Consider the following 55,553-nt stretch of genomic DNA (forward strand, 5'->3'; position numbering starts at 1 on the left):
CGGGGCCCGGTCGTCGCGCTGCGCTACGCATGGCTCCGCGCGCCGCCCTCTCACCGCAAAAACCCAACCCAACCCTGTTCGTTGAGAGCCTTGACTCACGAAGCCCCATATGAGGGTGGGCAAAGCGCAGCGTGCCCACCTTTCTTGCACCGACCGTGGATGGTGGGCACGCGGAGCCTGTCATCGGGCGCGCGTTCGCGCGACCCGTTGGCTTTGCCCACCCTACGATCCGAGGATTACTTCTCCACCGCGAACGTCAGGCCGGCGTGATCGACCAGCCGCTTGATGAGCTTGTCCTTCATCGCAGCGCCCGGCGTCCAGATGCCGGCGGGAACATCCGGCGCATCGCGCAGCAGGCAGATCGCGCATTCCGAGATCATCTTCGCCGTTGACCCATAGCCGGGATCGCGATCGCCTTTCACCGACGCGCGCACCTGGCGGCCGTCGGGCGCAATCGCGACGTACAGCAGATCATAGCGCCCGTTCTCGCGTTCTTCCTTCGAAGGCCCCTCGCCCGGCTTCGGCGCATTCGGACCGGTCTTCTCGGCGTTCGCGGCCATCACCAGCTTGGCGTTGGCTTCGCCTTTCTCACCGGGACCGGTCAGCACCATCTCGTCGTAGATGAATTCCTTGCCGTAGGGAAAACCCATCAGCATGTTGGAACGGTGGACATTGCGTGTGTTGATGAGCGCCATCATGAACGGCGCGGCCCAGGATTGCAGGTCTTCCTCGTAAGCCGGCCGGTTGCCTCGCGGTTGCTTGGGGCCTTTAAATCCGGGCGTCAGCGCAAAGGGATCGTTCAGGATGGTGATCAGGCTGAGATCGTTGGCGAGTGCAGCGAAGGTTGCCTTGGCGCTTGCCGCGGTGCCGCCCGAAAGTGTGCCACTAAGGCCGCGCACGCGGCCCTTGACGCGGGATGCCGGCGCGCCGAACGTGCGCCTGGCCTCCTCCTGCACGAACAATGCGCCGAGCTCGAACGGCACCGAGTCGAAGCCGCAGGAAAACACGATGCGCGCACCGCTTGCCTTCGCAGCAGCCTCGTGCCTATCGATGATCTGCCGCATCCAGACCGGCTCGCCGCAGAGATCGAAATAATCGACACCCGCTTCCACGCATGCGGCGACGAGGTCGTTGCCATAGAGCTGATACGGGCCGACCGTGCTGATCACCGATTTGGCCTGCCCAACCATGGCTTGCAGCGACGCGATCTCACTTGAATCGGCAACGATCAGCGGCGTGTCCGCAGGCGCGCCAATGGCGTCGCGCACCGCAGCAAGCTTGTCCTTGCTGCGCCCGGCCATCGCCCATGTCAGGCTGTCGCCCTTGTAATGCTGAGCGAGATATTCGGCAACGAGCTGGCCGGTGAAGCCGGTTGCGCCATAGATAACGATGTCGAACTTCGACGACATAGGATGACTTTCCCTGAAACGAACGATTGCCCCTTCTTGTCATTGCGAGCGAAGCGAAGCAATCCATTTCACGGCTTGTGGAGGCGTGGATTGCTTCGTCGCTGTCGCTCCTCGCAATGACGGCAGGAGTTCCTACTTCTTCGCATACGACACGCCCATGCCGGCACGCACGTCGGCCTGGATGCCGTAGGGCGCAATGGGATAGCGCAGGCCGTTCTTGGCGAGCTGTTTCATGCCGGCGATCGCCTTGGCAAGATCGGCCGGCGGCAGCGCCATCAGCATCTCCTCATCAGGCACGCCGCCATAGCGCCGTTCGGCGAAACATGGGAGCGACAACGACGGCTCGCGCGTCTTCAACGCCCGCCCCCAGGAATCCGCGCAGGCGGTCTCGCCAACCACGCCCCATTCGAACTTCTTGTAGCCGGTATATTGCAGCCCATTGATCAGGATGATCATCTGCCCCGGCGTCGCATAGACGAGGCAGATGTCAGGCGGATTGAGGCGGCCGCTGGAGAGCGGGCTTGCCACGAAGGCCTTGTACTGGCCATAGGGCACCACATCCAGCGCCTCCTGGCGCTTGCGCGCATCTTCCGCGGTGCCATGCCAGACCCCGACATAGGATTCTCCCGCAAGCCATTTCTCGTCCTGTGGCGCGAGCCCGATCACGGCGCGGCATTGCGCGCCGACGAGATCATCGGCGGTGACGCCGACCGTCCAGCCGAGCCGCGACGCCATGCTCACGATCTGGTCGGTGGTATGGATCGCAGTCGGGCGCCGGATCTTGGGGATCGCCATCATGTCTTCGACCCGCTCGAACAGCTTCAGGCCGATCACGGTGGTTCTCAGCCTGAGCAGGCTGTTGAGATCGGCCACCATCGTGGCCGGATCGAATTGTTCCGGCGGTGTCGGCTGTTGCATGGCGTAAGTTCCCGGGATGGTTTTGCCCGATCTTAGCCCGATCGACAGCCGGTTGCGACCCGCATTCTAGGGCGTGGACTCATTGAGGCGCGGCCACCGCCGCATCGATGCGAGGTTGCGTGCGCAGCAGCGATGCGGGCGGACATCGCCGACTTGCACGACATCACGACGGCGGATAGACGAGTGATGCGCCGTTCTCGCGCGCCGCGGCGGTCATCGTGGCAATTTCAACGCGCGCCGGTCCCATCAGGTGGAAGACATCTCGTCCATGGTGGAGAAGATAATCGGCGACGAACCGTCGATGGCAACGCCACCAGACGGCTTCCGAACACATGATCGCGCATCGCCGCTCCAAGCTCAATTGCTCCAGTTGCGATAACCCCCTGCGAAACTCGTCAGAGAGCGCGTAGTCCGCATAATTGTGGAAGCTCTGGTTGATCCAGAAGGCATTTACTTCTGATGGCACCGCTTTCGATTTTGGTCGTCGGCCGCCGAGTTCCTCGATCCAGATATAACCGATCTGCCAGGCCGAAAGCGCCTCAGGCAGCTTGTCGATATTGAACTGGGGGTTGGTTCGTGACCGCGGAAAGCTACGGATGTCCGCGACCATCTCGATTGAACCGACTTTCAACAGCTCGACGAATTCGACGATGCTGCGCGTCGCGTGACCGACCGTGTAGATGGGATTGATTTCGATCGGCGTCATGCAAATGAGATCGGACGGCGTTGCTTCACACGATGGAGATAGACCTTTAGAATGCGTTTGGTAGTGGCTGAACTGTTATCTGGACAAGGAGGCTACGGATGGCTGAACGATTCAAGGTCGGCGATCGAGTCCGGTGGAACTCGGAAGCTGGGTATGTCAGCGGCACGATCATCCGGGTTCACACGAAGGATTTCAACTACAAGGGCCATACTCATCGCGCGAGCCCCGAATCTCCGCAGTACGAGATCAAGAGCAGCAAAACAGACCATATTGCCGCTCATAAGGGCGAGGCGCTGACCAAGCTGTCTGAGTAAGCGGCTTAACCTTGATCATCCCTACCGGATTTACGAGTATACGCCCTAGTCGGTTGACGGCCCCGGCAGAAGCTCGTCGGTTCGGCCTACGGCGCGATAGGCGACGAGGCCCATCCACTCGCGCACCGCAAGATCGGTCCGCGACAATCCATCGAGTGCGGTGTTGGTGAACCAGAAGACGTCGTTGCCCGTCCCGACCCGCCAGTCGACAGGGTAAGGCTCAACCGGAAATCCCACTTTACGAAACAGCCCAACGGATCGCGGCATGTGGAACGCCGAAGTCACCAGGAGCCAACGCTCGCCCGCTTTCGGCGCCACCAGCGCCTTGGAGAATTCGGCGTTCTCCCACGTGTTGCGTGATTGCCGCTCCATGATCAGCCGCGATTTCGCGATGCCGAGGTTTTCGAATAGCTCCGCCACGTAATCGGCTTCCTTGGCATCATTGGAAATCAGGTTGGCGCTGCCGCCAGTAAACACCACGCGCGCATTCGGATATTTTCGCGCAAGCTCGGCCGCGGCGATGATGCGGTCGGCTGCGTTACGCACGATCGGCGTATCATGCGAGGCCGAAAGATCGGAATCGACCGAACCGCCGAGCACAATGATGCCATCGGGCGTGCCTTCGGCCGGATTCCAGGGCGGAAAGCGCGCCTCCAGCGGGTAGAGCAATAGGTTTCCAAGCGGCGAGAACCCGGCCACGACAAGCAGCGCCATGACCGCGACCAGAAGCTTGCGGCCAAGTGCGGCAAACCGCGTCGCGAGCAAGATGGCCCCGAGCACGCCGATTCCGATCAGGAAATTGCCCGGCAGCAGCATGACGCCGAGCGTCTTCGACAGCACAAAAAACACCGGCGGCGGCCTCCGATCCGTTCAACCTGGGGGAGCGCCATAGCAGCAATCGGTCCGGCATTCCATCTTGTGCGGATCGGGATGGCACCGATCCGCTTCATGGCCGCGGCATCGGCTCACACAATGATTTCCGCCGGAATGTGATTGGGCAACGATTGATCTGACTGCAAAAGCCCAGTCTAAATGCGATGCACACGTCACACATTACACGCTCGCCCGAGAAATCCCATGACACACCATCATCTCCCCGCGAGCCCCGAGACCTGCCACTGGGGCTTTTTCGAAGCAAAACTTAAGCCGGTGCTTGCGATCAAGAGCGGCGACGAGGTCACCGTCGACACCGTCAGCGGCGGCCCCGATGTGGTGCCCGACCGGGCCAAATTTCACATCCCGCCGGAGCTTGCCGAAATCCATGCGAGGTCCGAGCGGATGCTGCCGGGTCACATCCTCACCGGTCCGATCGCGGTCGAGGGTGCCGAGCCCGGCGATGTGCTGGAGGTCGATATCCTCGATGTCAGCCTGCGGCAGGACTGGGGCTACAACCTGATCCGACCGCTCTCCGGCACCCTGCCCGATGATTTCCATGAACCACGCATCCTCAACATCCCGCTCGATCGTGAGCGCATGGTCGGCCGCCTGCCCTGGGGATTGGAGCTGCCGCTGAAACCGTTCTTCGGCGTGATGGGCGTGGCGCCGCCGCCGGCCTGGGGTCGCATCACCTCGCTGATCCCGCGCGCCATGGGCGGCAATCTCGACAACAAGGAGCTCGGGCCCGGCGCCAAGCTCTATTTGCCGGTGTTCGTAGCAGGCGCGCTGTTCTCCTGCGGCGACGGCCATGGCGTGCAGGGCGACGGCGAGGTCTGCGTCACCGCGATCGAGACCGCGCTGCAAGGCCGCTTCAAATTAACGCTGCGCAAGGACCTGCGGCTCAACTATCCCCGCGCCGAGACCGCCGATCACTACATGACGATGGCGATGGACCCGGACCTCGACCAATGCGTGGTGCGCGCGCTGCGCGACATGATCGCGCTGCTCGGGGAAAAGCGGAATCTGTCGCGCGAGAATGCGTACACGCTGTGCAGCCTCGCCGCCGATCTGCGGGTGACGCAGACCGTGAATGGCTCGAAAGGTATCCACTGCATGATCGCAAAGGCGATCGTGCACGGCTGACTAGCCGCCGTCATTTCGGGGCGCACGAAAATGCGAGCCCGGAATCATCGGCGTGCTCTGTTTCGTGACCGCGGGATTTCCGGGTTCGGTGCTAGGCTTCGCCCGGGAATGACGGATTGCCGCACTTGTGCTTCGCAAGCTGCGCTCGATACAATCGACCCGATACAATCAAACAACGAAAACAAGAACGACAGGGAGACACATGCTGAAAGAGAGACTATCGCCGGCGGAAGAAGCCGCCCGCGAACAGGAAATGCGGCAGGAGCTCGCCGCCTGCCCACGCATCCTCGATCTGATCGCCCGCGGTCCGCTCGGCGATCCCAATGCGGAAGGCGTCATCTATCTGCGCTCACCGCTCGATCCCAATCCGGTCATCCTCTCGAACGAGCAGCTCATGGGTTCGATCAAGGCGGCGGAAAACTTCTTCCGCCGCGAGGGCATCGGCAAGAAGGATGCGGTCGCGATGCTGCTGCCGAGCTGCCCGGCTGCGATTGCCGCGATCTGGGGTGCGGCCGCCTGCGGCATCGCCGAGCCGCTCAATCTCCTGTTCACGCGCGAAGCCATCATCGCCCAGCTCAATGCCATCAAGGCAAAACTGTTGCTGGCGCCGCCACCGGGCATGCCGGGCGGGCTTTACGAGAAGATCGAGGGCCTGCAGCGCGACGTCCCTTCGCTGAAGCGCATCGTGATCGTGCCGCTCGACGGCACCATCGCGTTCGATGGTGAGGTGCTCAAGCCCGATCCGGCGTGGCGCGACGATTACGGCCAGTTGAAGGATTTCTCCGAAGCCGACCGCGTCGCCGTGATGCTGCCGACCGGCGGCACCACCGGCCATCCCAAGGTGGCGCGGCTCACCAACCGCGCGATGGTTGCCTCCACGGTCTCGTCTCGCATGGCACTCGACTTCCGAAAAGGCGAACGCTGCACAATCACGCTGCCGCTGTTCCATGTCGGCGGCCTGTTCTGCACGGTCGCCAACTGCCTGTCGGCTGGCGCGACCATGTTCATCCCCGGCCCCGCCGGCGCGCGCGATCCGGCGCTGATCACGAATTTCTGGAAGATCGTTGAGAAGTACCACGTCAACATCAACGGTAACGTGCCGACCGCGCTCGGGGCCATCGCCGGCGTCCCGGTCGGCGACGCCGATATCTCGTCCTTGCGCGTAACCGCCACCGGCGCCTCGATCTGCCCGCTGGAGATCGAGCGCCGCTATCTAGCGACCTGGGGCGGCCCTTGCATTCAGCAGCTCTACGGCATGACCGAGCTTGCCGGCGCCATCACCCACGACGTCCACGGCATCAAGCCGCGGCCCGAAGCCGTCGGCACCCGTAATCCGCTGGTCGAGCTTGCGATCCTCGCGGGTGGCAAGCTGCACACCAGCCCGTGGCCTTCGCCGGTCGGCGAACTCTTGACCCGTGGGCCGCAGGTCTTCGCGGGCTACGTCGACAAGAAGCAGACCGAAGACGCCTTCCACGACGGCTGGCTGCGCACCGGCGACATCTGCCGGATCGACGCCGATGGATTCGTCTACATCATGGGCCGCGCCAAGGACGTCATCATCCGCGGCGGCCACAATATCGATCCGCGCTCGATCGAGGATGCGGCGCTGCAATTTCCTGGCGTCGCGCTCGCCGCGGCGGTCGGGCGCCCCGACGCTTACGCCGGCGAGGTGCCGATGCTGTTCGTGTCGACCCAGCCCGGCGTCCAGGTCGACCCGCAGGCGCTTGCCGCCTTCGTGCAGGAGAACATCCCCGAGCCGCCAGCGCGGCCCCGCGCGGTCTCGGTGATCCCGGAAATGCCGGTGACGCCAGTCGGCAAGATCTTCAAGCCGAAGCTGCGCGAGATTGCCGCCGGAGACGCCGCGCGCGAATTGCTTGCCGCGGAAGGCCTTGCCAGGGAGGTGAACGTCGAAGCGATCACCGATCCGTCGCGCGGGCTTTATCTGCGCGTCAACGCTACGCCCGACAAGGCGGAGGCGGCCGGCCGGCTGCTGCAGAAATTCCCGGTGAAGGTCGAGGTGTCTCGCACCTCATAATTTCGAGCGCAGCATCAGCCTGGCAACGAACATGACGCTGGTCTTTCCGACCAGCGCCGTCCCACTCACCTGCGCGGTGTCGGCGGAATAGAGGCCGGTGAAACCGCAGGTCACATCGCGCCCGCCGAACAGCGGCAATACGCCGACAGATCTGGTGTGTTCGCTGGTGGTCAGCTCGCCGCGCCATTTGCCGTGATCGGCGCTGTAGGAGCCTGAGTAGTAGAAATACGAATCTCCGCCCGCGATCCTGCCGTCGTGCAAGACGATGACACCGTTGGCGCGGCCCTGCCCGCCCTCGGTCATCTCGATCTGAATGGTGTAAAGCCCGTTCGTTACTGTCATCGCGCCCGAATTCCCCGACGCATCATCATCGGCCCGGGCGACAGGAAGCAATCCCATAAATCGAAGAATCCATGCGCGTTTCGCCGCGCCCTCGCCGGCCGCCCCTGGGCGGTGCACACGGGGTGCGCGCGTTATCCCCAGGGCTGTCAGAAATTTTCTCGTTACTTCCCAATTGGATAGCTCACGAAAAGCGAATCAATTTGACTCACCGGTGTAAAACTAAATAGAGTCTGAATAGATACTTTTCTGTACCTGCGTAAAAGGCTAGCGTTTTGCCATGGCCACGGAGAAAGCCGAGACCGATCGCATTCCCGTCACTTTGGCGCTCTCGACCATCGCTTACATGGAGAAGCTGGTGAGACAGGGTACCCATGGCACCAGCGTCCCCGGCGTCGCCCGGACCTTGATCGAGGAAGGCATCCGCCTCGCCATCAAGGATGGGTTGTTGTCGATCCGCGACAACGGCAAGCCGTGAAGCGAGGCGTCAGACGGTCCGGCTGAAGGGTGGTCAAGCCAACCCGGAAACTTTCCGGCAACCTGGGACCATCGCCATGACCGCCATCCTATCGATCTGGACCCCCGAACGCGTCGAACAGTTGAAGCGCTGCTTCGATGCCGGACTGACCTGCCGCGAGATCGCCGTCGACATCGGCGTCAGCCGCAACGCCGTGATCGGCAAGCTCTCCCGCCTCAACCTGACACGGGAGCCGCGCGACGACGCCGAACGGCCGGCCCGGAAGGCCTCTCCCCGCGCGCCGCGCGCAAGGACCGTGCGGCATCAGATCCGGATGTTGCAGGCCGAGTATGGCGAGGCGGCACCGGAGGAGCCGATCGCGAACGGCCATTGCTGTTCGCTGCTCGAACTCGACGAGCAGCGCTGCCGCTGGCCGGTCGAGACGCCTGACGCCAACGATTTCCGCTTCTGCGGCAACCGGCCGGTCGACGGCCTGCCCTATTGCGCAGGCCACGCCCGGCTCGCCTATCAGCCCAGCTCGCGCCCGCGCGTGGCACGCGGTTACTAAAGCGTTTTCAAGCGAAGTGGAACCGAAGCTCTAGCCGAGCCGCCAGCCGACGTCCGCCTTGATGCGCTCGAGGAATTCCGGCGTGTAGGCCTGTTCCGGGGTCTGGCGCACGCGCTCATCCAGGATATGGGCGTCCTCGCCGACCAGGATGCGCCAGCGATCGGCCTTGACGCCGTCGAGGATGATCCTGGCCGCGGCGGCTGCCGTGGTTGGCGCGTCATCGTGGAAGGTCCGCGCGCGATCGAGCGCGGCCTGCTGGATTTGCTCATCCGACATCGCGTCGACATCGATGCCTGCGCCCTTCATCCGCTGGCGTGCCTGCAGGATCTCCTGCTCGGTGAGCTGGTCGGATTCCGTGCCGATCTGCACCTTGCGTGAGTTGGAGACGATCGAGGTGCCGATATGGCCGGGCATCACCACCGAGCACTTGATATGCGGCGCATTCAGCCTGAGGTCGTTGATCAGCGCCTCGGAGAATCCCTTCACCGCGAACTTCGCCGCGCTATAGGCGGTGTGCGCCACGCCCATGCCGACGCTCGCCCAGAATCCGTTGACGCTGGAGGTGTTGACGATGTGCCCCTCGTCCGCCTTCACGAGCAGCGGCAGGAAGGTGCGGACGCCGAGATAGACGCCGCCCCAGCAGATGTTGAAGGTGCGCTCCCACTGCTCACGCGTATTGGTGAACAGGCTGCCTCCGCCGCCGATGCCGGCATTATTGAACAGCAGGTGGATCTTGTCGGTCGCCTGCTGCTCAACCACCTCGTCGCGAAAGCGCTTGAGATGATCCTCGATCGAGACGTCGGCGACGTGGGTCGTGACGCGCAATCCCTGCGGCAACTTCTCCGTTTCACACAGCCGCTTCGTCTCCACCATCGCCTCAAGCGAGACGTCGCACATCGCGACGTTGCACCCCTCCGCCACGAGCTGGCGCGCGAGCTCGCGGCCCATGCCCGTGCCGCCGCCCGTGATGACGGCAATCTTCCCGGCAAATTCCTTCATTGGAGACGCTCCCGCTTGTTCTTGTTGGTTGATGCGTCCCATTCCACAAGGCGGGAAATCGACGCCCGGCGTTTGTGCCGGTGGCAGCAAGACTAGCCAATGTCGAAGCCACGATCCAGTTGCAGCTCGTTCACCTAGCCGCTTCATCGCCTCGCGATCAGCCTCAGCCATGGCCCCAAATGGAACGCGCTCATCAGCACGTACATCGGGACCATTCCCGCGAACGGCGACGTGCCTTGCGAGCAAAGCATATCGGGCGCGCCGCCGACCACACCGGTGAGCAGCGCCATGACCGCGAAGGTCGGTGCGGCCGCAAGCGACAGCCAATCGGCTGCCGGCATCTTCGTTGTGACGCTCGAACATTGCGACGGCGAAACCTCGTTCGCCGCCTCAACGTCGAGCTTTGGGCAATGTACCGTCATCGTCATTCCCTGTTCTCGATATCGCTCGTCGAGTGGCCCGGGCCGACCGTCAGCACCGTCACGACGGCCTCCGCCCACTCCACCGTGGCGGTGAGGAATGTTGGGGAAAGGATCGTCCAGTCGACCATGAGCCGGTCTCCTCGCTGCGTACTGGTCTGTCACGGTGAGGTAGACTAGGACCGGGCGCTGAAGGGGTGAGAGTGACAAGTGTGACGGGATTCCCATGGACTCGCTGATCACGGCCGCCGCGCGTGCGCTCGCGATGGGCGATCCACTCGGCGCCTTGAACCGCGTTGCGCTGCGCGAGGACGCGCCGGCGCTGGCGCTTCGCGGCATTGCGATGGCGCAGCTCGGCGATTTCGTCCGCGCCAAGGCTCTGCTGCGCAGCGCCGCGCGCGGCTTCGGCCCGAAGGAAGCGATCGCGCGCGCCAGATGTGTCGTCGCGGAGGCCGAGATCGCGCTCGCCTCCCGCGACCTCGGCTTTCCCGCCAAGGCGCTCGACGCCGCGCGCGCGACGCTCGAGGCGCACAGCGATTTCGTCAACGCCGCGCATGCGCGCTATCTCGAGATCCGCCGCCTGCTCCTGATCGGACGCCTCGACGAGGCCGAGCGCAGGCTTGCAGACCTTGATCCCGCGCCCTTCCCACCGGCCTCGAGAGCCGCGCATGAATTGGTCGTTGCCGGCATCGCGATGCGCCGCCTCCGCACCAAGCCGGCCCGCGCCGCACTCGCGCGCGCCGAGGCCGCGGCGCGGCAGGCACGGGTCCCGGCGCTGACGGCAGAGGTCGAAAGCGCGGCCCTGCTGCTTGGCACACCCGCAGCGCGCCTCGTTGCACGCGGCGAAGAGCGCCCGCTCCTGCTCGATGAGGTCGAGGCGTTGCTGGCGTCGAAGTCGCTGGTCGTGGATGCGTGCCGCTATGTGGTGCGTGAGGGGGACACGACCGTGTCGCTCGCAACACGTCCGGTTCTGTTCGCGCTCGCCCGCGCGCTTGCCCAAGCCTGGCCCAACGACGTCACCAGGGAGACGCTGGTCGCGCGGGCATTCCGCGGCAAGCACGCCGATGAATCCCATCGCGCCCGGCTACGGGTCGAGATCGGGCGGCTCCGCAGCATGCTTCGCACGCTCGCCGACGTCAGCGCGACCAAGCAAGGGTTCGCACTCGTGCCGCACCTCGCCCGCGACATCGTCGTGCTGGCGCGTCCGGTCGAAGAGGACCATGCGGAGGTGCTCGCCTTTCTCGCCGACGGGGAATCGTGGTCGAGCTCGGCGCTGGCGCTGGCGCTCGGCGCCAGTCAGCGCACCATTCAGCGGGCGCTCGACGCGCTCGCGGCCAGAGACAAGGTGCAGTCGTTTGGCCGCGGGCGCGCGCGCCGCTGGATGACCCCGCCTTTGCCGGGTTTCGCGACGACCTTGTTACTCACCGCGCCGCTGCCGAATGGCTAGGGTGCCTCCACTTCGAGCGTGATCCGGAAAAGTGGAAACCGGTTTTCCCTCGCGACAAACGCGAAGCGTTTGCGCGGAGATCATGCTCAAACAAAGAGATGAGATCATGATCCGATTCCGTCAAATCGGATCATGATCTCGAACAGCGAGGAGGAAGCATGATCACGTCAGCAGCCGAAATCATCCGCGAATATGGCCCATTCCCGGGCGTCGACAGCGTCCATGGGCTTACCTACGACGGCAAGCTCGTCTGGTTTGCGTCCGGAGACCGGATCAACGCCATGGATCCGGCGAGCGGGGACACGGTACACTCCATCGACGTCCCCGCGCATGCCGGAACGGCGTTTGACGGCCAGCATTTGTTTCAGATCGCCGAGGACCGCATCCAGAAGATCGATCCGAAGAGCGGCCGCGTGCTCGCCACGATCCCCTCGCCGGGCGGCGGCGCAGATTCAGGGCTGGCCTGGGCCGAAGGCACGCTCTGGGTCGGGCAGTACCGGGAGCGCAAGATCCACCAGATCGATCCCAAAACCGGAGCAATCCTCCGCACCATCCAGTCCAACCGCTTCGTCACCGGCGTCACCTGGATCGACGGCGAGCTCTGGCACGGCACCTGGGAAGGCGACGAAGGCGATCTCACCAGAATTGATCCCAAGACCGGCGAGGCCCTGGAGCGCCTTGCGCTGCCGCCCGGCGTCAGCGTGTCGGGGCTCGAGTCCGACGGACGCGATCAGTTCTTCTGCGGCGGCGGCACCAGCGGCAAGGTCCGGGCGGTGCGCAAGCCCAAGCGAAGCGCGCGGTAGAGCGTTTTCGAGCGAAGCAGACACGGGCCAGGATGCGGCGCGGAACATCTGCGCCGCGTTTCGCGTTTTGAACCTTGAGCTGTCTGCGCCGACCTACGTCCGGGGAGGCAATGGATGGAGGCCACCATGACCGATTGGCACGATACCATGGTCGATCAGCCAGAGACCGACAGCGCGGGCTACGTCACCGGGTGGACCATCAGCGGTCTCGCCCTGCTCGGCACCATCGTCGCCGTTTGGGTGCTTGGCATCTAGGCCGCACCTGATAGCTCCGGCCTATAGGGTGTCCGGCGTCTTCAGCTCGTGCTGGATCTGCTCTTCCTTGAGCTGGCGTTCCGCTTCGTGCCAGAAGCGTTCTTCTTCATCTTCGGGGCTTCCCGCGGCTTCCCACAATCGATAGGCGCGCGCCCGGATTGCCTGATCGTCTATCTTCATTGCCCCAGCTCCTTCCGGACCGTGGCAGCGCTGTTGCCAACCTTGTCGACAGCCTTCTGTAGCTGCTCTCTCGTTACCCCGAGTTCTCTGGCCCAGTACTTGACCTCGAAGTCCTGGTGCATGTTGATCTTCGAACGGTCGCGTTGATCCCTCTTGGTCAGATTATCCATGGCGGTTCCTCTTTCTGCGGATAGAACGCCAGAGCACATTGCATGTTCCCGGTAGGCCGTGATGGCCTTGCTCGCCAGCATCAACGGACGCACTCGCTCCGCTCGATCGGAGCCTCGATTGCATCCGGGAGGATTGCTACGGACGCGGTTGGCCGGCACGAGCGGTCAACGAGCGAACGTATCGACCCCATAGGCTCGGACTGAAGCTGCGGTTTTCTAACCGGCGCCCGAGCCCGCAAGCATCTCCCAGCCGGGTTCCGGTGCGGCAAAAATAACGGGAAGTTTATTTAAGTTAAATCATTTAATGTTTTAATGTGCTATTTAATTTGCAAGTTTAATGCACAGTCAGAACCAAGGAGCAGTCAAATGAAGATCGGGTTCGGCATTGCCGCCGCGATTTTGGCCCTCGCTCTGACGACGGTCATCCCGCCCGTGCAAGCCTGCAATGGCGGGGGGAGTTGCGAGGACGCCCCCGGTCAGAATAAGCCAGATCACTATAGCGGAGCCCCCGGGCCGATTGCTGGCGCAGGCCTTCCGATCCTCGCCATTGGCTACGGTGTCTACTGGCTGATCAGGCGCCGCCGTAGGCAGGATTGATACTTTTCCTGTGGACGCACCAGCAAGCGTTGGCTGGCATTCTCCGCCGCGTCGGCCGCCGGGCCCGCGCGGCTTGCCGCTTGTTGGAAATCTGCCTGCGCTCGGCAAGGACCCGCTTGGCTTCTTTGCTGGACTCGCGGATCGGTACGGCGACTTCGTCTCGCTCAATCTTGCCGGATGGCCGGCACTTTTTGTCAACGATTTGCCTGCGATCGAAAGGGTCCTGGTCGCAGAGCATCGAAACTACATCAAGCACAAGTTCTTCTGGCGCCATGTGACGGCGGTGTTCGGGAAAGGCCTGCTCACCAGTGAAGGCGAGCTTTGGCACCGCCAGCGTCGCCTGGCTGCGCCTGCCTTCGCCGGCCAGCAACTGCTTGCTTACGACGACGCGATGGTGGCCCTTACGCGCCAGTTGCTTGATGGCTGGAAAGATGGCGAGGTCATCGACATCCATCCCGAGATGATGGGATTGACGCTGCGCATCGCGGCCAAAACACTCTTCGATTCCGAGGTGGAGCGAGACATTCACGACATGGACCATGCGGTGAACGATCTCATCGTGGAGGTCGCGTCGCGCTACAAGCGCCCGATCCTTATTCCGGACGCGATTCCATTGCCCGGCCACCTCAGATACCAGCGGGCGATCCGGACGATTGAAAGAGTTGTTTCGTCCATGATCGCCGAGCGGCGCGCGAGCGGCCTGGAACATCGAAATGATTTTCTGTCGCGTCTGATGGCAGCGCGCGACGACGCAGGAAAGCCTGTGTGCGACTCGTTGCTTCGAGACGAGGCGATCACGCTCCTTCTCGCAGGCCACGAGACCACGGCCCTGGCACTTTCCTGGACATGGTTCCTGCTCGGCCAGCATTCCGACGCCGAAGCGCGCATGGCCGCGGAGATCGCCGAAGTGGTTGGCGATCGCCCGGTAACAGCCGAGGATGTTCAGCGCCTGAAATTCACGGAAAGCGTCGTGATGGAAGCGATGCGGCTTTACCCGCCCGCGTGGGCCATCGGCCGGGAATCCGTGCAACCGTTCGACCTTGGCGGCTACTCTTTCAGAGCGGGCACAACCATCTTCATCATCCCATGGGTCCTGCATCGCGACCCGCATTACTTCGAGGAGCCGGAGACTTTCCGTCCCGAGCGCTGGATGGGCGACCTCGAGCGCAAGCTACCCCGCTTCGCCTATATGCCGTTCGGCGGCGGACCGCGCGTCTGCATCGGCCAGCGGTTCGCCATGATGGAAGCCGTCCTGGCGCTGACGACGATGGCGCAACGTTTCTCGATGGAATGGCTGCCAGATCGCAAGGTGACGCCATTTCCGTCGATCACGCTGCGCCCTCATGGGGGCGTGTGGCTCAAGATCAGGGAGCGCCGGAAGATGAATGGTCGGAGCGGTGGGATTTGAACCCGCCAGCCCTGGTCGCCCAGGCGTCCCGCCAGGGTGCTTTCTTTGCCCATTGTGTGAACCATTTCACATTTGGCGTAGCATGGTACTGCTAAGATGCCGGTACTGGGATTTCAGGGCACCAGTTGAGACAAACGCCGCCGGGACGCTGTATTTCGAGCCCGGCGGCGCAATTTTGTGGACCAACGTTGAGGCCGAGCCTGAACCTGCGACAGCTTCATATCGATGGTTAGGCAGCGACGGCATTCCCACAGCTTCACAATCGACTTCTTCTGCACATTGGAGGCTCGATGACCGACGATAAAGTCGCCCGTCTGCGGGCCCATAACAACAACATCAGCCGATATCGGCGGCTGCTTGGGACCAATCTCTCGGACCTTGAGCGCGGGTTTGTCGAAAGGCGCTTGAACGAGGAAAGGTTGGCTGTGCAAAGCTTGACCAATTCTCCCGTTTCGACTTGTCGCTTGGACTGGAGCGGCCCGCCAGCGTGAACCGACGGTTGTCGAGCGCCTCCGCACGTTGTTACACTTGTAACTCTCAGATCATGGCTCTGCCGCCCAGCGCAGGGTAAAGCGTTGGCACATACCGAAGGGTGATCTGATGAAAAAGACGACGTGACCTGCCCTAAATGTGGGGCAGGCTCCGCAGGATCGAGCTGTCATCCGAGAAGGGCGAGCCAGGTGAATATCGCTGCCCCGCTTGCGGTACATCGCTGGAGACTTTCAACGGCGACAGCTCGGTCGCTTACCGTTTGACGATCCAGCCGTCCATCAGAGCCTTCAAGGATTAGAGCGTTTTCGAGCGAAGTGGATGCCGGTTCGCGTGAAGAAAACGCGTCAAAACTAAAATCTAGAGCCCCTCGGGGCAGGAACGAAAAACCCGGCAGGTGCGGCTGCCGGGTCATTCGCAAATATGATCAGGTAATACGATGCGGCAATTAAATGCCGAAGCGTGTAACAAGGGAATGAAATTCGAGTCAGTAGGAATGCGGAGACCCCGCTGGTGCACACAGGCGTGCACCGGTGCGAACACCAGCGACCCGAGCGCCGTCTTGAAGGAAGCCCGCCATTTGCGACGGGCTCAAGGCTAGGGAGACGCGTTTGAGGACGCCACTTCAGTCTACAGCGATTCGCGCTTGTATCGTGTGTTGCAGTTTACACACCCTGCGATGAGGCCAAGGCGCTACAGAGGCCGAACGACGTGCTGACGATGGACATGCGCGGCGCCGATAAGGAAGACAAGATCGCTGCATGAAAACCGCCACCGACGGCCAGATTGCCTACGCGATCGAGCCGTCAGACAGGCGCCTTACGCGAACTTGAGCCACAGAAGGCCGCGCCCGAGGCGCCAGCGTCCTATATCCATGATCAGAGGAACGCTCAGAGGGTGTCCTAGCCCGATGAGTGAAAGGAAAAGATCGTGTTGATTCTTGAAGGAGTCGCGTTCGCTGTGGGTGTGCTGATGGTTGCCGTGGCAGCGTATTTGACGGCCATCGAACACATCAGAAAGGCGAAGCGGCCACGGTAAGGTTCGTTGCAGGCGCCCTCGCAGAGACCTTGCCGCAATGAACCGGTCGCTTTTTGTTTTTGCCAAGTGAAGAACGAGGCACCTGCGTGCAAGCTTCTCAAAATTCTGCAGTGGCTTGGCACAATTTGCACTCACATCCCGGCAGCGGTTGTGCTTCGTTTGACGTGCGATCTCTCGCTGATCATCTCAGCCCCCTAGCCCAATGGTCGGTTGAGAGGGAGCGACGCCCCGGCGCGATCCCCACGATCCGCCGGGGCACACACTTCCGCCGGCCACATCAGGGTGCAGGCTGAAAAGACGCGGATGAGGTTGCGAAGTCGCTCTTCGCACTCCTCCTCTCTTAGCTGCGTCTCGATCAAACCGGCAGCAGTTTCAAGCCTCGATAATCAGCCTACCTGCTTTAGCCAGTGACGATGCGAGTCCATCCGCCTAGATAGGCCAGAGTTGTTGTCGCTTGCGAAGCCTGAACCAAGATCAAGTCGATGAAGACAAACCTTCATCGAGATTGCATCGAGGTTCGCTCCTGAAATGTCGCTCGATACATGCCTCTTGGACATTTTAAATCACGATGGAGGTAGCCCATGTCGATTGTGCAATTTACTCGTTTCAAAACCGACAAGGCCGACGAAATGGTCCAGATTGCCAAGCGGGCGAAGAAGATTTTTGAAAAACACGGTGCCGAATTTCTTCGGCTGTCCCGTTTCCACACTGGCGTGTGGGCAGGAGAATGGCTGGTTACGACGCGTTACTCCAGTTGGGAAGCTTACGGCAAAGTGCAGGAGGCCGTGGCAAAGGACCCGGAGTTCACGCAGTTGCAGGCCGAGGGAATGAAGATTGCCGAACTACAGGGCCGTAACATCGCTGTCGGCATCGATCTCTAGTCGAGATGCAGCGCAGCGAACGACGTTAAGCGCGGAGGCCGCCGGAGATATGCCGGCGGCCTCTTCAATTTCGATGGATTGCGCTCGTAGTTGCGTTACTCTGCGCTCGGCTCCTTCGCTGCCGCCTCTCCAGCGATCGGGCGTCCCACCCGTCGCCTTTAAGCCTCGCGTGGCGGGAACAATCATGAGCAGGTGCTCGTTATTTGCCGCTGTGGCAAGGAGGCCGAGGCATGAGGATAAAGACCGTCGCTCTCGGAACGGCCCTGGTGCTGTGTAATCTGGGGACGTTCAGTGTTGCAGCCTATGCGCAGGACGCCAGAGTCGTTCGTGAACCACGGGCAAGGGCAATCGTCAGGGTACCCATCGTCAGGGAAACTCCTTACTGGGATTATTATATTGTTCCACGATATCGTTATCGCCCTGAGGACGACCGGGTCGATCCATACGGCCCGCCCGTAGCGCCGGTGATACGCTATGGGAATCAAGAGGTATATATTCCGCGGTGGTACTGAATAGGCGCGTCACTTGAGCCGGCTTAGCAGTCGTTTCGTGTGAGTCCGGATCGCAAATCAGCCATCTCATATAGCGGCCGGATTTCGATCTCGCTCGGTCCCGGCATGGGGTTGGGGCAGCGCTTTACCCAGGCGACCGCCTCGTCCATGTCCTTGACTTCCCAGAGCCAGAAGCCGGCGACGAGCTCGCGGGTCTCGGCGAAAGGCCCGTCGATGACCGTACGGCCGGGGCCATCGAACGCAATACGCTTGCCCTGCGAGGAGGGCTTGAGGCCATCGGCGGCGAGCAAGATGCCGGCCTTACGCAGTTCATCATTGAATCTGCCCATCGCCTCGAGCATCTCAGTCGTCTCGGGCGTGGAGAAAAAGCCCTTCTCGCTGTCGTCGGTCGCCTTCACCAACACCATCACACGCACCGTCTGTCTCCTCATTTGAGCCGGCCTCATCGGCTTGGCATCGAAACGACGAACGGGGTTCTCGGAAATCGACGTCGTCCTGCAAATTTTTCCGACAGCGCGAATGACCGATTCCAGGTCAAATATCGCGATGGTGCGATGGTCCGGATCAAGGCTCTCGGAGACGATGGGCGGGGCAGCCTATTGCATGCGGAATCAGCGGAACGTCGCCAAACTCCAAAGACAAAGGGCGCGACCATCGCGCCCTTTTGATTTTCAATCTCCGGGTCGAGACTACGGGCAAGTATCCCAGAACCCCTGTCTTTGCGTCCAGTCAGTGTAATACCAGCAAAGACCAGGCGCGGGCGGCGCGCCAGCCCACGCCGCGGCGCTGGCTGCTGCGATAAAGCCAAGCGCAGCACCGGCCGCGATTGCGCCGCCGGGACGCCAAGAATAGCGAGGCGGGCGAACCCAAGGTCGATGCACACCAGGTGGACGGTGCGGCGGGCGATGCACGCCGGGTGGACGAGGCCGATGCGCGGGACGATTAGCGCCAGGCGCGCGTGCTCCCGGCGGGCGATGGACACCAGGCCGCGGTCCACGTCGGGCCTGCGCACTAATATCGGTCGCAACTGCCGCGTTTGCCGGAGTTGGAAGCACCGCGAGATCCACCGGCCACACTAATGCTATCGCGGCCAGGAAGCCTGCTCCTACGGGTCGACGAACCATCTGTCCTCCGAGCGTTGGATTGTTGGGTCAAACCCAATCCCAATCACCTTGATGACTTTTGGTTCCGCCTCTGGAACAAGGGCGAGTCTGCGGCGCGCTGACCGAAGCGGCCTTGGAGATCGGAAAGCCGCAAGAGGGGGAGGACAAAGATGACAGGCTCGTGTTTACCAGCCGCTTCGAAGGCGTCGGGATGCTCGCGCGCCACTCAATGAGTCAAGCTGTGCGGACGTTCAACCTCGCAGCCCTGAAGTCGATTGCGGCAGCGCCAGCGCCTTTGAAGGCTTGATAGGCAGCCGGATGAACGGGGCCATACTCCCACGCTTTGAAATAGCCCGACACCAAAGGGGCGCCCTTGCTCGATTAGAAACATCGCGTGCGCGAAATACAGAAGTTTTTGAAGCGCCAGATTGGTCAAGGGCTGACCAATTCGAGCACTCTCATCAAGCATCAGATTCGCGATGCAGCGCGGGTCGTAGACCTCAGTCATCGAAGGCACTTCAATCGAGAAGATATACGCTATTTTCTCGGCGCGGCTATTAGCTCAGCGTCGGCAAGCGATGACAGTGCAATCTCAATTATACGATCTTCGAACAACCTCAACTTCCGCTCGCCTGCCTCCTTTCCTCCCGGCCAACTAGCGAGCCGTTCACGTACCGCGCTTACGCTCGGCTCAACGGCTGCCTCGTTGACAAGCCAATCAACTGTCGAAAGAAGCTCCATTCCGAGCGGAGATTCGAATCCGTCAATCAGCTCAGAGGTCTTCTCAAGGGCCGCACGAAATTCCTTGGCGTCAGGCGAGGTAAGATAAGCTGCTACCTTATCCTTCTTTGAATCGTCGAAATGAATAACGTCAAAGGGAGCAGCGTCGCCCAAGCGCTTGTCGCAGTGCAGGTAGCTGCCATCGAGCCCATTCAAAAGGTGTTTTAGGTTTTCCGAATAAGGCCCAAACTTTCTCGCAGCGAACTGAAACTTCATCTGATTGTCGAGATTCAACTTTATGACGAAGCGCTCAAGGAAGTAGCCAAGTTTCTGTATTTCGAGAAGCGTACAGTCAAACCCGAGGATCGAATATCGCCGAACCAACTCGGCTATGAGCGCACGCGTTGGCGTTAGCTTTTCCACGCCAGTTCTCTTCGCGACGTTTTGATATTTTGCTGTCGGCTCGTAAACGATCACGTCTACGTCGTTTAGCTCGCCGAGAGCGGCTTCGATCTTCGGGCGTACATCTTTCCAGGCTAATCCGCCGTTGCCAGCTCCCAAGGGAGGCAGGGCAATCGATGTGATGCCCTTTTCCTTGATGACACGCTTTAAGTCTTCGAGTCCCTTAGTGATCCATTCTATCTTGGACGGAAAACGCCAATGGGCCTTTGTCGGAAAGTTCACGATCCACTTGGGGCCGAACAATTCACCTCGCCGCTCAGTGACGAACATTTTGCCAATCTGAACTTCCTCCGACCCGCATGCATCTTCGTACGCCTTGAAGTTCTCGGGGAAAGCTTCCTTAAACATCAAAGCGACGCCCTTGCCCATAACGCCAACCGTGTTCACGGTATTGACGAGGGCCTGCGCATCGGCGTCCAACAGATTTCCTTGCGTAAAGCGGATCATGTCAGAGAAACCAGCCGGGGCGAGTGACAATCTGCAACTTTTGACCTTTCGAATCGCACAGCTTCTCAATCTCACTCTTTACTGTGTCGTTGTAACAAGCGATCCCCATCAGCGCGCTCAGCGGCACTTTCTTATGGACCAGAGCTTCCGCCTGATATTTCTCGAATTTATCCATGTCGTCTTTTTTGAAGTTCTTTACCTGCAACACCGGCCAGATGATCCAGCTCAGATTCGCTAGATCGTTCGAGAACTGCGCAAGCTTCAGGTAGGCGTGTCTGTCGGTGAAAACGAACGGAACACCCTTTTCCGTCAGGTAGTGAAGTGACGTAACCAGAAGCACGATGTCCTCGATAGGCTTCTTCTGGATGCCGTTGTATCCGGTCTTGATGTTGTAGAGCATGGGACTGAACGGCGTGAAATAGAACGGCACGTAATCGCCCAGGGTTCCGCCCGGCCCGCACGGTACCGGGTGCGCCTTGCGTTTCGCGATCAGCTCTTGATTGCCGATCTCGACATACTTCGCGGTACCTGCGGCGTTCGCGCATGTACACCCGCCGTCGTTTAAGACCTTCTGGACGTTGCCTTTATGGCAAATCCGGAAAATAAACGCTTTCTCGGGGTTCAGAAGGTCCTTGCGCATCGGTCGACCATACGCCGATGCTGTCGGCGGGCGAAAGACGCGCTTGCCCCGTATTCACAGCGTCATCGTCCGGCCGTATACTCAGCATAGAGAACAAACTACGAACAAGTTAAGATTCGGTCAACAGGCAATTTGGCATTGTGGCGTAATGCCCTTTCCTTCCGGCTGCCTTAAGCTTCTCCCGGCTGAGCCTAGCCGCTGCCAACGCGGCGCGATGTCCGTTTAATGGTCGGAGCGAAAGGATTTGAACCTTCGACCCCTAGTCTCCCAGACTAGTGCGCTAACCGGGCTGCGCCACGCTCCGATGCCGTTCCATTAGCTGCGATCAGGGCTTCGCGCAAGGCGCGATCGGATGGTGCTCGCCAAGCCCGGTCCCTCGCGCGGTTCTCGCAGCAATGGCCGCGGCCAAAACCCGCTCGGTTCGAGCCGGTCAGCCCAGATTGAGGCAGATCAAGCCAAAGTTCCCGTCGGCGCCATAGCCTTGGTGTGCCTTTCCGCCAACCCGCCTGCGCCACAAAAATCAGAGGCAAACTAACGTGCAGACCTTCTATTTCGACCGGAAGGACGGTGTTCCGATCCGCGACCGGATCGGGAAGCAGTTTTCATCGGACGCCGAAGCTATCGAATACAGCAAGACGCTCGCCGCACATTTCCGAAAAGAGGCTCCCGCCGAACCGGACCTCGCGATCGTGGTCGTCAGCGAGTCAGGCCGCGAGATCCATCGCGAGCCGGTGCATCCGGCGGCCACCTCATAGACGGTCCGGCCGCGCGATTACCGGCCTTCGCCGTCCTTCATTGCCGAATCCAGCATCTCCCGGCAACCGATCAGGTCCTGGAGCGCGCGCTGCAGGCGTTCGCGGTCGGCGGCGGGGATGCCGCGGGCGGGTGCGGCTGCCGCCGTGGGCTGGGCGGCCGGGGGTTGCCGCCCCTTGAACGGGGCGAGAATGCCGTCCTCGTCGGGGTCGACGAAGCGGTAGTCGATCTCGATGGCGTTGCCGTCATCAAATTCCTCGTCCTCGGCATCGTTATCGTGGCCGGCGGTCTCCTCCTCCTCGTCGGATTCCCGCAGGCTCTGCCCGATCGCCTCCTCGACGGCGCCAAAGGAGATCGCCGCGCTCTGGTCGGAGATCGCCTGGACCGACTTGATGCCGTGCTCCTTCAGGATCCGCTGCACGCCGCGGATCGTATAGCCCTCGCCATACAGCAGGCGGCGGATGCCCTTGAGCAGGTCGACGTCGTCAGGGCGATAGTAGCGGCGGCCGCCGCTACGCTTCATCGGCTTGATCTGCGCGAACCGCGTCTCCCAGAAACGCAACACGTGCTGGGGGATGTCGAGCTCGTCGGCTACCTCGCTGATGGTACGGAATGCATCGGGCGCCTTTTCCAAATGCCCGCTCCTTCTCCTGGAGTACGATCCGCACAAACGCGCTCGCGACAAACGCTAGGCGTCCGCGCCGAGATCACGCTCAAACAACGATAGCGCGGGATGACGATTCGAAGAAACGCCATCACGCCCAAGAAGGAATTATCCGCTCTTGTCTTCGCCGTTGGTCGAACCGTGGTGGCCGTTGATCCGCTGCTTCAGGATCGCCGACGGCTTGAATACCATCACCCGCCGCGGCGAGATCGGCACTTCGGTGCCGGTCTTCGGGTTGCGTCCGATGCGCTGGCCTTTCTTGCGCACCATGAAGGAGCCGAAGGACGACAGCTTCACCGTTTCGCCCTTTTCCAGGCAATCGGTGATTTCCTTCAAGACGAGTTCGACAAACGCCGAGGATTCCGTGCGCGACAATCCCACCTTCTGGTAGACCGCCTCGCACAAATCGACTCGTGTGACTGTTTTACCGGTTCCGGTCATCGCCTGCCCCGCACTCTCGGCGAACAAAATTTGTCCCCTGAAATTAGAGGGTTAGCAGGCAATGGTCAACAGTGGCGATAATGCAGCAGCCTGCCAAAAATCGTCAGGGATGTGTCTTTTCTGATTGCACGCTTCACCAGCGGACGAGCGCCGAGCCCCAGGTGAAGCCGCCGCCCATCGCTTCGAACAGCACGAGGTCGCCTTTCTTCACGCGTCCATCCTTCACCGCAACGGATAGCGCCAGGGGAATCGATGCCGCCGAAGTGTTGCCGTGGCGATCGACCGTCAGCACCACCTTCTGCGGTGCAATATGAAGCTTGTGCGCCGAAGCATCGATGATCCGCTTGTTGGCCTGATGCGGGATGAACCAGTCGATGTCCTCGGCGCTGGTGCCGGTGGCGTTGAAGGCGTCGACGATCACGTCGGTGATCATGCCGACCGCGTGCTTGAACACCTCGCGGCCCTCCATCCTGAGATGGCCGACCGTCTGCGTCGATCCCGGGCCGCCGTCGACGAACAGCTTCGACTTGTGGCGGCCGTCAGAGCGCAGATGCGTGGTCAGCACGCCGCGGTCGGACGATTTGCCCGGCTGCTCCTGCGCTTCCAGCACCACCGCGCCGGCGCCGTCGCCGAACAGCACGCAGGTGCCGCGGTCGCTCCAGTCGAGGATGCGCGAGAAGGTCTCGGCGCCGATCACCAGCGCCCGCTTGTAGGCGCCGGTGCGCAGGAAATTGTCGGCGGTCGCCAGCGCGAAGACGAAGCCGGAGCACACCGCCTGCAGGTCGAAAGCCGCGCCATGGGTGATGCCGAGCCCGTTCTGCACCGCGACCGCGGTTGCGGGAAACGTATTGTCCGGCGTCGAGGTCGCGAGCACGATCAGGTCGATATCCTCAGCATCGAGGCCGGCGTTCGCCAGCGCCGCACGCGCGGCGTTGATGCCGAGATGGGAGGTGAACTCCCCTTCGGCGGCGATGTGCCGCTCCCTGATGCCGGTGCGCTGCACGATCCACTCGTCTGATGTATCGACGCGGGTCGCCAGCTCGGCATTGGTCAGGACCCGCTCCGGCAGATAAGAGCCGCAGCCGAGCACGACCGATCGTATCGCAGTCACGAGACAGCCTCCTGCGCGGTCTGCGCTGAGGCCAGCGCGCTGCCGTCGCGGTTGAGCATCTGATTGATCTTGGTGAGGAGATCGTAGTGGGCCATCTCATAGCCAACATCGACGGCATAGGCAAAGCCTTCGGCGCTCGTCCCGCCGTGACTTTTTACAACCAAACCCTTCAGACCCAGGAGCACCCCGCCGTTGGACTTGTTGGGGTCCATCTTGTCGCGCAGCGCCCGGAAGGCGCCGCGGGCCAGAAGATAGCCGATCCGCCTGGGCCAGCTCTGGGACAGGGCGTTGCGCAGGAAACCCTCCATCTGCCGCGCGGTGCCCTCGGCCGCCTTCAGCGCGATGTTGCCGGCATATCCCTCCGTGACGACCACATCGGCGACGCCCTTGCCGATGCCGTCGCTCTCGACGAAGCCGATATAATTCAGTTGCGGCAGGTTCATCGCCCGCAACAGCTCCGCGGCCTCGCGGATCTCCTCATGTCCCTTCATCTCTTCGCGGCCGATATTGAGCAGCCCCACGGTCGGCCGCTCCACATTGAACCGCACGCTTGCCATCGCGCTGCCCATCAAGGCCAGCGCCACCAGGTGGTGCGCGTCGCCGCCGATGGTCGCCCCGAGGTCGAGCACGATGGCGTCGCCGCGCACGGTCGGCCAAAGCCCCGTGATCGCCGGGCGGTCGATTCCCGGCAGCATGCGCAGATTGAACCGCGCCATCGCCATCAGCGCACCGGTGTTGCCGGCGGAGATCGCGACATCGGCCTCGCCCTGTTTCACCGCGTCGATCGCAAGCCACATCGAGGACGTCTTGCGGCCGCGCCTGAGCGCCTGACTCGGCTTCTCATCGTTGCTGATCGCGACGTCGGTGTGGATCACGCGCGAGGCCGCCTTCAGGGCCGGATGCGCCGCCAACTCCGGCTCGATCAGCTTGCTGTCGCCAAACAGCAGGAATTCGGTGTCAGGATGCCGGCTCAACGAGATGGCGGCGCCGGGGACGACGACCGATGCGCCGTCATCGCCACCCATGGCGTCAAGCGCGATTCGAACCTTTTTAGGCATGAACGTCCCGGAAACCTGCTCTCGGCGGCCTTGAAGCGGACCAGCCACCCGTTTGAAAGCCACCGCCATCAGCGATGTCTATCGCGGTCAGCGATGTCTGTCGCGGTCAGCGATGTCCATCGCGCAAGCGATGTACGGCCGGAGGCAACGGCGCGCCCGGCTGGGCCGCGACAATAACCTGTCCCCATTCTGACACAACCTCTTCACCATGCTTTGCCGGCCGGCTCAGGGTTGCAGGAACGCGGAGGCGTCGACGGAGGATATTTCAAATTATTCAATATCTTATCTCAGATTTATGAGAACGCAACGGATCGACTTCGCGCGATGGTTCGCTCTCATAATCCACTTTAACCGGAGCCTATTTCCCGTTGGATTTCCCTTTCGGCTTGTTCCCACCGGGGGTTTTTGGCGCGGCTTGCAGCGCTTTCAGCGCTGCAAACGGGTGGTCCTCGGGGTCGGCGGCCTCGACCACCGGCTCGAACACGGCATCCGCCTTGCGCGGATAGGCATCAATCGCGAGGAACAGCGCGTCGGTGGCGAGCCGGCCGAGATCGATCATGCCGTTCTCGATCGGTTCCGGCGGGTCGGGTATCTCAGCTTCGCTGCGTTCGGCCTCCTCGGCCAGCGCGGCCATCTGCGGGATCTGCTCCGGCGGGGCGAAGATCAGGTCGATGTCCTCGTCGATGTCGTTCTCGATCTCCTCGAGCGTCACCACGCAGGTCTGGCCAACCCGGGCGCGCACGGAGCCCACGACATGGAAGCGGCCGCCGCTCTTCGGCGTGACGTCGAACGACGCCTCAGCCGAAAGCACCTCGCGCAGGCTCGCGATATCGGCCAATGCCTGGCGCTGGCGCGGATCGGCCTCGATGTCGCGATGCAGGCCGGTTTCCGGCACCTGCGCCACCGCGACCAGCGCGCGCCAAGGGTCGCGCGAAGGATCGCGCGGAGGAAACGGCCTCTCTGTCTCGGTATCTTTCATTGAGCCGCGCCCACCTGCTCCGGCACTGGAAACTTCCACGATCCGCCCGACAGGGTCGCCGCGTCGAGCTGGTCCAGCACGGCCGCTACCCGCTCGGCATAGGTCGCAAGCTGCCGCGCCTTCTCGATGTCCTTGCCATCAAAGATATTCTTGCAGAATGCGTTTGCCAGCGCCTCATGGCCATCGATGAGCGCAAGGTCGTAGGCCACGGAACGGCCGTAGAAGGCCTCGCCGAACGCCTTCATCCGTTTCGGCACGGTGAGGTCGCCAACCCCCATTTCGCGCAGATTGTCGTCCATGTCCTCGCAGAAGCGGTCGAACAGCGCCTGCGACAGGCCTGATTCGCCCTCCGCTGCCCTCAGGCGCCGCAGCACCAGCCACAAATGCATCAAGAGCAGGTCGAATCGGCCGTTAACCGTGTCTGCGACGGCCAACTGTCGGTAAAACACCGGTTCTCGCGCCTGCGTCACGATCATGCCATAGATGGTCTCAATGGTGCCGCTCGGGAGTAGCCGGGGTTTCTTGAATTGATTGAACGGCCAAAGCATTGTGGGTTCCGCCCGCGGGCCCAAAGCGCCCGCTTCTGTTGCAATCCTCAGCCGTGCCCGGTACGTCAACGCCTCGCGCGACGCAAGGGGACGGATCAGTTCCGCCGATGACCGAAGCCAACAAGACCAGCCCACGCGTGTCCTTCTCACGCGGTGTGCTAGCACGCTGCCGCGCCGCGGCGGCCATCGGCCTCGTCTGCGCGCTGCTTGCCGCCTGCACCGGCGAGCAATTCCAGAAGGGCTACATCCTGCCGCAGGGCGCGCTCGAGCAGATCCCGATCGGCGCGAGCCAGGACCAGGTGCTGATCGTGATGGGCACGCCGTCGACGGTGGCCACGCTGGACGGCGAGGTGTTCTATTACATCTCCCAGCGCACCGAGCGCCCAGTCGCCTTCATGAACCAGCGGGTGGTCGACCAGCGCGTGATCGCCGTTTATTTCGACAAGAACCGCACCGTCCGCCGCATCGCCAATTACGGCCTGCAGGACGGCAAGATCTTCGACTTCGTCAGCCGCACCACGCCGACCTCGGGCCAGGAGCTCAGCTACCTGACGCCGCTGTTCAAGCTCTTGAGCTTCAACTAACCATCGGCCCGCTGCGCCAAGTCGCCGCTTAACTCCTCGCTTGCCGGACCGCCCTGCGGTCCCCTACGCTCCCTGAAAACAAGATCAAATCAGGGAGCGAACACGTGAGCCGAACCTTGCTTTCCCGCCGCCGCCTGCTGACGGGCACCGCCGCCGTCTCGGCCGCCGCCATCCTGCCGCGCGCGAGCTTAGGCGCCGGCGACTGGCGGCCGACCGAGACCGTCCGCCTGATTGTACCGGCCGCCGCCGGCGGCTCGACCGACGTGATGGGCCGCCTGCTCGCGGCGCATCTGCAGACCGCCTGGGGACAGTCGGCAATCGTGGAGAACCGCTCGGGCGCCGGCGGCACCATCGGCACCGCCGAAGTCCTCCGCAACAAGGGCGACGGCCACACCATCCTGATCGGCAATCCCGGGCCGAATGCGATCGCCTATTCGATCTTCAAGAACCTCACCTACCAGAAGGATCAGTTGCAGCCGGTCTCCAACATGATCCGGATCCCGAACATCGTCTCGGCCCATCCCTCGACCGGCATCAAGTCGATCCCCGAGCTGATCGCGTACCTCAAGGCCAATCCGGACAAGCTCACCTATGGCTCGTCCGGGACCGGCCAGAGCCCGCATCTGACCGGCGCCTGGTTCCTGCAGCTCACTGGTCTCAAGATGACCCATGTGCCGTTCCGCGGCGCCGGCCCCGCGCTGCAGGCGGGGCTTGCCGGTGACATCCAGATCCTGTTCGACAATCTCTATCCGTCGCTGCCGCAGGTGCTGGACGGCAAGCTCAACGGGCTCTGCGTCACCACCGCCGAGCGCAGCGATGCCGCGCCAAAACTGCCGACCATGCGCGAGAGCGCGCCGGAGTTATCGAAATTCGAAGTCTCCTCCTGGTTCGGCGTGTTCCTGCCCAAGACCTCGCCTGCCCCGATCGTGGACGAGCTCAACCGCCAGGTGAAGGCGATGCTGGAGCGCGACGACGTCAAGAAGAACATCGCCGGCATGGGCGCCCGCCCCGACCACGGCACGCCGCAGCAATTCACCGATTTCGTCGACGCCGAGACGAAGAAGTTCGCCGCCATCATCGAGAAGGAAGGCCTGCAGATGGAGGTGAAATAACTCCACCGCCGTCATTGCGAGCGAAGCGAAGCAATCCATAGCGCTGCTTGCGGAGGCGTGGATTGCTTCGCTTCGCTCGCAATGACGCGTTGAGAGAGAGCCGCCCGTATCGCCAAACAAAAACCCCGCGGCTGGTGCCGCGGGGTTTTACATTCGCGTCACGCAGCGATCAGTGCGCCAGGATCGCCAGCAGCAGCAGCGCCACGATGTTGGTGATCTTGATCATCGGGTTGACCGCCGGGCCCGCCGTATCCTTGTAGGGATCACCGACGGTATCGCCCGTCACCGCGGACTTGTGAGCATCGGAGCCCTTGCCGCCATAATGGCCGTCCTCGATGTATTTCTTGGCGTTGTCCCAGGCGCCGCCGCCTGAGGTCATGGAGATCGCCACGAACAGGCCGGTGACGATGACGCCGAGCAGCATCGCGCCAACGGCGGAGAACGCCGCCGACTTGCCGGCCGCGCCGCCGCCCGCAATCGCGTAGATCAGGAAGTAGACCACGATCGGCGACAGCACCGGCAGCAGCGACGGGATGATCATCTCCTTGATCGCCGCCTTGGTCAGGAGGTCAACCGCCTTGCCGTAATCCGGCTTGTCGGTGCCCTGCATGATGCCGGGCTTCTCGCGGAACTGGCGCCGCACCTCTTCGACGATCGCGCCGGCCGCGCGGCCGACCGCGGTCATGCCCATCGCACCGAACAGATAGGGCAGCAGGCCGCCGAACAACAGGCCGACCACCACATAGGGGTTGTTGAGCGAGAAGTCCGGATTGACGCCAGCGAAATAGGTATGGTTGGCGGAGTCGCTGATGAAGAATTTGAGGTCCTGGTTATAGGCCGCAAACAGCACCAGCGCACCGAGACCGGCAGAGCCGATCGCATAGCCCTTCGTCACCGCCTTGGTGGTGTTGCCGACCGCGTCCAGCGCGTCGGTCGATTTGCGCACCTCCTTCGGCAACCCCGCCATCTCGGCGATGCCGCCGGCGTTGTCGGTGACCGGACCGAAGGCGTCGAGCGCGACGATCATGCCGGCCAGCGCCAACATGGTCGCAGTCGCGATCGCAATCCCGAACAGGCCAGCCAGGCTGTAGGTGATGAGAATGCCGGCGATGATGACCATGGCCGGCAGCGCGGTCGCCTCCATCGAGATCGCAAGCCCCTGGATCACGTTGGTGCCGTGGCCGGTCACCGAGGCGGCGGCGATCGACTTCACCGGGCGATAGTCGGTGCCGGTATAGTATTCGGTGATCCAGATGATCAGTGCAGTGACGATGAGGCCGACCACGCCGCATTGGAACAGCGACATGCCGGAATAGTCGACGCCCGGCAGCTTGTCGAAGCCGATCAGGGTGTAGATCACGCCGGCGATGCCGATCAGCGACAGGATGCCGGTCGCGATCAGGCCCTTGTAGAGCGCGCCCATGATCGACTGGCTGGCTCCGAGCTTGACGAAGAAGGTGCCTATGATCGAGGTGATGATGCAGACGCCGCCGATCGCGAGCGGCAGCGTCATCATGTCCACCAGGATCGGCGATTTCGCAAAGAAGATCGCCGCCAGCACCATGGTGGCGACCGCGGTCACCGCGTAGGTCTCGAACAGGTCGGCCGCCATGCCGGCGCAGTCGCCGACATTGTCGCCGACATTGTCCGCGATGGTCGCCGGGTTGCGCGGATCGTCCTCGGGGATGCCGGCCTCGACCTTGCCGACCAGGTCGCCGCCCACGTCGGCGCCCTTGGTGAAGATGCCGCCGCCGAGACGGGCGAAGATCGAGATCAGCGAGGCGCCGAAGCCGAGCGCCACCATGGCGTCGATCACGGTGCGGCTATCCGCCGCCAACCCGACGACCTTGGTCAGGTAGGCGAAATAGATGGTGACGCCGAGCAGCGCGAGACCGGCGACCAGGAGGCCGGTGATCGCGCCCGCCTTGAAGGCCAGCTCCAAGCCGCCGGCGAGCGACTTCGTCGCCGCCTGCGCGGTGCGGACGTTGGCGCGGACCGAGACGTTCATGCCGATGAAGCCCGCGGCGCCCGACAGGATCGCACCAATCGCAAAGCCGATCGCGACCAGGGTGCCGAGGAAGTAGGCCAGCAGGATGAAGATCACGACGCCGACGATGCCGATCGTGGTGTACTGGCGCCGCAGATACGCCTGTGCGCCTTCGCGCACCGCCGCGGCGATCTCCTGCATGCGCGGGCTGCCCGCATCAGCGTTCAGAACGGAAGAGGTAGCCCAGATCGCGTAGACAATGGAAAGTACCCCGCAGAGCACGATCAACCATAATGCTGTCATTTGAATTCTGCCTCAGATCCTTGATGTATCCCCACGCCCTTGTTTTTTCCGCGGGATGCGGCAGGCGCTTATTAAGCGGTCCACCCTGCCCAAAAGGGTAGCCACAATCGGCCAAGACCTTGCCAAAATCGCTTTCGCAGCGCAACGCCGCCGGCAATCAAAACGGGACGATTTGGGCAGCTAATTAGTCTGAGGAGCGGCTTTCTCGGCCAATTCTAGAAATGGCTGTAGGACAGCCGCTTGAGGGCCAGCTCCCGGCCCTGTGCGTCGAGGAAGCTGGGGGGTGCGGAGCCTGCGATGATGCCGCCGATCGCAGTCACGGCAACGCCTGTGCGCTTGGCCTCTTGCACGAAGGCCGCCATGCGATCGCCGGGGATCGCGCAGAGGATCTCGTAGTCATCGCCGCCCGAGATCAGGGCCTCGATACCGACGACGTTGCGTGCAACCAGCGCGGCGGCCGGCGACGAGAGTGGAATGCTCTGGACGTCGATCACGGCCGAGACGGCGGAAGCCGCACAGAGCTTTGCGAGATCGCCGGCGAGCCCGTCGGACACATCCATCGCAGCACTGGCGTAGTCGCGCACCGCCTTGGCGAGCGCATTGCGCGGCTGCGGCACGCGGTAGCGGCCGGTCAGCATCTCGCGGGCGGCATCGTCGTTCGCAAGCACTGAGGCAACAGGCCCGGCCTTCAGCAGGTTGAGGCCAAGCGCGGCATCGCCGATCGTGCCGGTGACCACGACGCGGTCCCCTGCCCGCGCGCCTCTACGGTGGATCATCTTGCCCTGCGGCACGCGCCCGAACGCCGTGACCGAGATCATCGCCGGCCCCGGCGTTGAGACCGTGTCGCCGCCGAGCAGCGGACAGCCGAATTGCGCGGCATCCTGGCCAAGCGCCTGCGCGAACGGTTTCAGCCAGGCATCGTCAGCGCCACGCAGCGCCAGCGTCAGCACGAAGCCGGCAGGGACTGCCCCCTTGGCCGCCAGATCGGAGAGATTGACCCGCAGCGCCTTGCGCGCCAGCGTCGCCGGCGGATCCTGGGTGAGGAAATGCACGCCCTCGACGATCGCATCGGTTGTGACGACGATATCATCGCCGCCTGCCCGCAACGCCGCCGCATCGTCATCGAGATTGAAAGCGCCCGGGTCCTTCGCGAGCGGCTTGAAGTATCGCGCGATCAGCGAGTCCTCGCCGGATGGATTGCTCGGTCCGCTTGCCATGCCGCCCGAAGTCTCCTCAGCCGTCCTCGCCCGGCTTGACCGGGCGATCCAGTATTCCGCAGCGCCCGTCGTCAACCACAACCGCCGCCGTTTACTGGATCACCCGCCCTCGCGGATGATGACGGCGGAATGTGTGGGCTAGCTGCGCACGAACTCATCGGCCCGGAACTGCCGGGCGATCTGGTCGAGCACCGCATTCACCATGCCGGTCTCGTCCTTCTCCACAAACGCGTGCGCGACATCGACATATTCGGAGACGACCACGCGGCCCGGCACGTCCTTGCGATGCTCCAGTTCGTAGGAGCCCGCCCGCAGCACCGCGCGCAGGATCGCATCGATCCGCTTCAGCGGCCACCCCTTGGACAGCGCCTCGTCGATCAGCGGATCGAGCCTGGCCTGGTCGCGCACCACACCCGATACCACGTCACGGAAAAACGCCGCTTCCGCCGGCAGATACGTCTCGCCTTCGACCTCGTTGCCGAGCCAGTGGCTCTCGAACTCCGCCAACACGTCGTTCAGTCCGGCGCCGGCGATATCCATCTGGTAGAGCGCCTGCACGGCGGCAAGCCGTGCGGCGCCGCGCCGATTGGCCTTCCTGTCCGCTGGTCTTACCGGCTTCCTGTCGTCCGCCATGGTCAACCCTTCGCCAGCCGACGTTTGATGCGCACCATCGCAAGCGCCGCACGCGCAGCGTCGCCGCCCTTGTTCAGGTCGTTGGCGCGCGCCCGTGCCCAGGCCTGTTCCTCGGTGTTGACGGTGATGATGCCGTTGCCGAGCGGAAACTTCCTGTTCACGGCGAGGTCCATCAGGCCGCGCGACGACTCCATCGACACGATCTCGAAATGGATGGTCTCGCCACGCACCACGCAGCCGAGCGCAACCGCCGCGTCATAGGGCTTGCCGTTCTTCTCCGCAGCATCGATCGCGATCGCGATCGCCGCCGGAATTTCCAGCGCGCCGGGAACCGTGATGACGTCGTAGCCGACGCCAGCGGCCTTCAATTCCGTGACCGCGCCTTCCAGAAGCGCATCCTGAATATCGTCATAGAACCGCGCCTCGACGATCAGCGCACGCGCGCCGGAAATGTCGGTCTGGTCCTTCAGCGGTGCACGCCGTGCGTCTGCCATTCTTCAATCCGTTTCGTCATGCTGATAGTCAATGTCTTGCAATGTTGACTGTCAACGTTGGCGCGCTTGTAGTCGCCATAGAGGTTCTAGCCAAGCCAAAGCTGGCGGTTTCTTGCTCCGTCATGGCCGGGCTCGTCCCGGCCATCCACGATCTTTCTCACCGCAAGCGGACAAGACGTGGATGCCCGGGTCAGGCCCGGGCATGACGGTGATCTGCTACTTCATCTCTGTCAGCCGCGCCGCGTAGCGGGCCATCAGATCCACTTCGATATTGACCTCGCTGCCTGCGCGCCAGCCGCCGATCGTCGTGACCGTGAGAGTATGCGGGATGATCAGCACCGAAAATGTGACGTCATCGACCGTATTCACCGTCAACGACACACCATCCAGCGTGATCGAGCCTTTGACCGCGATGAAACGCGCCAAATCGCGCGTGGTTCGGAGCACGAACCGCGCCATATCAGGCAGATCTTCGCGCGAGACGATGGTAGCGATGCCATCGGCATGGCCTGCCACGATATGGCCGCCGAGTTCGTCGCCGATCTTCAGCGCGCGCTCGAGATTGAGCCGGGTTCCGACGCCCCAGTGCTTCGCCGTGGTCATGCCAAGCGTTTCCGCGGCGGCATCGACGTCGAACCAGGTCCTGCCGCCCTCAACGCCGGAGGCGACCACGGTCAGGCACACGCCATTGCAGGCGATCGAGGCGCCATCGGCGATGGTCGCGCGATCGTAACGGCAGGCGATCCGCAGCCGGTGCAACTGCCCCTGCGCCGTGGGTGTCAGGCTGGTGATCTCGCCGACATCCGTGACTATGCCCGTGAACACATCAAACCCTTTCAGTCGTCGTCATGGCCGGGCTTGACCCGGCCATCCACGTCTTGCTTCGTCGCCAGTGGCCAAGGCGTGGATGCCCGGGTCAAGCCCGGGCATGACGCGCGGACACAGCGCTAGGCGCGATCGTAGATTGTCAAAGTATCTTTTCCGAGCGTTTCGCTAGCACGAACCTTGAAGGCCGGCGACTGCGTGAGGGCGGCGAGCGGCAATGCGTCCAGCGCGGGCACGCCGTCGGCGCCGACCGCCTCCGGCGCGCGCAACAGCCAGGCTTCGTCGACCAGGTCAGCCGCAACGAAGGATGACGCCACCCGCGCCCCGCCCTCGACCATCACTTTCGTGATGCCCTTCTCGGCGAGCGCATGCAGCACCGCGAGCAGATCGAGTCCCGGCGGCGAGACCGTGTCCGCCACCCGGATCACCTGGGCACCGGCGGCACCCAGCTTCATCGCAGCCGGCGCTTCGGCAAGCTCCGAGGTCATCACCCATAACGGCGTTTCGCGCGCCGAATGCACCAGGCGGCTGTCGCCCGGCAGGCGCAGCGCGCGGTCCAGCACCACCCGCACCGGCGAACGCGCCTCCATGCCCGGCAGGCGGCAGGTCAACACCGGATCGTCGGCCAGCGCCGTGCCGATCCCGATCAGGATCGCATCGCTCTGCGCGCGGAGCAGATGCACCCGCAACCGGACCACGTCTCCCGTGATCGCCACCGGGCGGTGGCCGGCAGCGCCGATCTTGTCGTCGGCGGAGACCGCGAGCTTGAGCAGCACATGCGGACGCTTGTCGCGGACACGGCGGAAATGACCGGCATGGTCCCGCGCCGCCTCCTCCGCGCACAGCCCGACATCGACAGCGATGCCCGCCGCGCGCAACCGTGCATGGCCCTGGCCGCCGACATCAGTATTGGGGTCCTCGATCGCCGACACCACGCGCGCGATGCCCGCGGCAATCACCGCGTCGGCGCAGGGTGGCGAGCGGCCGAAATGCGAGCATGGCTCGAGCGTCACATAGAGCGTGGCGCCGCGCGCCGCTTCGCCCGCGCGCCGCAACGCCTCCGGCTCGGCATGCGGCCGGCCGCCTGCTTGCGTCCAGCCACGCCCAACAATGACGCCATCCTTGACCACGACCGCGCCGACCGCCGGATTCGGCCAGGTGCGGCCCTGCCCGCGCCGGCCGAGCGTCAGCGCGAGCTGCATGAACCGCAGATCGGCGGCTTTCGACTGTTTGGCTTCTGCGGCGAGCTTGTCTTCCAGGATGCGGAAGATCATTTGCGGAACTGTGCGATGCGCGGGTCGTCTTCGCTAGTGAGCTCGCCGAGCACCGCCTCGAAATCCTTGGCTTCGCGGAAGTTGCGGTAGACGGAAGCGAAGCGGACATAGGCGACGTCGTCGAGCTGGCGCAGATGCTCCATCACGATCTCGCCGATGGCCTCGGAGGAAACCTCGGCCTCGCCGCTGCTTTCGAGCTCCCGCACGATGGTGGACACCATCTTCTCCAAACGTTCGGTTTCCACCGGCCGCTTGCGCAACGAGATCTGCAGCGAGCGCACCAGCTTGTCGCGGTCGAACGGAACGCGGCGGCCGTTGCGCTTGATCACCGTCAGCTCGCGAAGCTGCACCCGCTCAAATGTCGTGAAGCGGAAATTGCAGGTGATGCAGACGCGCCGCCGCCGGATCACAGCCGAATCCTCGGTCGGACGCGAGTCCTTGACCTGCGTATCCAGACTGTTGCAACTCGGGCAGCGCATCGAACGAGCCTTTACTGATAGATCGGGAAGCGGTCGGTCAGCGCCTTCACGCGTTCCTTGATCGCGGCTTCCACCAGCGGCGCCTTGCCCTCCGGCGACTGCTGCAGCGCGGTCAGGACTTCCGCGATCATGCCGCCGACTTCCTTGAACTCGGCGATGCCGAAGCCGCGCGTGGTCGTCGCGGGCGTGCCGAGCCGCAAACCGGAGGTGACGAACGGGGTCTCGGGATCGAACGGAATGCCGTTCTTGTTGCAGGTGATGGCGGCGCGCACCAACGCCTTCTCCGACACATTGCCCTTCAGCCCCTTCGGCCGGAGGTCGACCAGCATCAGATGGTTGTCGGTGCCGCCGGAGACGATGTCGAGCCCATGGCCGTGCAGCGTTTCCGCCAGCGCCTTGGCATTTTCGACCACGTTCTTGGCGTAGACCTTGAAGTCCGGCCGCAGCGCCTCGCCGAACGCAACCGCCTTGGCCGCGATCACATGCATCAGGGGGCCGCCCTGCAGGCCCGGGAAGATCGCCGAGTTGAGCTTCTTGGTCAGCGTCTCGTCATTCCACAGCATCAGGCCGCCGCGCGGGCCGCGCAGCGACTTGTGCGTCGTCGTGGTGGTGACATGCGCGTGCGGCACCGGCGAAGCATGCACGCCGCCGGCGACGAGGCCCGCGAAATGCGCCATGTCGACCATGAGATAGGCGCCGACACTGTCGGCGATCTCGCGAAAGCGCTTGAAGTCCCAGGCACGTGAATAGGCCGATCCGCCGGCGATGATCAGTCTGGGCTTGACCTGTTCGGCCTGCTTGGCGACCGCATCCATGTCGATGATCTGGTCCTCGCGCCGCACCGTGTAGTGCGCAGCCTTGAACCATTTGCCGGACATGTTGACGGGCGAGCCATGGGTGAGATGGCCGCCGGCGGCGAGGTCGAGGCCCATGAAGGTGTCGCCGGGCTGCAGCAGCGCCAGGAACACCGCCTGGTTCATCTGGCTGCCTGAGTTCGGCTGCACATTGGCGAACTTCGCACCGAACAGTTTCTTGGCGCGCTCGATCGCCAGCGTCTCGGCGACGTCGACCCACTCACAACCGCCATAGTAGCGCGCGCCCGGATAGCCTTCGGCGTATTTGTTGGTCATCACCGAGCCCTGCGCCTCCAGCACAGCGCGGCTGACGATGTTCTCGGAAGCGATCAGCTCGATCTCATGGCGCTGCCGACCCAATTCGCCCTTGATCGCCTCCGCGATTTCAGGATCGGCCTCGACAAGGGTCGCCCTGAAGAAGGAATCAGGCGCGGAACCGGATTTGGCGCTCGGGGAGGAAGAGGTCATCGGCGAAATATCTCCACCGCCGCAAGCCTTTAGAGGATGCGGTCGGTCAAATGTGGGCGGTCGAAGCTGGTCGGTCAGCGTTATCACATCGCCGGGTGCCGGCCAAGCGGTTGCGGTAGGCGAGCGACAATTATGCCAGATATGGTGGGGTCGGCGGGATTTGCCAGTTCCGCAGGTGCCAACCGTTCGCTCACGCCATCCCCGTCATTCCGGGGCGTCCGAAGGACGAGCCCGGAATCCATCGGGCCGGAGGCGCAAACAGCGAGATGGATTCCGGGCTCGATGCTGTCGCATCGCCCCGGAATGACCGAGAGAGAATTTGCAAGCGATTCCAAAGTGATTTGCCACGTCCAGTCATCACGCAAAAAACATTCCGCTTCCGTCGTCGGGCAAATCAGTGATTTAACTCCGCGCGTCTCACGCGAATGAGGGGCGGATCGCGATCGTCACGAACGTTGCGGTGAGATGCGGTGGACGCGATGCGTGCGACTGACGAGCGCGCGCATCACGGACGGCGAAGTCGTGTGGTCCTGGCGCCCCGACGCTGGCGCTAAGTTTTTCGCGCGAACTTTTTTCGCGCGAGAGATGACGGTGGCAAGAAAGCCCGGTCACCGGGGAGAGCGCGAAGTAAGCCGTAACACCATCGCGCAGGGAAAGCCGGAATGCTTCGGTTGAACCTGTGGTCCTACCCCCGTGCTTTTTGTTGCACGGGACCCACGGGTGCAACCGGCACCCGGCTTTCCCTGCGCCCTCTGTTCGATGAGAGGGCGGAAACTGAAGCAAAGCTCGGACGCAACGCGCCGCGAGAATGCGGACGCATATCCTCTCACACACTCCACCGTCATGCTCCGCGAAGGCGGGGGCATCCAGTAACCTGCGGCCTCTCGGCTCAAGCACTGCGGTCTTTGGAATACTGGATAGTCCGGTCAAGCCGGACGATGACAGCGGAGAGCTGTTTGACATTTGAATCATGAAGTCTGCGACGACGCCGTAGGGTGGGCAAACCGAAGCGTGCCCATCATCGCGAGTACAGCACTGGGTGGTGGGCACGGCGCAAGTGCGCCTTTGGCCACCCTACAGAGGATGCGGCGACAACTCGCGCTACACTACAGCCCCGTAAACCCCGCCTTCACATGATCGGTGGAACCGTCGAGCTGGCGCAAATACGTCAATCCGCAGACCGTCAACCGGTGCGGGTCGGTCTCGCCCGCTTCGAACAAGGTGCGGACATATTCCGTCACCTTCGCCCGCGCTTCGTCGCTCGCCGCGGCGGTGCGGTTCGCAAGGAGGTCATAGGTGTGCATGATGCGATCGATCGCGGCTTCCATCACTTTCTCCGATTGGGAATGATCAGATCACGAGCTGTGCTGCTTCGAACTCGGCGATCGCCTTGTTGGCGAGCTTGATCCTGTTGGTTTCGCCGCGCCGGAACATCTGCACGATGATCGTGAGCAATTGCTCGTTGGTGGCATAACTGTCCGGAATGGTGCCGGTCCTGCGCAGATAGTTGGAGGCAATGGCGTAGGCCTCGCCGACCACTTCGACATTCATCGCCCACATTCCGCGCTCGACCAGCATCTCGCTCTCCATAGCCCGAGATAAAGCGCGAGGGCGCAACTGGTTCCCTGTTCCGCGAGACTCTTTTTGCGGTGCCAAAAACAAAGCGCACCGACCGGGCACAGTCGATGCGCTTTGCTGGAGGATGACGGCTCGCCGGTCTTCTATCGGGCCGGCTTGGCCGCTCTGGCGAAGTCTTGGATCTGGCGAAGTCTTGGAGGTGTTGAAGTCTTGGAGGTGTTGAAGTCTTGGAGGTGCGAAGTCTTGGAGGTGCGAAGTCTTGAAGGTGTCAGAGGCGATAGAGGATCTGGTCGGTCCAGAACCGCTCGAGCCGGTGCAGCGACTTGTTCAGCGTCGAGAACTCCTCGTTCGAGATGCCGCCGACCTGCTCCACGGTCTTGACGTGCTTCTGGTAGAGCGCATCGACGATGCGGCGGATCTCCTGGCCCTGCGGCGTGAGGCGAATGCGCACCGAGCGGCGATCGACACGCGAGCGCTGATGATCGAGGAAGCCGAGCTCGACGAGCTTCTTCAGATTGTAGGAGACGTTGGAGCCGAGATAGTAGCCGCGCGTGCGCAGCTCACCCGCGGTCAATTCCTTGTCGCCGATATTGTAGAGCAACAGCGCCTGCACCGAATTGATGTCGGCGCGCCCGCGGCGGTCGAACTCGTCCTTGATGACGTCGAGCAGCCGGCGATGCAGCCGCTCCACCAGCGTAAGGGCTTCGAGATAGAGCGACTGAACCGTCGGCTGGCCGGCGGCGCGATCAGCGGTTTCCACCGCCGTTGAGGCAACGGCTTTGATCATGACACTTCCCCTGTTGTCGTTTTATCGACTTATTCGACGAAACTTGTGTCCCGCCTGATAGGTTCAACTTAAGGGGGCCGTTTGAACATCAGCTTAAATAAGACAATAAAGAGATCATGAATTTAAGACAGTGAATCGCGGATTAAGCCCGTCAATCAAGGACTTTTCGCAACCCTTCATTGACGGTGGAGCGCTCCTGTTCACGCTTCGTCTGCATGCCCTGTCACAATCGGAAACAGCTTCGCTCAAATTCGAAACGACCGCGTAATAGATATGAGGGAACCCTTTACGGTGAGCGAAGGGTTACCGTGAAATTTTCTGAAAATTTTCGCGGCGCCGATCGTGTTTCCTGCACACGCACGTTAATGCGCGCTATGGCGGCCGTTCGCGTGCGGCCATCCAGGCGAGCGCGAGATAGCCGGCGAGCATCAGCGCTTCGAACACCACCACCGTCAGGCTGCCGCCGTAGATGTTCGGAAACATCAATTCGATCACTGCCATCGAGACGACGGTGGTCAGCCACACCACCGCGCCCCAGGGCGTGGCGAGCCACAGCCCGACGGCGGCGACGAGCTCGATGACGGCGAAGTAGATGGTCGCGGTCTGCCAGGCCATCGACTGGTTCTCGAAGGCCTCCTCCTCGGAGCCGACGAATCCCGTCACCTGCGCCCAGTGGTAGAGGCCCTTGGCGATCGAGACCACGGCCATGAGGCGGAGGAAGAAGACGAGCCGCCGGGTCCATACATTCTCGTCCCGCTGGATCCGGTCCGACGACATCGCCGCAACCGATATCGCATTGTCCCGCGATTGGTCGCGCGCGGAGGTGTCAGACATCGCAGAAGCTGTCCGTGGAAGCGAAATGGGTCATCGGCGCAGTCTTGGCCCGCCCGGCCGGCAAAATCAATTGCAGTTGCGGCAGATCAACGGCGCCGTGACGTTACTGGACGAGGATGCTAGAATTAGATCAAATCGAAATCCGTCTGCCGACTTCAGGAGAACAAGCCCATGGCGATCAAATTCGGGCGCCCGATCGAACTGCGCGATGCGCCAAAGCGGCAGACCGCCCTCGCCTCCCCGCCGCTGGATTTGACCATACGGCCCCGCCGCAACCGCAAGGCGGGATGGGCCAGGCGGCTGGTGCGCGAAAACGTGCTGACCACGGACGACCTGATCTGGCCCCTGTTCGTCGTTAACGGCCACAATGTCCGCACCCCGGTCGCCTCGATGCCGGGCGTGGACAGACTAAGTGTCGACCAGGCGGTGCGCGACGCCGAGCGCGCGGCCAAGCTCAATATCCCCTGCATCGCGCTGTTTCCCTACACCGAGCCGTCGCTCCGCGACGAGCAGGGCTCGGAGGCACTCAATCCCGACAATCTCGTCTGCCAGTCGGTGCGTGCGATCAAGAAGGAATTCCCCGACATCGGCGTGCTCTGCGACGTCGCGCTCGATCCCTTCACCAGCCATGGCCATGACGGGCTGATTGAAGACGGCAGGATCCTCAATGACGAGACGGTCGCGGTGCTGGTGAAGCAGGCGCTGGTGCAGGCCGAGGCCGGCTGCGATATCATCGCGCCGTCTGATATGATGGACGGGCGCGTCGGCGCGATCCGCGAGGCGCTCGACGCCGAGGGTTTTGGCGACGTCCAGATCATGGCCTATGCGGCGAAATACGCCTCCGCCTTCTACGGACCGTTCCGCGACGCCATCGGCTCGGCCAAGACGCTGACCGGTGACAAGCGCACCTACCAGATGGACAGCGCCAATTCGGACGAGGCCCTGCGCGAGGTCGAGCTCGATATCGCCGAAGGCGCCGATATGGTGATGGTGAAGCCCGGCATGCCCTATCTCGACATCGTGCGCCGGGTGAAGGACACGTTTGCGATGCCGACCTTCGTCTACCAGGTATCAGGTGAATACGCGATGATCGCGGGCGCCGCGCGCAATGGCTGGATCGACGGCGAGCGCGCGATGATGGAGAGCCTGGTCGGCTTCAAGCGCGCCGGCGCCGACGGCATCCTGACGTATTTTGCACCGCAAGCCGCGGAGAAGCTGAGGGAGCGCGAATAGTGAATGGCGAGTAGCGAATGGAGGTCTCGCTATTCGCAATTCGCCACTCCCTACTCGCCATAGCCTCCGAATCGCCGAATATTTGCGCTTGCTGGGGTTCCGGACCTTGGCACCCGGGCAGCCCGTTCCCATGTGCTGCCCGGGATAGTCCCAGTCGGAGGGGAGATTATGTCTTACGGCGGTTCGGGTAACTACGGTGCCTGGCGTAACGCCGGCGGCGTGCCGCCGCATGCGTTCGATCCGCGATTGGAGCCGGAACTGTTCCGCGGCGTGCTGACCCGGCGGGTATTTGCCTTCCTCATCGACTTGGTTGTGCTTTCGGTCCCCGTCATCCTTGGGTATTTTTTCATTGCCGTCTTCGGCCTGCTCACCCTTGGCCTCGGTTGGGCGCTGTTCTGGCTGGCGTGGCCGGCCACGATCGTCTGGGCGGTCGTCTATTACGGCGCGTCGATCGGCGGTGCCTCTTCGGCGACCGTCGGGATGCGGATGATGGATCTGGAGCTGCGCACCTGGTACGGGGCACCGGGCTATTTCGTGCTCGGCGCCATGCATGCCGTGCTGTTCTGGCTTTCGATCTCCTTCCTCTCGCCGCTTGTGCTGCTATTCGGCCTCTTCAACAGCCGGCGGCGTTTGCTGCACGACATCGTGCTCGGAACCGTTATCATCAACAGCTCGGCCCGCGCTCACGCGGCATCCGCAGCGCACACTTATTGAGCCAGCCAATTGAGCCCAGCAAGGTGATTGACCGCTAGCCTCCGGGGCGCGATGCTGGGGGGCTGTTTCGGAGGCCTGACGACCCGTCGTGACCCAGCATTCGCGTGATACTCCGCAGTTTTACCTGACGGCGCCGTCGCCCTGCCCCTATTTGCCAGGTCGCCATGAGCGCAAGGTGTTCACGCATCTGGTCGGCGACAAAGCGGGCGATCTCAACGATCTGCTCACCCATGGCGGGTTCCGTCGCAGCCAGTCCATCGCCTACCGGCCGGCCTGCGACCAGTGCCGCGCCTGCGTTTCGGTGCGCGTGATCGCCAACGAGTTCCGGCCCTCGCGCAGCTTCCGCAAGGTCATGGCCTGCAATGCCGACTTGGTCGGCGAGCAGCGCTCCGCAGTGCCGACCTCCGAACAATATTCCGTGTTCCGCGCCTATCTCGACCGGCGCCACCGCCACGGCGGCATGGCTGACATGACCGTGCTCGACTACGCGATGATGGTTGAGGACAGCCATGTCGAGACCCGGATCATCGAGTATCGCAAGCGCGGCATCGACAGCGGCATCACCGGTCGCGGCGAGGAACTGATCGCGGTGGCGCTGACGGATGTGCTGAGCGACGGCCTGTCGATGGTCTATTCCTTCTTCGAGCCCTCGTTCGAGAACCGCTCGCTCGGCACCTTCATGATCCTGGATCACATCGCCCGCGCGCGCCGGCTCGGACTGCCCTACGTCTATCTCGGTTATTGGATCGAGGGCTCCAAGAAGATGGACTACAAGGCGCGCTTCCTGCCGCAGCAGCGCCTCGCGCCGAGCGGCTGGCTCCGGGTCGACGCGGCCGGCGACATGGCGTCAGAGCCGCAGGATTGACCGGCGCTCAGCCGAAGAAGGTATCGAACAGCAGCTTCACATTCAGGATGACGATAACGCTCGCCACGAGCCAGGCGACCGCGGCAACCGGCATCGATATCGCGAACTTGCCCATCTTGCGCCGGTCGGACACGAACCGCACCAGCGGAATGACCGCAAAGGGAAGCTGCATCGAGAGGATGACCTGGCTGAACACCAGGAGTTCGGCGGTGCCGCGCTCGCCATAAAGCGCGGTGACGGCCACGACCGGCACGATCGCGATGCCCCGCGTCAGCAGCCGCCGCGCCCAGCTCGGCAGCCGCAGGCTGAGGAAGCCTTCCATCACGATCTGGCCAGCGAGCGTCGCCGTCACCGTCGAGTTGAGGCCGGAGGCGAGCAGCGCCACCGCGAACAGCGTCGAGGCGATGCTGAGGCCAAGCAGCGGGGACAGCAGCTCGAAGGCCTGGCCGATCTCGGCGACATCGGAATGGCCGCTCCGGTGGAAGGTCGCGGCCGCGACCACCAGGATCGCGGCATTGATGAACAGCGCCAGCATCAGCGCGATCGTGGAGTCGGTCGTCGCCCATTTGATCGCGTCCCGCCGCCCCTCTTCGCTGCGCTCGTAGGCGCGGGTCTGCACGATCGACGAATGCAGATACAGATTATGCGGCATCACGGTCGCGCCGATGATGCCGATCGCGATGTAGAGCATCTCGGGATTGGTGAAGATCTCGCTCGACGGCGCAAAGCCGCGCAGCATCGCGGCAATCGGCGGCGCCGCGGCGGAGACCTGGATCGCGAAGCAGGTCGCGATCACGATCAGAAGCGCGATCACGAAGGCTTCCAGGAAGCGGAAGCCGCGGTTCATCAGGAGCAGCAGCAGAAAGGCATCGAGCGCGGCGATCAGCGCGCCGCCGATCAGGGGAATGCCGAACAGGAGCTTCAGCGCGATCGCGGTACCGATCACCTCCGCCAGGTCGCAGGCGATGATCGCGGCTTCGCAGGCGATCCACAGCAGGAAGTTCACTGGGCGCGAATAGGTCGCCCGGCAGGCCTGCGCCAGGTCGCGGTCAGTGACGATGCCGAGCCGGGCCGCGAGCGCCTGCAGCAGGATCGCCATCAGGTTGGACAGCAGGATGACCGAAAGCAGCGTGTAGCCGAACTTCGAGCCACCCGCGAGGTCGGTCGCCCAATTGCCGGGATCCATATAGCCGACCGACACGAGATAGCCCGGTCCGGCAAAGGCAAGCAGCCGGCGCCACCACCGGCCCGCCGTCGGAATCTCGACCGTCGAGTTCACCTCGGGGAGGCTTCGGGTATCCGGCGCATCGGCGCGCCATCCGGTTGAGGTCGGCAGCACCTGCGTTACGGTGTCGGGGATCAGTCGGGGCGATCGGGCATCCATGATGCCACAATGCCGGAAAACATTTTTTGTTGCAACTCATTTGCAACTGCATCTGGGAAGTCGATGAGGTCACATCCGCCAGTCGCCGCAGCCGCAGCCTCGGGCGAGTGCTTGCTGCGTTGCGGTAAAGTCACACTACCGCGCGAACCTGCTCATGTAATGCGGCCGTCACACTGCGACATAAAGTCCCGCGCTAGGGCTCGCCGGGTGGGTATGGGGCGTGCAGTTCACAGTGGAGGCCAGCAATGGCGACAATGAGAACCTTGATCCTCGGCACCGCCGCGGGGCTGATGGCAGCCAGCGGTGCGCATGCGGCCGATCTTCCGATCAAGGCGAAGCCCATCGAATATGTGAAGATCTGCTCGGCTTACGGCCCAGGCTTCTTCTTCATCCCCGGTACCGACACCTGCATGAAGATCGGTGGCTATCTCCGGGTCGACACCACATTCAATGGCGGTGTGCAGGGCTCGCCGGCCTGGAACGGCGACGCAGGACAACATAACCGCTACTTCGACTACTTCGCCGCCCGCTCCCGTATGCTGTTGTCAATCGACACCCGCACCGCCACCGACTATGGCGTAGTCCGTACCTTCGGGCAGGGCCGGTTTCAGTTCTCTACGCTCGGCAACAACACCTTCAACCCGAATTCGATCAACGGCTCGCTGCCGGTCGCAAACTCGCAGCTGCTCGACACTCCCGGCGGCGGCGTTACTACCATCCAGTTCCTCTTTATCCAGTTCGCAGGCTTCACCTTCGGTCAGTCGGCGTCTGCCTACTCCTCGCCTTGGCAGGGTTTCCCCGGCAACATCACGGACTTCCTGCTCGGCGGCCAGAACAATGATACCGGCGTCAACAACATCCAATACACTGCGGATTTCGGCAACGGAGTGACCGGCACCATCGGCCTCGACGATCCAACGGTATGGGACCGCACCGCGGTTTACAACCTGTCGCTGCCGCTGAACGCCACGCTGAACACGGGCAACGCTTACGCCGGCGTCCATGCGCCCGAGGTGGTCGGCAACATCCGCGTCGACCAGGCTTGGGGTCTGTTCCAGATTTCCGCCGCGGCGCATGAGGTCAACGCCTCCTACAATGTCCTGAACGCCCTTGGAGCGCCAGCGGGCGCCGTCGGCCTGCCAGGCGCGGCGCCGACCGGAGCATCCGAGCTTTCCGGACATCCCGACACCTCATGGGGCGGCGCGGTGATGGCGGCGTTGCAGATCAAGAACATCCCGACCGGTCCCGGCGACGACATCAAGATGGACGTGAGCTATTCCAAGGGAGCGACGAAGTACGTTATCTCGTCGGCTTCAACCTCGCCGAGCTTTGCCATGTTCGGCAGCTCCAGCACTTTTGGCGCTTATCAGAGCATCGGATTCGGTGCGACGACCGACGCCGTCTATCTGCCGGTCGCAGCCGGCGGCGACGGCTCGCTGCATCTGACGGAGGCCTTTGGCGTTCGCGGTGCATTCAACCACAACTGGGACCCATATTGGTCGTCGAGCCTCTTCGGCTCGTATGTGGGCGTCCGCTATGACGGCGCGGCCAAGGCCTTCATTTGCGCGAACTACACCACGCCCGGCAAAGCCGTCAGTGCGGACTACGTCTGCAACCCCGACTTCAACTTGTCGCAGCTTGGTCTCATCACCCGCTGGACCCCGGTCAAGAACCTGACCTTCTCCGCCGAATTCATGTGGTTCCACCTCGACCAGAAATTCCAGGGCTCCGCGGTCCTTGGAGCTTCGGCCCCCAAGCCTACCGCGCGCTACGAGTTCAGCGATCAGGACACGTTCCAACTGCAGCTTCGCGCCCAGCGCAACTTCTGACGGGCTTGCATCGAAGCTTAGCCTGCTGATCGTGGCGGCCAATGGTGAACTGACACCGGCCGTCGCGTCGCCTGCCGTGAACAACGCTTTCCGACCACCGCCTTCATCTCACGCATCGGCACATTAGCCCGAGTGGCGCTTCGCATCTTTGGCGGAGGGTGAGACCGCTGATCGGACCTCCATAACGCCAGAATGCCGGAATCGGCCTTGTTGTTGCGATTCATTTGCAACTACGCCGAGGCCGAAATGCGACCCTCGCATCTTGTAAAGCACTCAGGAAGTGCTTTACTGTTTGATATGATCAAATTGCTCCCGGAAACACCGACGGCGACCCTGCGCTATGCGCTCGCACCCGATGAAGCGGGCATCGCTGCGATCGAGGCGACGTTCGCCGCCTATGACCGGATGATGGCGATTCTCGCCGAGGTTGCCCCTGTCGGCGCCAATCTGGTCGCTCTTCATGCCCAGGCCTACGAAAGCATCCGGAAGGAGACCGATCTACCGGCGCGCCTCGTCACGCTCGGCTTGCGCGACCGCGCCAACTACGTGCCGGGCGCGACCGTGCGTCGCATTCCGCTCGACGAGAAGTTGTTCTCGATCAAGGGACCAACTTCACTCACCGTTAGCACTGTCAAAGGACGCGTCTTGGTCCAATTCGAAGTGCCGGGATATCTTGCCGGCTGGGAAAGCCCCTTCCCGGCTCACTTGGTCTCGGACGGCAGGACTTACGAAATCCACATCGCCGTCAAATCGAAATCAACACCACCGGAGGAGAAGACGATGGTTCACGAAGGTATCCTCGCACGCATGGGACGGTTGCTGGCGGCCATCGCCAGCCAGACGCTCGACAACGCGGAAAACAGCAACAAGGTCGCCCTCGTGAAACAGGCGATCCGCGAGATCGACGCCGGCGCTGACGAGGCGCGCCATGCGCTCGGCAAATCGCGCGCCGAAGAATTCCGCCTCAAGCAGCGGCGCGAAGAACTCGACGCCGAAGTCGCAAGCCTGAACGAAAAAGTGCGTCTGGCGCTCACCGAGGGTCGCGAAGATCTCGCGCGCGCCGGCGTTGCACGACAAATTGATCTTGAGTCCCAGGGCATTGCACTCGAACGCGCGATGGATTTCGTCGAGCTCGAAATCGACGAACAGACCAAGGCGTTACAGGCGATGCTTGCGGCACGGCGCGAAGCGGAATCCCGGCTTGCCGATCTCGAGAAAAGTCTCGCGCAGCAAGCGGTGCATGAAACCGGACGGGCTTCAGCAGCGACCAAAACTGTGAGTCCCGATCGGGCCATGGCGGCGATCGCGCGGGTGACGGGTGTTCCTGCCTCCAGCGTCTTCGCCGACAAAGAGCTCGACGAGCTCGATAGACTGCACCGCGAGAAGGAAATCGCGGCGCGGCTTGAAAGGATCAAGTCGCAACAATGAGTGCAATCGGCGACATTCTGCTCGCCCCCGACGTACGGCCCTTCGCGGTCGCGGCAGCAATCATGGTGGCCTTGGGCGGTATTGAACTGCTCACTACCATGATCGGATTTTCAATCAGCGAATTCTTCGGCAAGGATTTTTCTGTCGACGCCGAGAACAACGGCCTCAACGGTCTGTTTCTCTGGATCAATGCCGGCCGACTGCCTCTCCTGATCCTCATCATCCTGGCGCTCGGCATCTTCGCCATCGGAGGATTTTTGATCCAGGGCCTCGCTCACAGCGTGGGCACCGCCCTGCCGGTTTCGATCGTTGCACTGGCAGCCGCGGCCGCCAGCGTTCCTCTGATCAGAACCACAAGTCGCGGTCTCGCCCGCATCATCCCGCGGGACGAGACCTATGCGGTGAGCGATAGCGACTTTGTCGGCAAGGTCGCCACCGTGACCGTCGGTCCTTTGGATCAAGGACTTCCCGGTCGCGTCCGTCTCAAGGATGTCTTCGGCAATTGGCATACCGTGTCGGCGCGTGCCGCGAGCGATTCCGAGGCGTTGCCGGTCGGCGCCGCTGTCTTGCTGGTCGACCGCGACGCCAAGAGTTTTATCGCAATCGCCGCACCCGCCGACTTGATTGAACAACAAGCATCATCCAGCAAAGCATAATACAGGGCATAATCATGTGGGAACTTGCTGTACCCGTCGTCATTGGCGTCCTCGCCATCCTCGTCATCGGGTTGATGTTCGCCAAACTCTACAAACGGTCGACGCGGGATGAAGCGTATGTGCGGACCGGGCTCGGCGGCCAGAAGGTCGTGCTCGACGGCGGCTCGGTCGTTCTCCCGATCTTCCACTCGACGGCGGCGGTCAACCTGAAGACGCTCCGGCTCGAAGTCGTGCGCGGCGGCCCGGATTCCCTGATCACCAAGGACCGCATGCGCGTCGATATCGGTGCGGAGTTCTATCTGCGCGTCAAACCCGACACTTCTTCGATCGCGCTCGCGGCGCAGACGCTGGGCAGCCGCACCAACAACGCCGTCGAACTGCGCGAATTGATCGAGGCCAAATTCGTCGACGGCCTCCGCTCGGTCGCTGCGACCATGAATCTCGAAGAGCTGCAGGAGCAGCGAGCGAAATTCGTCAAGTCGGTGCAGGATGCGGTCGGCGCCGATATCGAGAACAACGGCCTCGAGCTTGAATCGGTGTCGCTGACAAGGCTCGACCAGAGCGACATCAAGCATTTCAATCCGAGCAACTTCTTCGATGCCCACGGTCTCACCACGCTGACCAACATCACCAAGCAGCGTGAGCAGGAACGCAACCAGATCATCCGCAATACAGAAGTGAATATCGCCCAGCAGGATCTGGTCGCGCGCCAGACCACGCTGACGATCGAGCTGACCAAGCGCGAGGCGGAGTTGGCCCAGCAGCGCGATATCGCCAACAAGACTGCCTCGATGCGCGCGGAGACCGCGCAGGCCGAGCAGACGGCCCTGCAGAAGGAAGCCGAATACCGCATCCAGCAGGAACTCGCGGTCGCCAACAAGCAGACCGAGGCCAACCAGGCCCGCGACACCCGGAAGATCGAAGCCGATCTCGCGGTCAAGCGGCGCACCACCGAAGCCGATCGTGAACTCGAGATCGTCGCGCAAGAAGCGGCGATCCTGGTCGCCGACAAGAGCAAGGACCAGTCGGAAGCGCAAACCATTGCCGAAACTGCGCGTGCGCTTGCGATCGCCGCGGAGGAAAAGGTCACGACCGCCCGGGCCACCGAAATCGCTGAACGCGACCGCATCATCAATGTGATCGCGGCGCGCAAGGTGGCCGAGACCGAGGCGATGCCGATCACGGTCATGGCACAAGCCGAACGGCAGGCCGCCGACAACAAGGCGGAAGCCACCAACGTGCTCGCCCAGGCCGATGCCAATGCCGCCACCACCCGTGCCGCCGGCGTCAGGGCGCTCGGCCAGGCCGAAGCGGAAGTCGCGACCTTGAAGACCGAAGCGCGCAACAGACTGAGCGCGGCGATCATTGAGTACGACCTCAATCTCGCGCGCATCAACATCATCCCGAACGCGCTTGCGGAGGCCGTCAAGCCGGTCGAGAAGATCTCCGACATCCGGATCTTCGACACCGGCGGCATGCTCGGCCGCGGCGGCAGTGGCCATATGAATGGCAATGGCGCGATAGGATTGGGCGACGGCCTCGCCGCGCAGTTGCTGTCGGTCTCCGCCTTCAAACCGATGATCGACAAGATCCTTAGCGAGGCCGGTTTCCCGACGGGACCGGATGCGCTGACCAGCCTCACCAGCGCATTGGCACAGCGGAAGGCGGAAGTGGGCGCCGCCGAGGAAGTGCCAGCGGCAACCAACGGCGCGGCGATCGCGGCGCCAGCCGCGGCGTTGAGCAAGCCGGCGGCGGAAACGAGGGCATAGTCCCGAACCATCCATCGCATCCAATGGCCCGCCGTGTTCCCCCCACGGCGGGCCTCCTGCTTGTCGGGAAACGGGTGGGATCGGAGAAGCTCAAACCACACACTTTGGCGGACTCAAAACTTCGACAGAAGTCTGCCATGTCCGCCCTCAAGACCCCTCACCTGCCTTCGACCTTCGGCCGCCTAGCCTGGTCGAACCTCGCCGCACAGTCGGCTGAGCAGATCGCGCTGGCCGCTGCTCCCATCGTAGCGGTGCTCCTGCTCGGCGTCGGCGAGGGCCAGACCGGCCTGCTGCAGACCGCACTGACGCTGCCCTTCATCCTGTTTGCGATCCCCGCAGGCCTGCTCGCCGACCGCTTCTCGCGGCGCGTCCTGATGGCGGGTTCCGAGGCGTTGCGTGCGGCGGCACTTGCCGCAACACTGCTCCTGATCTTGCTCGGCCTGTTGACGCTGCCGCTGCTTTCGGTGCTCGGCTTCATCGCTGTGTGCGGGACGGTTGCCTACAGCGTGGCCGCGCCTGCGCTGGTGCCGTCGCTGGTGACGCCGGATCAGTTGCCGACGGCGAATGCGCGGATCGAACTGGCCCGCACTGTCGCTTTCGCCAGCGGGCCTGCGCTCGGCGGCGTGCTGGTCGGATGGGTCGGTGCCGCGCCCGCCTTCGGATTTGCTGCCGCGCTTTCGGTGATCGCCGTGGTGCTGCTGGCCGGTATCCACGAGCCGGCCCGCGCGCCGGCGCCACGTCGACATCCGCTGCTGGAGATCAAGGAAGGCGCCGTGTTCGTGTTCCGTCATGAGCTGCTGCGGCCGGTCTTCATCACCCAGTTCATCTTCAACACCGCCTCCTTCCTGTTGCTCGCGGTGTTCGTGCCCTATGCCGTCAGGCATCTCGGCCTCTCCGCAATCGGCGTCGGCACCACGCTCGCGATGTACGGCGTCGGCATGGTGGTCGGCGCGCTTGCGGCGACGCGGGTGATGCGGCGCCTTGCGTTCGGCACGGTGATCGGGCTCGGCCCGGTGACGGGCTTCATCGCCTCCACCATCATGGCGCTGACGACGATCGTCCCTACGCCGCTGCTTGCGGGCCTGAGCTTCTTCCTGCTCGGCGTCGGCCCGATCCTGTGGGTGATCTCGACGACCACGCTCCGGCAATCGGTGACGCCGCCTTCGCTGCTCGGCCGTGTCTCCGCCATCAACATCATGAGCTACGGCGCGCGCCCGCTCGGCTCCGCACTGGGCGCGATCGTCGGCGGGCTTTTCGGCGCGGAGACCTGCCTCTACCTTGCCGCGGCAATCTTCGGCGCACAGGCGCTGGTGATCCTGCTGTCGCCCGCGGTCTCGCTCGTCAGGCAACCCGACATGGTCAGCGAACCGGCGGCGTGTTGATGAGAGAAGGACTCAACTGACCTCATCCACGATTGGAGAATGTTCTACGTCATGACCGGATGTCCGGCCATGACGGCAAAATTAGTGGCTGGTCTTTCCCGCTTTGTATGATACATGTCATTCAATATCCGAGCGGGAACACCATGACTGACCAGACTGCAACCCTTGATGCTGCCGCCGCATCTCGCCCCCGATCCTCCTCCGGCGTGCTGCAGATCGCGGTTCTGGCCGCGCTTGCGGCGACCGGCACGCTGGCCACCAACATCCTGCTGCCGTCGCTGCCGCAGATGGCGGCCTCGCTGAACGTGACGACCGCGGCCGTCACGTCGGCCATCACGATCTTTCTCGCCATGTTCGCGCTCGGCCAGCTCGTGGTCGGTCCGATCTCGGATCGCTTCGGCCGTCGCTGGCCGGTCCTGATCGGTTTCGCGGTATTCTTTGCCGGCAGCGTCTGGTGCAGCCTTGCAGAAGACCTCCCGAACCTCTTAATCGGCCGCGTCGTCCAGGCCGCCGGCGCCTGCGCAACGTCGGTGCTGTCGCGCGCCATTGCCCGCGACCTGTTCACCGGCGCCGCCTTGGCGCGCGCGATGGCGCTGATCATGATCGCGATGGCGGCGGCGCCGGGTTTCTCGCCGCTGCTCGGCGGCGCGCTCGATCACTATTTCGGCTGGCGCTCGGAATTCGTGCTCGTCGCGGCGTTTGCGGCGCTTGGCGCGCTCGCTTATGGCGCCACACTCGGAGAGACCCACCACTCGACGCGGATTGCGCTCAACCCCTTCGCCATCACGCGCACCTATCTCGGTCTGATCGCAGATCGCCGCTTCGTTGTGCCAACGGCAACCGTCAGCCTGATTATGGGAGGTCTGTTTGCGATGTTCTCGGCCGCGCCCCGGATCTTGATCGAGGCGCTGCATTTCTCACCGATCGAGCTCGGCCTGTTCTTCGCCGGCACCGTGCTGATTGTATTCGCCTCCGGCTGGCTCGCGACAAGGCTTGCGCCGCGCTTTGGCCTCGACCGCTCGATCAAGGGCGCGCTATTGGCAGCAGCCATCGGCGGGGCTGCCATGCTCTTCGTCTCGCTCTTCACCCCGAGCTTCCTGCCGTTCCTGACTGCGATGAGCGTGTTCCTGCTCGGCATGGGCATCGTCAACCCACTCGGCGTCGCGCAGGCGCTCTCGCCCTTCGGCGAAAAGGCGGGTGCGGCTTCCGCGCTACTCGGCTTCTGGCAGATGATGAGCGCGGCGATCGGGGTATGGCTCGCTGCGACCGTGCCGCACGAGGCGATGTTCGGGCTCGGCGTGGTGCTGACCGCTTTCTCACTGATAGCGGTCGTCCTGTACGCGCTGCGCACAAAGTAGGCCAGCGCGTAGCCCGGGTGGAGCGGAGCGCAACCCGGGACATCTGCGTCCGCGTTTGCGGCCGTCCCCGGGTTACGCTGGCGCTTCACCCGGGCTACAGATAAGGCGGAGCTAGCTCGCGAGGTAGCGCTCGTACTTTCCGGCCACCACCTCGTCCGCTGCAATGTCTGGATCGAGCGTATAGAGATTCTGCGCCCGGCTGATGCCGCGCAAGGCGAAGCGGCCGGTCGAAACCAGATAGTTCCGCCCTGCCCCATCCAGGCCATCCCGGAAGGCCTGCGAAGTCAGCAGCTCCCGGTCGACCGAGCTGCACATCGAAGCGATCCGGCTGACCTCATTGACCGCGGGCCCTACCACGGTGAAATCGAGCCGGTCCTCGCTGCCGATATTGCCATAGAACACCTCGCCCACATGCAAGCCGACATAGGCTGAGGTGGTCGGCCGTCCCTCGCCGGCACGGCGGGCGTTGAGCGCATTCAAATTGCGGCGGAAGCGGTGCTCGGCGCGGAGCGCGGCGCGCTTGGCGATCGCCATGTTCTCCTGCGTGAACATTGCCAGCACGCCGTCGCCGATCAGCTTCAGCACCTCGCCGCCGGCATCGTGGATCGCGTCGATGGAAGCCTGGGCATAATCGTTGAGGAACGGGATGATCTCGTCCGGCCCGATGCGCTCGCTGATCGCGGTCGAGCCGCGAACGTCCGAATACCACAACACTGCCTTGATGCGCTCGGTGACGCCGCGCGAGATGCGGCCGCGCATCACCTGCTCGGCGGTCTCGCGCCCCAGATAGACCCGCCCCAAGGTGCGTGCGATGTCGACCTGCGCTGCTGATTTCACCGCCAACCCAAGGACCGGCACCAAGTCGCGCAGCGCCGCCATGTGATGCTCGCCGAACCCCTCGGACTGGCGGGTGGTCCAGTAGGAGTAGAAGCAGTCCATCTCGCCGATCGTGCCGGCTTCGCCGAACCGGTGCACGAAGGAGATGAAATGCTTGTGGCCCTTTTCCGCGAGTTCGTTGATCATCGAGAAATCGAGCGTGGCGCAATCGGCCAGGTCGATCGCCATCTCGTCCTGCCCGCTTTCCAGCATGTGGTAGAAGGTCGAGCGCCGCCAGGTCTGGCTGGCATCGCCGCTGCTGGTCGAGCCGTATTCGAAAGCATCGCTTTCGTTGGTCTCGCTGTCGTTCCAGCGGAATCCGCGGCCTTCGAAGATCGGGTGCAGCGTGTCGATGAAGACGATGGCGCGCGACAGCGGCATTCCGGCCGCGCGGCAGCGTTCGCAGAAGCCGCGCAGCAGGTCGTTTTCGGGCAGGCCCGTCAGACCCTGTCTGACCAGCCAGTTCATCAGGCGCAGGCGGGGTGTGAGTTCCATACGCGGATTATGCCGGGCAATCATGTCGCGCGAAAGATCGGTCGGCGCTCCTCGGGCGCGACTTGACGACACTTCCGCGGCAGCGGCAAATGCGGGAACAACGAGGCAAGACAGAAACGCGACGGACCGATGAGCGCCCGGCAGCTTCCGATCATTCTGGCGCTCGGCACCACCCAGACGCTCGCCTGGGCCTCGAGCTATTACCTGCCCGCGGTGCTCGCTGATCCCATCGCCAGCGATCTCGGCATCGCGCCCAACTGGATCTTCGCCGCCTTCTCCGCCTCGCTCGTGCTCTCGGCCCTGCTCGGCCCCCGGATCGGCCGCCAGATCGACCTGGTCGGCGGCAGGTCCGTGCTGTCGATCTCCAATCTGACGCTGGCGGCAGGGCTCGTGCTGCTCGGCCTCACGCAGTCCATTCCGCTGCTGCTGCTCGCCTGGCTCTTCCTCGGGGTCGGCATGGGGTACGGCCTCTATGATGCCGCCTTCGGCGCGCTCGGGCGCATCTATGGCGAGGCGGCGCGGCGCCCGATCACGGGCATCACGCTGATGGCGGGCTTTGCCTCCACCGTCGGCTGGCCGCTGAGTGCGTGGGGGCTGGAGACGATCGGTTGGCGCGATACCTGCTTTGCCTGGGCGGCGGCACATCTTCTGATCGGCCTGCCGCTCAACTGGCTGATGTTGCCGCCAATCCCCGGCGCCAAGGCCGCGGCGGCCAATGCGGTGAAGCCGCATATCCCGATCGACCGGCCGATGATCCTGCTGGCGTTTGCGTTCGCGACCGCCTGGACCGTCACCGGCGCGATGGCGGCGCACTTCCCGCGCATCCTGGAAGCGGCCGGCGCGACCCCGGTGCAGGCAATCGCCGCCGGCGCCCTGATCGGGCCGGCCCAGGTCGGCGCGCGCACGATCGAGGCGTGGCTGCTCAGCCGCTACCACCCGCTGCTTTCGACCGAATTGGCCTGTCTCGGTCATCCGATTGGCGCCGCGATCGTGGCGATCGCCGGCGGCGGCGCGGCAAGCGTCTTCGCGCTTTGCCACGGCGCCGGCAACGGCATCCTGACCATTTCGCGCGGCACCCTCCCGCTCGCGATCTTCGGCGCGCAGAATTACGCCTACCGCCTCGGCATCATCGGCGCCCCGGCCCGGATGGCGCAGGCGGCGGCCCCGTTGCTGTTCGGGCTGTTGCTCGAGCGCATGGGCAATGGCATCCTGATCGTCTCCTCCGGGCTCAGTCTCGCGGCGCTCG

At 63.1% G+C, this 55,553-nt stretch carries 56 protein-coding genes, 1 tRNA gene and 1 pseudogene (1 of these 58 running past the window's edge); 23 read left to right on the top strand and 35 right to left on the bottom strand.

Going from position 1 to position 55,553, the window contains the following annotated elements; genetic code table 11:
• Positions 1-236: 236 nt before the first annotated feature.
• The 3 genes from ACZYOF_RS12150 to ACZYOF_RS12160 all read right to left on the bottom strand — a co-directional run bounded on the left by ACZYOF_RS12150 (position 237) and on the right by ACZYOF_RS12160 (position 3,033).
• Positions 237-1,409, bottom strand: a complete 1,173-nt coding sequence (locus tag ACZYOF_RS12150) for a saccharopine dehydrogenase family protein (protein ID WP_463715895.1) — start codon at positions 1,407-1,409, stop codon at positions 237-239.
• A 132-nt stretch (positions 1,410-1,541) separates the two neighbouring features.
• Positions 1,542-2,327 (bottom strand): DUF169 domain-containing protein, encoded by a 786-nt coding sequence (locus tag ACZYOF_RS12155; RefSeq protein WP_463715896.1) that lies wholly within the window; start codon positions 2,325-2,327, stop codon positions 1,542-1,544.
• 163 nt (positions 2,328-2,490) lie between these two features.
• A complete protein-coding gene (locus tag ACZYOF_RS12160) occupies positions 2,491-3,033 on the bottom strand; it encodes a DUF488 domain-containing protein (RefSeq protein WP_463715897.1) in 543 nt (180 codons plus the stop codon).
• A 98-nt stretch (positions 3,034-3,131) separates the two neighbouring features.
• Here ACZYOF_RS12160 and ACZYOF_RS12165 point away from each other — a divergent pair, with 98 nt between their 5' ends.
• Positions 3,132-3,347 (top strand): hypervirulence associated TUDOR domain-containing protein, encoded by a 216-nt coding sequence (locus ACZYOF_RS12165; protein ID WP_463715898.1) that lies wholly within the window; start codon positions 3,132-3,134, stop codon positions 3,345-3,347.
• Between the two features lie 45 nt (positions 3,348-3,392).
• Here ACZYOF_RS12165 and ACZYOF_RS12170 read toward each other — a convergent pair whose 3' ends face one another.
• A complete protein-coding gene (locus ACZYOF_RS12170; RefSeq protein ID WP_463715899.1) occupies positions 3,393-4,196 on the bottom strand; it encodes a YdcF family protein in 804 nt (267 codons plus the stop codon).
• A gap of 228 nt (positions 4,197-4,424) precedes the next feature.
• Between ACZYOF_RS12170 and ACZYOF_RS12175 the strand changes: the two genes are divergently transcribed.
• Both ACZYOF_RS12175 and ACZYOF_RS12180 read left to right on the top strand, forming a co-directional pair.
• Positions 4,425-5,366: an acetamidase/formamidase family protein gene (locus ACZYOF_RS12175; RefSeq protein WP_463715900.1), complete on the top strand. Its 942-nt coding sequence runs from the start codon at positions 4,425-4,427 to the stop codon at positions 5,364-5,366.
• A gap of 202 nt (positions 5,367-5,568) precedes the next feature.
• Positions 5,569-7,401, top strand: coding sequence for an AMP-binding protein (locus ACZYOF_RS12180; protein ID WP_463715901.1), 1,833 nt, complete (start codon positions 5,569-5,571; stop codon positions 7,399-7,401).
• Here the strand turns inward: ACZYOF_RS12180 and ACZYOF_RS12185 are convergent.
• Positions 7,396-7,743, bottom strand: a complete 348-nt coding sequence (locus ACZYOF_RS12185; RefSeq protein ID WP_130583267.1) for a GrlR family regulatory protein — start codon at positions 7,741-7,743, stop codon at positions 7,396-7,398. The genes ACZYOF_RS12180 and ACZYOF_RS12185 overlap by 6 nt on opposite strands.
• Before the next feature lie 277 nt (positions 7,744-8,020).
• Between ACZYOF_RS12185 and ACZYOF_RS12190 the strand changes: the two genes are divergently transcribed.
• Positions 8,021-8,218 carry a hypothetical protein gene (locus ACZYOF_RS12190; protein ID WP_027580595.1) on the top strand — a complete coding sequence of 66 codons (198 nt, stop codon included), beginning with the start codon at positions 8,021-8,023 and terminating at the stop codon, positions 8,216-8,218.
• 76 nt (positions 8,219-8,294) lie between these two features.
• Entirely contained in the window at positions 8,295-8,765 is a 471-nt protein-coding gene (locus ACZYOF_RS12195; RefSeq protein WP_463715902.1) for a GcrA family cell cycle regulator, read from the top strand.
• A gap of 30 nt (positions 8,766-8,795) precedes the next feature.
• Here ACZYOF_RS12195 and ACZYOF_RS12200 read toward each other — a convergent pair whose 3' ends face one another.
• From ACZYOF_RS12200 to ACZYOF_RS12210, 3 genes are all read right to left on the bottom strand, one after another.
• Positions 8,796-9,764, bottom strand: coding sequence for an SDR family oxidoreductase (locus ACZYOF_RS12200; RefSeq protein WP_463715903.1), 969 nt, complete (start codon positions 9,762-9,764; stop codon positions 8,796-8,798).
• Positions 9,765-9,907: 143 nt separating this feature from the next.
• Complete coding sequence (locus tag ACZYOF_RS12205) at positions 9,908-10,105, bottom strand: hypothetical protein (protein WP_245476863.1); 198 nt, start codon at positions 10,103-10,105, stop codon at positions 9,908-9,910.
• Positions 10,106-10,188: 83 nt separating this feature from the next.
• The gene (locus ACZYOF_RS12210) at positions 10,189-10,314 is read right to left on the bottom strand and encodes a hypothetical protein (RefSeq protein WP_282530155.1); all 126 of its coding nucleotides are present in this window, start codon (positions 10,312-10,314) and stop codon (positions 10,189-10,191) included.
• A gap of 95 nt (positions 10,315-10,409) precedes the next feature.
• Between ACZYOF_RS12210 and ACZYOF_RS12215 the strand changes: the two genes are divergently transcribed.
• The 3 genes from ACZYOF_RS12215 (at position 10,410) to ACZYOF_RS12225 (ending at position 12,688) form a co-directional block, all read left to right on the top strand.
• A complete protein-coding gene (locus ACZYOF_RS12215; protein ID WP_463715904.1) occupies positions 10,410-11,630 on the top strand; it encodes a helix-turn-helix domain-containing protein in 1,221 nt (406 codons plus the stop codon).
• Positions 11,631-11,788: 158 nt separating this feature from the next.
• Entirely contained in the window at positions 11,789-12,433 is a 645-nt protein-coding gene (locus ACZYOF_RS12220) for a Vgb family protein (protein WP_130582943.1), read from the top strand.
• A 126-nt stretch (positions 12,434-12,559) separates the two neighbouring features.
• Positions 12,560-12,688, top strand: coding sequence for a hypothetical protein (locus tag ACZYOF_RS12225; RefSeq protein WP_282530158.1), 129 nt, complete (start codon positions 12,560-12,562; stop codon positions 12,686-12,688).
• Positions 12,689-12,709: 21 nt separating this feature from the next.
• Here ACZYOF_RS12225 and ACZYOF_RS12230 read toward each other — a convergent pair whose 3' ends face one another.
• Positions 12,710-12,868 carry a DUF2934 domain-containing protein gene (locus ACZYOF_RS12230; protein ID WP_130582944.1) on the bottom strand — a complete coding sequence of 53 codons (159 nt, stop codon included), beginning with the start codon at positions 12,866-12,868 and terminating at the stop codon, positions 12,710-12,712.
• The gene (locus tag ACZYOF_RS12235; RefSeq protein ID WP_130582945.1) at positions 12,865-13,038 is read right to left on the bottom strand and encodes a DUF3606 domain-containing protein; all 174 of its coding nucleotides are present in this window, start codon (positions 13,036-13,038) and stop codon (positions 12,865-12,867) included. Before ACZYOF_RS12235 ends, ACZYOF_RS12230 begins: the two co-directional genes overlap by 4 nt.
• Before the next feature lie 607 nt (positions 13,039-13,645).
• Between ACZYOF_RS12235 and ACZYOF_RS12240 the strand changes: the two genes are divergently transcribed.
• Together ACZYOF_RS12240 and ACZYOF_RS12245 are read left to right on the top strand one after the other, a co-directional pair.
• Positions 13,646-15,043, top strand: a complete 1,398-nt coding sequence (locus ACZYOF_RS12240) for a cytochrome P450 (protein ID WP_463715905.1) — start codon at positions 13,646-13,648, stop codon at positions 15,041-15,043.
• A gap of 2,108 nt (positions 15,044-17,151) precedes the next feature.
• Positions 17,152-17,451, top strand: coding sequence for a hypothetical protein (locus ACZYOF_RS12245; RefSeq protein ID WP_282530160.1), 300 nt, complete (start codon positions 17,152-17,154; stop codon positions 17,449-17,451).
• 535 nt (positions 17,452-17,986) lie between these two features.
• On the opposite strand, the gene ACZYOF_RS12250 is transcribed toward ACZYOF_RS12245, so the two are convergent.
• From ACZYOF_RS12250 to ACZYOF_RS12270, 5 genes and pseudogenes are all read right to left on the bottom strand, one after another.
• Positions 17,987-18,379, bottom strand: coding sequence for a YciI family protein (locus ACZYOF_RS12250; RefSeq protein WP_282530162.1), 393 nt, complete (start codon positions 18,377-18,379; stop codon positions 17,987-17,989).
• A 927-nt stretch (positions 18,380-19,306) separates the two neighbouring features.
• Positions 19,307-19,574 (bottom strand): annotated as a pseudogene (locus ACZYOF_RS12255) (Panacea domain-containing protein); the annotation flags it as partial.
• Between the two features lie 29 nt (positions 19,575-19,603).
• On the bottom strand, positions 19,604-20,695 hold the full coding sequence (gene darG, locus ACZYOF_RS12260; RefSeq protein ID WP_463715906.1) for a type II toxin-antitoxin system antitoxin DNA ADP-ribosyl glycohydrolase DarG: 1,092 nt from the start codon (positions 20,693-20,695) through the stop codon (positions 19,604-19,606).
• Between the two features lies 1 nt (position 20,696).
• Complete coding sequence (gene darT / locus ACZYOF_RS12265) at positions 20,697-21,335, bottom strand: type II toxin-antitoxin system toxin DNA ADP-ribosyl transferase DarT (RefSeq protein WP_463715907.1); 639 nt, start codon at positions 21,333-21,335, stop codon at positions 20,697-20,699.
• A 226-nt stretch (positions 21,336-21,561) separates the two neighbouring features.
• A tRNA-Pro gene (locus ACZYOF_RS12270) sits at positions 21,562-21,639 on the bottom strand.
• Positions 21,640-21,871: 232 nt separating this feature from the next.
• Here ACZYOF_RS12270 and ACZYOF_RS12275 point away from each other — a divergent pair.
• A complete protein-coding gene (locus ACZYOF_RS12275) occupies positions 21,872-22,090 on the top strand; it encodes a DUF6894 family protein (protein WP_463715908.1) in 219 nt (72 codons plus the stop codon).
• 17 nt (positions 22,091-22,107) lie between these two features.
• Here the strand turns inward: ACZYOF_RS12275 and ACZYOF_RS12280 are convergent, their stop codons facing one another.
• The 6 genes from ACZYOF_RS12280 to ACZYOF_RS12305 form a co-directional block, all read right to left on the bottom strand.
• On the bottom strand, positions 22,108-22,722 hold the full coding sequence (locus tag ACZYOF_RS12280; RefSeq protein ID WP_130583631.1) for a MerR family transcriptional regulator: 615 nt from the start codon (positions 22,720-22,722) through the stop codon (positions 22,108-22,110).
• A gap of 138 nt (positions 22,723-22,860) precedes the next feature.
• Positions 22,861-23,193, bottom strand: a complete 333-nt coding sequence (locus ACZYOF_RS12285) for an integration host factor subunit alpha (RefSeq protein ID WP_130583630.1) — start codon at positions 23,191-23,193, stop codon at positions 22,861-22,863.
• A gap of 133 nt (positions 23,194-23,326) precedes the next feature.
• Complete coding sequence (locus tag ACZYOF_RS12290) at positions 23,327-24,304, bottom strand: beta-ketoacyl-ACP synthase III (protein WP_130583629.1); 978 nt, start codon at positions 24,302-24,304, stop codon at positions 23,327-23,329.
• The gene (gene plsX / locus ACZYOF_RS12295; RefSeq protein ID WP_463715909.1) at positions 24,301-25,362 is read right to left on the bottom strand and encodes a phosphate acyltransferase PlsX; all 1,062 of its coding nucleotides are present in this window, start codon (positions 25,360-25,362) and stop codon (positions 24,301-24,303) included. The genes ACZYOF_RS12290 and plsX overlap by 4 nt, the downstream gene beginning before the upstream one ends.
• Positions 25,363-25,720: 358 nt before the next feature.
• Complete coding sequence (locus ACZYOF_RS12300; RefSeq protein WP_463715910.1) at positions 25,721-26,341, bottom strand: YceD family protein; 621 nt, start codon at positions 26,339-26,341, stop codon at positions 25,721-25,723.
• A complete protein-coding gene (locus ACZYOF_RS12305) occupies positions 26,338-26,889 on the bottom strand; it encodes a ubiquinol-cytochrome C chaperone family protein (protein WP_463715911.1) in 552 nt (183 codons plus the stop codon). Before ACZYOF_RS12305 ends, ACZYOF_RS12300 begins: the two co-directional genes overlap by 4 nt.
• A 107-nt stretch (positions 26,890-26,996) precedes the next feature.
• On the opposite strand from ACZYOF_RS12305, the gene ACZYOF_RS12310 reads away from it, so the two are divergent.
• Together ACZYOF_RS12310 and ACZYOF_RS12315 are read left to right on the top strand one after the other, a co-directional pair.
• Positions 26,997-27,473: an outer membrane protein assembly factor BamE gene (locus ACZYOF_RS12310; protein WP_028162881.1), complete on the top strand. Its 477-nt coding sequence runs from the start codon at positions 26,997-26,999 to the stop codon at positions 27,471-27,473.
• A gap of 104 nt (positions 27,474-27,577) precedes the next feature.
• Entirely contained in the window at positions 27,578-28,585 is a 1,008-nt protein-coding gene (locus ACZYOF_RS12315) for a Bug family tripartite tricarboxylate transporter substrate binding protein (protein WP_463715912.1), read from the top strand.
• A gap of 169 nt (positions 28,586-28,754) precedes the next feature.
• On the opposite strand, the gene ACZYOF_RS12320 is transcribed toward ACZYOF_RS12315, so the two are convergent.
• The 12 genes from ACZYOF_RS12320 to ACZYOF_RS12375 form a co-directional block, all read right to left on the bottom strand.
• A complete protein-coding gene (locus tag ACZYOF_RS12320; protein WP_394568733.1) occupies positions 28,755-30,875 on the bottom strand; it encodes a sodium-translocating pyrophosphatase in 2,121 nt (706 codons plus the stop codon).
• A 215-nt stretch (positions 30,876-31,090) separates the two neighbouring features.
• Entirely contained in the window at positions 31,091-32,092 is a 1,002-nt protein-coding gene (gene thiL / locus ACZYOF_RS12325; protein WP_463715913.1) for a thiamine-phosphate kinase, read from the bottom strand.
• 138 nt (positions 32,093-32,230) lie between these two features.
• Positions 32,231-32,725 (bottom strand): transcription antitermination factor NusB, encoded by a 495-nt coding sequence (gene nusB, locus ACZYOF_RS12330; protein WP_130583507.1) that lies wholly within the window; start codon positions 32,723-32,725, stop codon positions 32,231-32,233.
• Between the two features lie 2 nt (positions 32,726-32,727).
• Positions 32,728-33,219, bottom strand: a complete 492-nt coding sequence (ribH, locus tag ACZYOF_RS12335; protein ID WP_463715914.1) for a 6,7-dimethyl-8-ribityllumazine synthase — start codon at positions 33,217-33,219, stop codon at positions 32,728-32,730.
• 216 nt (positions 33,220-33,435) lie between these two features.
• Positions 33,436-34,044 (bottom strand): riboflavin synthase, encoded by a 609-nt coding sequence (locus ACZYOF_RS12340; RefSeq protein ID WP_463715915.1) that lies wholly within the window; start codon positions 34,042-34,044, stop codon positions 33,436-33,438.
• A gap of 122 nt (positions 34,045-34,166) precedes the next feature.
• On the bottom strand, positions 34,167-35,318 hold the full coding sequence (gene ribD / locus ACZYOF_RS12345) for a bifunctional diaminohydroxyphosphoribosylaminopyrimidine deaminase/5-amino-6-(5-phosphoribosylamino)uracil reductase RibD (protein WP_463715916.1): 1,152 nt from the start codon (positions 35,316-35,318) through the stop codon (positions 34,167-34,169).
• Positions 35,315-35,797 (bottom strand): transcriptional regulator NrdR, encoded by a 483-nt coding sequence (gene nrdR / locus ACZYOF_RS12350; RefSeq protein WP_027580572.1) that lies wholly within the window; start codon positions 35,795-35,797, stop codon positions 35,315-35,317. Before nrdR ends, ribD begins: the two co-directional genes overlap by 4 nt.
• An 11-nt stretch (positions 35,798-35,808) precedes the next feature.
• On the bottom strand, positions 35,809-37,119 hold the full coding sequence (gene glyA, locus ACZYOF_RS12355; protein ID WP_463715917.1) for a serine hydroxymethyltransferase: 1,311 nt from the start codon (positions 37,117-37,119) through the stop codon (positions 35,809-35,811).
• Positions 37,120-38,225: 1,106 nt separating this feature from the next.
• The gene (locus tag ACZYOF_RS12360) at positions 38,226-38,447 is read right to left on the bottom strand and encodes a hypothetical protein (protein WP_130584248.1); all 222 of its coding nucleotides are present in this window, start codon (positions 38,445-38,447) and stop codon (positions 38,226-38,228) included.
• Positions 38,448-38,469: 22 nt separating this feature from the next.
• On the bottom strand, positions 38,470-38,697 hold the full coding sequence (locus ACZYOF_RS12365; protein ID WP_282530179.1) for a hypothetical protein: 228 nt from the start codon (positions 38,695-38,697) through the stop codon (positions 38,470-38,472).
• Between the two features lie 268 nt (positions 38,698-38,965).
• Complete coding sequence (ldtR, locus tag ACZYOF_RS12370) at positions 38,966-39,484, bottom strand: transcriptional regulator LdtR (protein WP_130584250.1); 519 nt, start codon at positions 39,482-39,484, stop codon at positions 38,966-38,968.
• 372 nt (positions 39,485-39,856) lie between these two features.
• Positions 39,857-40,318 (bottom strand): DUF6163 family protein, encoded by a 462-nt coding sequence (locus ACZYOF_RS12375; RefSeq protein WP_463715918.1) that lies wholly within the window; start codon positions 40,316-40,318, stop codon positions 39,857-39,859.
• Between the two features lie 171 nt (positions 40,319-40,489).
• Between ACZYOF_RS12375 and hemB the strand changes: the two genes are divergently transcribed.
• The 3 genes from hemB (at position 40,490) to ACZYOF_RS12390 (ending at position 43,130) form a co-directional block, all read left to right on the top strand.
• Positions 40,490-41,551: a porphobilinogen synthase gene (gene hemB / locus ACZYOF_RS12380; RefSeq protein WP_463715919.1), complete on the top strand. Its 1,062-nt coding sequence runs from the start codon at positions 40,490-40,492 to the stop codon at positions 41,549-41,551.
• A gap of 168 nt (positions 41,552-41,719) precedes the next feature.
• Complete coding sequence (locus ACZYOF_RS12385; protein ID WP_463715920.1) at positions 41,720-42,265, top strand: RDD family protein; 546 nt, start codon at positions 41,720-41,722, stop codon at positions 42,263-42,265.
• A gap of 88 nt (positions 42,266-42,353) precedes the next feature.
• Positions 42,354-43,130: an arginyltransferase gene (locus ACZYOF_RS12390; protein ID WP_463715921.1), complete on the top strand. Its 777-nt coding sequence runs from the start codon at positions 42,354-42,356 to the stop codon at positions 43,128-43,130.
• A gap of 7 nt (positions 43,131-43,137) precedes the next feature.
• Here ACZYOF_RS12390 and ACZYOF_RS12395 read toward each other — a convergent pair whose 3' ends face one another.
• The gene (locus tag ACZYOF_RS12395) at positions 43,138-44,514 is read right to left on the bottom strand and encodes an Nramp family divalent metal transporter (protein WP_282530182.1); all 1,377 of its coding nucleotides are present in this window, start codon (positions 44,512-44,514) and stop codon (positions 43,138-43,140) included.
• 245 nt (positions 44,515-44,759) lie between these two features.
• On the opposite strand from ACZYOF_RS12395, the gene ACZYOF_RS12400 reads away from it, so the two are divergent.
• The 6 genes from ACZYOF_RS12400 to ACZYOF_RS12425 all read left to right on the top strand — a co-directional run bounded on the left by ACZYOF_RS12400 (position 44,760) and on the right by ACZYOF_RS12425 (position 52,936).
• Positions 44,760-46,343, top strand: a complete 1,584-nt coding sequence (locus ACZYOF_RS12400; protein WP_463715922.1) for a porin — start codon at positions 44,760-44,762, stop codon at positions 46,341-46,343.
• A 297-nt stretch (positions 46,344-46,640) separates the two neighbouring features.
• Positions 46,641-47,771, top strand: a complete 1,131-nt coding sequence (locus ACZYOF_RS12405; protein WP_394569123.1) for a PspA/IM30 family protein — start codon at positions 46,641-46,643, stop codon at positions 47,769-47,771.
• A complete protein-coding gene (locus tag ACZYOF_RS12410; protein WP_282530752.1) occupies positions 47,768-48,427 on the top strand; it encodes an OB-fold-containig protein in 660 nt (219 codons plus the stop codon). The genes ACZYOF_RS12405 and ACZYOF_RS12410 overlap by 4 nt, the downstream gene beginning before the upstream one ends.
• Positions 48,428-48,438: 11 nt before the next feature.
• Complete coding sequence (locus tag ACZYOF_RS12415; protein WP_463715928.1) at positions 48,439-50,196, top strand: flotillin family protein; 1,758 nt, start codon at positions 48,439-48,441, stop codon at positions 50,194-50,196.
• A 137-nt stretch (positions 50,197-50,333) separates the two neighbouring features.
• On the top strand, positions 50,334-51,578 hold the full coding sequence (locus ACZYOF_RS12420; RefSeq protein ID WP_463715923.1) for an MFS transporter: 1,245 nt from the start codon (positions 50,334-50,336) through the stop codon (positions 51,576-51,578).
• Positions 51,579-51,721: 143 nt separating this feature from the next.
• Entirely contained in the window at positions 51,722-52,936 is a 1,215-nt protein-coding gene (locus ACZYOF_RS12425; RefSeq protein WP_130582032.1) for a Bcr/CflA family efflux MFS transporter, read from the top strand.
• Between the two features lie 111 nt (positions 52,937-53,047).
• On the opposite strand, the gene ACZYOF_RS12430 is transcribed toward ACZYOF_RS12425, so the two are convergent.
• The gene (locus ACZYOF_RS12430) at positions 53,048-54,307 is read right to left on the bottom strand and encodes an adenylate/guanylate cyclase domain-containing protein (RefSeq protein ID WP_282530755.1); all 1,260 of its coding nucleotides are present in this window, start codon (positions 54,305-54,307) and stop codon (positions 53,048-53,050) included.
• A 129-nt stretch (positions 54,308-54,436) separates the two neighbouring features.
• Here ACZYOF_RS12430 and ACZYOF_RS12435 point away from each other — a divergent pair, with 129 nt between their 5' ends.
• On the top strand, positions 54,437-55,553 hold the 5' portion of the coding sequence (locus ACZYOF_RS12435; RefSeq protein WP_394567061.1) for an MFS transporter. It continues 44 nt past the right edge of the window; only the first 1,117 of its 1,161 coding nucleotides appear in the window; it begins with the start codon at positions 54,437-54,439; its stop codon lies beyond the right edge, outside the window.

The organism is Bradyrhizobium sp. LeoA1Lang (genome assembly GCF_055413685.1).

Coding starts and splice junctions, on each gene's coding strand:
- plsX (WP_463715909.1), bottom strand. CDS start 25,362: ATGCCTAAAAAGGTTCGAATCGCGCTTGACGCCATGGGTGGCGATGAC.
- ACZYOF_RS12220 (WP_130582943.1), top strand. CDS start 11,789: ATGATCACGTCAGCAGCCGAAATCATCCGCGAATATGGCCCATTCCCG.
- ACZYOF_RS12160 (WP_463715897.1), bottom strand. CDS start 3,033: ATGACGCCGATCGAAATCAATCCCATCTACACGGTCGGTCACGCGACG.
- ribH (WP_463715914.1), bottom strand. CDS start 33,219: ATGGCAGACGCACGGCGTGCACCGCTGAAGGACCAGACCGACATTTCC.
- ACZYOF_RS12195 (WP_463715902.1), top strand. CDS start 8,295: ATGACCGCCATCCTATCGATCTGGACCCCCGAACGCGTCGAACAGTTG.
- ACZYOF_RS12430 (WP_282530755.1), bottom strand. CDS start 54,307: ATGGAACTCACACCCCGCCTGCGCCTGATGAACTGGCTGGTCAGACAG.
- hemB (WP_463715919.1), top strand. CDS start 40,490: ATGGCGATCAAATTCGGGCGCCCGATCGAACTGCGCGATGCGCCAAAG.
- ACZYOF_RS12360 (WP_130584248.1), bottom strand. CDS start 38,447: ATGGAAGCCGCGATCGATCGCATCATGCACACCTATGACCTCCTTGCG.
- ACZYOF_RS12225 (WP_282530158.1), top strand. CDS start 12,560: ATGACCGATTGGCACGATACCATGGTCGATCAGCCAGAGACCGACAGC.
- thiL (WP_463715913.1), bottom strand. CDS start 32,092: ATGGCAAGCGGACCGAGCAATCCATCCGGCGAGGACTCGCTGATCGCG.
- ACZYOF_RS12165 (WP_463715898.1), top strand. CDS start 3,132: ATGGCTGAACGATTCAAGGTCGGCGATCGAGTCCGGTGGAACTCGGAA.
- ACZYOF_RS12395 (WP_282530182.1), bottom strand. CDS start 44,514: ATGGATGCCCGATCGCCCCGACTGATCCCCGACACCGTAACGCAGGTG.
- ACZYOF_RS12405 (WP_394569123.1), top strand. CDS start 46,641: ATGATCAAATTGCTCCCGGAAACACCGACGGCGACCCTGCGCTATGCG.
- ACZYOF_RS12155 (WP_463715896.1), bottom strand. CDS start 2,327: ATGCAACAGCCGACACCGCCGGAACAATTCGATCCGGCCACGATGGTG.
- ACZYOF_RS12365 (WP_282530179.1), bottom strand. CDS start 38,697: ATGCTGGTCGAGCGCGGAATGTGGGCGATGAATGTCGAAGTGGTCGGC.
- ACZYOF_RS12200 (WP_463715903.1), bottom strand. CDS start 9,764: ATGAAGGAATTTGCCGGGAAGATTGCCGTCATCACGGGCGGCGGCACG.
- ACZYOF_RS12305 (WP_463715911.1), bottom strand. CDS start 26,889: ATGCTTTGGCCGTTCAATCAATTCAAGAAACCCCGGCTACTCCCGAGC.
- ribD (WP_463715916.1), bottom strand. CDS start 35,318: ATGATCTTCCGCATCCTGGAAGACAAGCTCGCCGCAGAAGCCAAACAG.
- ACZYOF_RS12425 (WP_130582032.1), top strand. CDS start 51,722: ATGACTGACCAGACTGCAACCCTTGATGCTGCCGCCGCATCTCGCCCC.
- nusB (WP_130583507.1), bottom strand. CDS start 32,725: ATGGCGGACGACAGGAAGCCGGTAAGACCAGCGGACAGGAAGGCCAAT.
- ldtR (WP_130584250.1), bottom strand. CDS start 39,484: ATGATCAAAGCCGTTGCCTCAACGGCGGTGGAAACCGCTGATCGCGCC.
- glyA (WP_463715917.1), bottom strand. CDS start 37,119: ATGACCTCTTCCTCCCCGAGCGCCAAATCCGGTTCCGCGCCTGATTCC.
- ACZYOF_RS12400 (WP_463715922.1), top strand. CDS start 44,760: ATGGCGACAATGAGAACCTTGATCCTCGGCACCGCCGCGGGGCTGATG.
- ACZYOF_RS12375 (WP_463715918.1), bottom strand. CDS start 40,318: ATGTCTGACACCTCCGCGCGCGACCAATCGCGGGACAATGCGATATCG.
- ACZYOF_RS12285 (WP_130583630.1), bottom strand. CDS start 23,193: ATGACCGGAACCGGTAAAACAGTCACACGAGTCGATTTGTGCGAGGCG.
- darG (WP_463715906.1), bottom strand. CDS start 20,695: ATGATCCGCTTTACGCAAGGAAATCTGTTGGACGCCGATGCGCAGGCC.
- ACZYOF_RS12300 (WP_463715910.1), bottom strand. CDS start 26,341: ATGAAAGATACCGAGACAGAGAGGCCGTTTCCTCCGCGCGATCCTTCG.
- ACZYOF_RS12235 (WP_130582945.1), bottom strand. CDS start 13,038: ATGGATAATCTGACCAAGAGGGATCAACGCGACCGTTCGAAGATCAAC.
- darT (WP_463715907.1), bottom strand. CDS start 21,335: ATGCGCAAGGACCTTCTGAACCCCGAGAAAGCGTTTATTTTCCGGATT.
- ACZYOF_RS12310 (WP_028162881.1), top strand. CDS start 26,997: ATGACCGAAGCCAACAAGACCAGCCCACGCGTGTCCTTCTCACGCGGT.
- ACZYOF_RS12420 (WP_463715923.1), top strand. CDS start 50,334: ATGTCCGCCCTCAAGACCCCTCACCTGCCTTCGACCTTCGGCCGCCTA.
- ACZYOF_RS12215 (WP_463715904.1), top strand. CDS start 10,410: ATGGACTCGCTGATCACGGCCGCCGCGCGTGCGCTCGCGATGGGCGAT.
- ACZYOF_RS12180 (WP_463715901.1), top strand. CDS start 5,569: ATGCTGAAAGAGAGACTATCGCCGGCGGAAGAAGCCGCCCGCGAACAG.
- ACZYOF_RS12205 (WP_245476863.1), bottom strand. CDS start 10,105: ATGCCGGCAGCCGATTGGCTGTCGCTTGCGGCCGCACCGACCTTCGCG.
- ACZYOF_RS12320 (WP_394568733.1), bottom strand. CDS start 30,875: ATGACAGCATTATGGTTGATCGTGCTCTGCGGGGTACTTTCCATTGTC.
- ACZYOF_RS12410 (WP_282530752.1), top strand. CDS start 47,768: ATGAGTGCAATCGGCGACATTCTGCTCGCCCCCGACGTACGGCCCTTC.
- ACZYOF_RS12385 (WP_463715920.1), top strand. CDS start 41,720: ATGTCTTACGGCGGTTCGGGTAACTACGGTGCCTGGCGTAACGCCGGC.
- ACZYOF_RS12245 (WP_282530160.1), top strand. CDS start 17,152: ATGTCGATTGTGCAATTTACTCGTTTCAAAACCGACAAGGCCGACGAA.
- nrdR (WP_027580572.1), bottom strand. CDS start 35,797: ATGCGCTGCCCGAGTTGCAACAGTCTGGATACGCAGGTCAAGGACTCG.
- ACZYOF_RS12210 (WP_282530155.1), bottom strand. CDS start 10,314: ATGGTCGACTGGACGATCCTTTCCCCAACATTCCTCACCGCCACGGTG.
- ACZYOF_RS12150 (WP_463715895.1), bottom strand. CDS start 1,409: ATGTCGTCGAAGTTCGACATCGTTATCTATGGCGCAACCGGCTTCACC.
- ACZYOF_RS12175 (WP_463715900.1), top strand. CDS start 4,425: ATGACACACCATCATCTCCCCGCGAGCCCCGAGACCTGCCACTGGGGC.
- ACZYOF_RS12190 (WP_027580595.1), top strand. CDS start 8,021: ATGGCCACGGAGAAAGCCGAGACCGATCGCATTCCCGTCACTTTGGCG.
- ACZYOF_RS12230 (WP_130582944.1), bottom strand. CDS start 12,868: ATGAAGATAGACGATCAGGCAATCCGGGCGCGCGCCTATCGATTGTGG.
- ACZYOF_RS12185 (WP_130583267.1), bottom strand. CDS start 7,743: ATGACAGTAACGAACGGGCTTTACACCATTCAGATCGAGATGACCGAG.